48 protein-coding genes and 1 tRNA gene (2 of these 49 only partly in view) are annotated in these 57491 nt (G+C 61.2%); 23 read left to right on the forward strand and 26 right to left on the reverse strand.

Going from position 1 to position 57491, the window contains the following annotated elements; all coding sequences use genetic code 11:
• Both NW862_RS02990 and NW862_RS02995 read left to right on the forward strand, forming a co-directional pair.
• Positions 1-171, forward strand: the final stretch of a protein-coding gene (locus NW862_RS02990; protein WP_414333913.1) for a DnaJ domain-containing protein. It extends 432 nt beyond the left edge of the window; the window shows 171 of its 603 coding nt (coding positions 433-603); its start codon lies off the left edge, out of view; it ends in the stop codon at positions 169-171.
• The gene (locus NW862_RS02995; protein ID WP_414348620.1) at positions 162-1175 is read left to right on the forward strand and encodes a hypothetical protein; all 1014 of its coding nucleotides are present in this window, start codon (positions 162-164) and stop codon (positions 1173-1175) included. The genes NW862_RS02990 and NW862_RS02995 overlap by 10 nt, the downstream gene beginning before the upstream one ends.
• A gap of 166 nt (positions 1176-1341) precedes the next feature.
• Here the strand turns inward: NW862_RS02995 and NW862_RS03000 are convergent, their stop codons facing one another.
• The 4 genes from NW862_RS03000 to NW862_RS03015 all read right to left on the reverse strand — a co-directional run bounded on the left by NW862_RS03000 (position 1342) and on the right by NW862_RS03015 (position 6641).
• Positions 1342-2334 (reverse strand): tyrosine-type recombinase/integrase, encoded by a 993-nt coding sequence (locus NW862_RS03000; RefSeq protein WP_414333909.1) that lies wholly within the window; start codon positions 2332-2334, stop codon positions 1342-1344.
• Between the two features lie 93 nt (positions 2335-2427).
• Positions 2428-3783 carry an acetyl-CoA carboxylase biotin carboxylase subunit gene (gene accC / locus NW862_RS03005; protein WP_414333908.1) on the reverse strand — a complete coding sequence of 452 codons (1356 nt, stop codon included), beginning with the start codon at positions 3781-3783 and terminating at the stop codon, positions 2428-2430.
• Between the two features lie 144 nt (positions 3784-3927).
• Positions 3928-5037: a hypothetical protein gene (locus NW862_RS03010; RefSeq protein ID WP_414333906.1), complete on the reverse strand. Its 1110-nt coding sequence runs from the start codon at positions 5035-5037 to the stop codon at positions 3928-3930.
• Entirely contained in the window at positions 5034-6641 is a 1608-nt protein-coding gene (locus NW862_RS03015; RefSeq protein ID WP_414426905.1) for a hypothetical protein, read from the reverse strand. Before NW862_RS03015 ends, NW862_RS03010 begins: the two co-directional genes overlap by 4 nt.
• Before the next feature lie 263 nt (positions 6642-6904).
• Between NW862_RS03015 and NW862_RS03020 the strand changes: the two genes are divergently transcribed.
• From NW862_RS03020 to NW862_RS03030, 3 genes are all read left to right on the forward strand, one after another.
• Positions 6905-7285, forward strand: coding sequence for a cupin domain-containing protein (locus NW862_RS03020; RefSeq protein WP_414333931.1), 381 nt, complete (start codon positions 6905-6907; stop codon positions 7283-7285).
• 137 nt (positions 7286-7422) lie between these two features.
• A complete protein-coding gene (locus tag NW862_RS03025) occupies positions 7423-9369 on the forward strand; it encodes a cellulose biosynthesis cyclic di-GMP-binding regulatory protein BcsB (protein WP_414426906.1) in 1947 nt (648 codons plus the stop codon).
• A gap of 61 nt (positions 9370-9430) precedes the next feature.
• Positions 9431-11725: a glycosyltransferase family 2 protein gene (locus NW862_RS03030; protein ID WP_414426907.1), complete on the forward strand. Its 2295-nt coding sequence runs from the start codon at positions 9431-9433 to the stop codon at positions 11723-11725.
• 80 nt (positions 11726-11805) lie between these two features.
• On the opposite strand, the gene NW862_RS03035 is transcribed toward NW862_RS03030, so the two are convergent.
• Complete coding sequence (locus tag NW862_RS03035) at positions 11806-12162, reverse strand: hypothetical protein (protein WP_414333900.1); 357 nt, start codon at positions 12160-12162, stop codon at positions 11806-11808.
• Positions 12163-12389: 227 nt separating this feature from the next.
• Positions 12390-14117, reverse strand: coding sequence for an alkaline phosphatase D family protein (locus tag NW862_RS03040; RefSeq protein ID WP_414367676.1), 1728 nt, complete (start codon positions 14115-14117; stop codon positions 12390-12392).
• Positions 14118-14391: 274 nt separating this feature from the next.
• Between NW862_RS03040 and clpS (NW862_RS03045) the strand changes: the two genes are divergently transcribed.
• Both clpS (NW862_RS03045) and NW862_RS03050 read left to right on the forward strand, forming a co-directional pair.
• Positions 14392-14673 (forward strand): ATP-dependent Clp protease adapter ClpS, encoded by a 282-nt coding sequence (gene clpS, locus NW862_RS03045; protein WP_414349213.1) that lies wholly within the window; start codon positions 14392-14394, stop codon positions 14671-14673.
• Positions 14674-14688: 15 nt separating this feature from the next.
• Positions 14689-15495 (forward strand): lysostaphin resistance A-like protein, encoded by an 807-nt coding sequence (locus NW862_RS03050; RefSeq protein WP_414426908.1) that lies wholly within the window; start codon positions 14689-14691, stop codon positions 15493-15495.
• Positions 15496-15564: 69 nt separating this feature from the next.
• Here NW862_RS03050 and NW862_RS03055 read toward each other — a convergent pair whose 3' ends face one another.
• Both NW862_RS03055 and NW862_RS03060 read right to left on the reverse strand, forming a co-directional pair.
• On the reverse strand, positions 15565-17031 hold the full coding sequence (locus tag NW862_RS03055) for a sodium:solute symporter family protein (protein ID WP_414335812.1): 1467 nt from the start codon (positions 17029-17031) through the stop codon (positions 15565-15567).
• Entirely contained in the window at positions 17024-17275 is a 252-nt protein-coding gene (locus tag NW862_RS03060) for a hypothetical protein (protein WP_414348113.1), read from the reverse strand. The genes NW862_RS03055 and NW862_RS03060 overlap by 8 nt, the downstream gene beginning before the upstream one ends.
• A gap of 66 nt (positions 17276-17341) precedes the next feature.
• On the opposite strand from NW862_RS03060, the gene dprA reads away from it, so the two are divergent.
• Positions 17342-18478, forward strand: a complete 1137-nt coding sequence (gene dprA / locus NW862_RS03065; protein ID WP_414348111.1) for a DNA-processing protein DprA — start codon at positions 17342-17344, stop codon at positions 18476-18478.
• Here the strand turns inward: dprA and NW862_RS03070 are convergent.
• Both NW862_RS03070 and treS read right to left on the reverse strand, forming a co-directional pair.
• Positions 18417-19166: an SOS response-associated peptidase gene (locus NW862_RS03070; protein ID WP_414348108.1), complete on the reverse strand. Its 750-nt coding sequence runs from the start codon at positions 19164-19166 to the stop codon at positions 18417-18419. The genes dprA and NW862_RS03070 overlap by 62 nt on opposite strands.
• A gap of 10 nt (positions 19167-19176) precedes the next feature.
• Positions 19177-22578 carry a maltose alpha-D-glucosyltransferase gene (treS, locus tag NW862_RS03075; protein WP_414341623.1) on the reverse strand — a complete coding sequence of 1134 codons (3402 nt, stop codon included), beginning with the start codon at positions 22576-22578 and terminating at the stop codon, positions 19177-19179.
• A gap of 291 nt (positions 22579-22869) precedes the next feature.
• Between treS and NW862_RS03080 the strand changes: the two genes are divergently transcribed.
• Positions 22870-23181, forward strand: coding sequence for a hypothetical protein (locus tag NW862_RS03080; RefSeq protein ID WP_414336599.1), 312 nt, complete (start codon positions 22870-22872; stop codon positions 23179-23181).
• Positions 23182-23184: 3 nt separating this feature from the next.
• Here NW862_RS03080 and NW862_RS03085 read toward each other — a convergent pair whose 3' ends face one another.
• Positions 23185-24597 (reverse strand): serine/threonine protein kinase, encoded by a 1413-nt coding sequence (locus NW862_RS03085; RefSeq protein WP_414426909.1) that lies wholly within the window; start codon positions 24595-24597, stop codon positions 23185-23187.
• Positions 24598-24693: 96 nt separating this feature from the next.
• Here NW862_RS03085 and NW862_RS03090 point away from each other — a divergent pair, with 96 nt between their 5' ends.
• Positions 24694-24975, forward strand: a complete 282-nt coding sequence (locus NW862_RS03090; protein WP_414347365.1) for a J domain-containing protein — start codon at positions 24694-24696, stop codon at positions 24973-24975.
• Between the two features lie 393 nt (positions 24976-25368).
• On the opposite strand, the gene NW862_RS03095 is transcribed toward NW862_RS03090, so the two are convergent.
• The 4 genes from NW862_RS03095 to NW862_RS03110 all read right to left on the reverse strand — a co-directional run bounded on the left by NW862_RS03095 (position 25369) and on the right by NW862_RS03110 (position 27423).
• Complete coding sequence (locus NW862_RS03095) at positions 25369-26046, reverse strand: chorismate pyruvate-lyase family protein (protein WP_414426910.1); 678 nt, start codon at positions 26044-26046, stop codon at positions 25369-25371.
• A gap of 75 nt (positions 26047-26121) precedes the next feature.
• The gene (locus NW862_RS03100; RefSeq protein WP_414335049.1) at positions 26122-26625 is read right to left on the reverse strand and encodes an AbrB family transcriptional regulator; all 504 of its coding nucleotides are present in this window, start codon (positions 26623-26625) and stop codon (positions 26122-26124) included.
• Positions 26622-27071, reverse strand: coding sequence for a Fur family transcriptional regulator (locus tag NW862_RS03105; RefSeq protein WP_414335050.1), 450 nt, complete (start codon positions 27069-27071; stop codon positions 26622-26624). The genes NW862_RS03100 and NW862_RS03105 overlap by 4 nt, the downstream gene beginning before the upstream one ends.
• A gap of 28 nt (positions 27072-27099) precedes the next feature.
• Positions 27100-27423 carry a DUF1825 family protein gene (locus NW862_RS03110; RefSeq protein ID WP_414335060.1) on the reverse strand — a complete coding sequence of 108 codons (324 nt, stop codon included), beginning with the start codon at positions 27421-27423 and terminating at the stop codon, positions 27100-27102.
• Positions 27424-27579: 156 nt separating this feature from the next.
• Between NW862_RS03110 and cobT the strand changes: the two genes are divergently transcribed.
• The gene (gene cobT, locus NW862_RS03115; RefSeq protein ID WP_414335061.1) at positions 27580-28707 is read left to right on the forward strand and encodes a nicotinate mononucleotide-dependent phosphoribosyltransferase CobT; all 1128 of its coding nucleotides are present in this window, start codon (positions 27580-27582) and stop codon (positions 28705-28707) included.
• Here cobT and clpS (NW862_RS03120) read toward each other — a convergent pair.
• From clpS (NW862_RS03120) to NW862_RS03130, 3 genes are all read right to left on the reverse strand, one after another.
• Positions 28656-28961, reverse strand: coding sequence for an ATP-dependent Clp protease adapter ClpS (gene clpS, locus NW862_RS03120; RefSeq protein WP_011430234.1), 306 nt, complete (start codon positions 28959-28961; stop codon positions 28656-28658). The genes cobT and clpS (NW862_RS03120) overlap by 52 nt on opposite strands.
• A 221-nt stretch (positions 28962-29182) precedes the next feature.
• Positions 29183-30961 (reverse strand): hypothetical protein, encoded by a 1779-nt coding sequence (locus NW862_RS03125; RefSeq protein ID WP_414426911.1) that lies wholly within the window; start codon positions 30959-30961, stop codon positions 29183-29185.
• Positions 30962-31094: 133 nt separating this feature from the next.
• Complete coding sequence (locus NW862_RS03130; RefSeq protein WP_414335052.1) at positions 31095-31496, reverse strand: hypothetical protein; 402 nt, start codon at positions 31494-31496, stop codon at positions 31095-31097.
• 89 nt (positions 31497-31585) lie between these two features.
• On the opposite strand from NW862_RS03130, the gene NW862_RS03135 reads away from it, so the two are divergent.
• The 3 genes from NW862_RS03135 (at position 31586) to NW862_RS03145 (ending at position 35040) form a co-directional block, all read left to right on the forward strand.
• Positions 31586-32260 carry a RibD family protein gene (locus NW862_RS03135; RefSeq protein ID WP_414335053.1) on the forward strand — a complete coding sequence of 225 codons (675 nt, stop codon included), beginning with the start codon at positions 31586-31588 and terminating at the stop codon, positions 32258-32260.
• Between the two features lie 611 nt (positions 32261-32871).
• The gene (locus tag NW862_RS03140) at positions 32872-33072 is read left to right on the forward strand and encodes a DUF2811 domain-containing protein (protein WP_011430239.1); all 201 of its coding nucleotides are present in this window, start codon (positions 32872-32874) and stop codon (positions 33070-33072) included.
• A gap of 168 nt (positions 33073-33240) precedes the next feature.
• On the forward strand, positions 33241-35040 hold the full coding sequence (locus NW862_RS03145) for a tetratricopeptide repeat protein (protein ID WP_414335054.1): 1800 nt from the start codon (positions 33241-33243) through the stop codon (positions 35038-35040).
• Here the strand turns inward: NW862_RS03145 and rpaB are convergent.
• The 4 genes from rpaB to NW862_RS03165 form a co-directional block, all read right to left on the reverse strand.
• Complete coding sequence (gene rpaB, locus NW862_RS03150; RefSeq protein WP_414335055.1) at positions 35025-35753, reverse strand: response regulator transcription factor RpaB; 729 nt, start codon at positions 35751-35753, stop codon at positions 35025-35027. The genes NW862_RS03145 and rpaB overlap by 16 nt on opposite strands.
• A gap of 505 nt (positions 35754-36258) precedes the next feature.
• Positions 36259-37065 carry a DNA repair protein RecO gene (gene recO / locus NW862_RS03155; RefSeq protein ID WP_414335056.1) on the reverse strand — a complete coding sequence of 269 codons (807 nt, stop codon included), beginning with the start codon at positions 37063-37065 and terminating at the stop codon, positions 36259-36261.
• Positions 37062-37757, reverse strand: coding sequence for a deoxyribose-phosphate aldolase (gene deoC, locus NW862_RS03160; RefSeq protein WP_414348914.1), 696 nt, complete (start codon positions 37755-37757; stop codon positions 37062-37064). Before deoC ends, recO begins: the two co-directional genes overlap by 4 nt.
• A 125-nt stretch (positions 37758-37882) precedes the next feature.
• Complete coding sequence (locus tag NW862_RS03165) at positions 37883-38347, reverse strand: redox protein (RefSeq protein WP_414335063.1); 465 nt, start codon at positions 38345-38347, stop codon at positions 37883-37885.
• Positions 38348-38522: 175 nt separating this feature from the next.
• Between NW862_RS03165 and NW862_RS03170 the strand changes: the two genes are divergently transcribed.
• Together NW862_RS03170 and NW862_RS03175 are read left to right on the forward strand one after the other, a co-directional pair.
• Positions 38523-39428, forward strand: a complete 906-nt coding sequence (locus NW862_RS03170) for a LysR family transcriptional regulator (RefSeq protein ID WP_414335058.1) — start codon at positions 38523-38525, stop codon at positions 39426-39428.
• 235 nt (positions 39429-39663) lie between these two features.
• Positions 39664-40686: an E3 ubiquitin ligase family protein gene (locus NW862_RS03175; protein ID WP_414426912.1), complete on the forward strand. Its 1023-nt coding sequence runs from the start codon at positions 39664-39666 to the stop codon at positions 40684-40686.
• 152 nt (positions 40687-40838) lie between these two features.
• On the opposite strand, the gene NW862_RS03180 is transcribed toward NW862_RS03175, so the two are convergent.
• Positions 40839-41753, reverse strand: coding sequence for an alpha/beta fold hydrolase (locus tag NW862_RS03180; RefSeq protein ID WP_414348912.1), 915 nt, complete (start codon positions 41751-41753; stop codon positions 40839-40841).
• Positions 41754-41859: 106 nt separating this feature from the next.
• Here NW862_RS03180 and NW862_RS03185 point away from each other — a divergent pair, with 106 nt between their 5' ends.
• From NW862_RS03185 to NW862_RS03195, 3 genes are all read left to right on the forward strand, one after another.
• Positions 41860-44022: a spermidine synthase gene (locus NW862_RS03185; RefSeq protein ID WP_414426913.1), complete on the forward strand. Its 2163-nt coding sequence runs from the start codon at positions 41860-41862 to the stop codon at positions 44020-44022.
• Between the two features lie 145 nt (positions 44023-44167).
• The gene (locus NW862_RS03190) at positions 44168-44791 is read left to right on the forward strand and encodes an NADPH-dependent FMN reductase (RefSeq protein WP_414335151.1); all 624 of its coding nucleotides are present in this window, start codon (positions 44168-44170) and stop codon (positions 44789-44791) included.
• Between the two features lie 179 nt (positions 44792-44970).
• Positions 44971-47850, forward strand: a complete 2880-nt coding sequence (locus tag NW862_RS03195) for a GAF domain-containing protein (RefSeq protein ID WP_414335150.1) — start codon at positions 44971-44973, stop codon at positions 47848-47850.
• Positions 47851-47860: 10 nt separating this feature from the next.
• On the opposite strand, the gene NW862_RS03200 is transcribed toward NW862_RS03195, so the two are convergent.
• Positions 47861-48832: an energy-coupling factor transporter transmembrane component T family protein gene (locus NW862_RS03200; protein ID WP_414335149.1), complete on the reverse strand. Its 972-nt coding sequence runs from the start codon at positions 48830-48832 to the stop codon at positions 47861-47863.
• A gap of 156 nt (positions 48833-48988) precedes the next feature.
• On the opposite strand from NW862_RS03200, the gene NW862_RS03205 reads away from it, so the two are divergent.
• The 3 genes from NW862_RS03205 (at position 48989) to NW862_RS03215 (ending at position 52125) form a co-directional block, all read left to right on the forward strand.
• On the forward strand, positions 48989-50152 hold the full coding sequence (locus NW862_RS03205) for a GuaB3 family IMP dehydrogenase-related protein (protein WP_414335148.1): 1164 nt from the start codon (positions 48989-48991) through the stop codon (positions 50150-50152).
• 34 nt (positions 50153-50186) lie between these two features.
• Positions 50187-50258: transfer RNA gene (locus NW862_RS03210), tRNA-Val, on the forward strand.
• 286 nt (positions 50259-50544) lie between these two features.
• On the forward strand, positions 50545-52125 hold the full coding sequence (locus tag NW862_RS03215) for an iron uptake porin (RefSeq protein ID WP_414349202.1): 1581 nt from the start codon (positions 50545-50547) through the stop codon (positions 52123-52125).
• A 126-nt stretch (positions 52126-52251) separates the two neighbouring features.
• On the opposite strand, the gene NW862_RS03220 is transcribed toward NW862_RS03215, so the two are convergent.
• Positions 52252-53064: a DUF6671 family protein gene (locus NW862_RS03220; protein ID WP_414426914.1), complete on the reverse strand. Its 813-nt coding sequence runs from the start codon at positions 53062-53064 to the stop codon at positions 52252-52254.
• A 94-nt stretch (positions 53065-53158) separates the two neighbouring features.
• Positions 53159-54865 (reverse strand): SulP family inorganic anion transporter, encoded by a 1707-nt coding sequence (locus tag NW862_RS03225; protein WP_414426915.1) that lies wholly within the window; start codon positions 54863-54865, stop codon positions 53159-53161.
• A 306-nt stretch (positions 54866-55171) separates the two neighbouring features.
• Between NW862_RS03225 and gyrA the strand changes: the two genes are divergently transcribed.
• On the forward strand, positions 55172-57491 hold the 5' portion of the coding sequence (gyrA, locus tag NW862_RS03230) for a DNA gyrase subunit A (RefSeq protein ID WP_414426916.1). Its footprint extends 236 nt past the window's final position; only the first 2320 of its 2556 coding nucleotides appear in the window; its start codon is at positions 55172-55174; its stop codon lies off the right edge, out of view.

The raw sequence follows: 57491 nt of genomic DNA on the forward strand, positions 1-57491 counted from the left end.
CGGGTTTTTGGGCTTGACCCTGACCGAGCTACCGATGAAGACATCAAAGCTGCTTTCTACCGCCTGAGCAAGATTTACCATCCCGATTCTCCGACGGGAGATGACAAAATTTTCCAGCGATTGACTCTTTTCTACAAAAGCCTTACGGAGAAGTTCGAGCAATGGCTATAGTCTATGTTTCCTCAAACAAGCTCGCCGATTTCTTGGGTATCAGCCTTGAGGAACTCAGGCAGATTGAAGCTCACTTTGACAGGATCCCCGATGATGAGTGGGAACTGGTGGAAGGTAAAGACTATCGTGTTATCAACAAAAGTTCTGGGCTAAGGGAATACACGCAGTCCGGCGCTTATGCCATTTTATCCTTTTTAAGATCTCGAACAGAGCAAGATCCCAAATCCTCTACAGGTACAAGCATTAGAAATTGGTTCAAGGAAGAGCATCGCAAGAAGCAGAAAGCTCTCGTGGATCACAGGATCCTTCAGAACAGCTCCTCTCTGGTCAAAAGACAAGATCAGTTTTGGTTATCTCTTCGAGATGTTGTGATGATCTTTGGAACTCGAACTGACTATCTTAAGAAGGCGCTTGAGCTTGCATCGAAGCAAAGTAAGTTAATCAAAGACATTCATTACACACGTTTTGGTAATGATGACACTGTTTACCTCTCTTTACGAGGTATCTATGAGCTTGCCAAGATTATGGGAGAGGTTCTCAAGCAAAACCACAGAAAAGACTGGTGTCAAGATGTTAGCGAACGCATTGAACCTCAGATTCAGGTAATCGTCAAGGCAATCCAGGATCGACAAAATCAGATAGAAAAGGCAAAAGATCTTGCAAGAAAAAGGGATAGAAATCTTTGTAGAGTTACTCGAAAAGCAGCCAGTAGCCTAACGGTTCATCATCTCTACTCTGAAGCGCACTATCCAAAGCTTGCAGCGAGTCTCTCCAACCTGATTACCATAGCCAACGAAGTGCACAGCCACTTTCATCAGTGGATGGGAGGTTTCAGCAAGCCATGTACAATTGATGACTTCATTAAGTATGTTCTGGAATACTACCCTGAGAACGGACATCTGATCATCTGGTTGGAGCAGCAGAAGGCCAGCCTTGGCCCGCAGTTGCCCATAGGAAAGGAGAGAGAACATGTGCTCTACCTTCCTCTCCAGCGTGTAACTTGAAATAACCCATCTCGATTGTTTTCAGGTCATTCCAAGCACCTTAGTCAGGTGTACCTGATTGATTTCTTTTCCGGGGTTGCCCTCTGGATGTCCGGTTTCCCTTCCTGTTAGCAATCTGAGCCTCTCCCTACTACAACAATAGAGACCATGGCACAACAAGGGATCCCTAAATCAAGCCCTGATCCAAGATCGCGCGGGAACGGGCAATAGCTGCTCTCAAGTTGGCCCGCTGGGTGTAGCGCATCGTCATGGCGGCAGTCGTATGGCCCAGCAAGTGCTGGATATGCTCAGGGGCAACGCCGCGATCCAGCAGCAGGGTGGCAAAGCTGTGGCGAAACTGGTGGGGGGTTTGGTGGCCCGGCTCAGGCTCGGTGAGCTTAAGCACAATATGACGTAGGCCATCGTAGGTGAGGGGACGACCCCGGTAGGCCGGGCAGCGGGATTGGGAGACAAACAAGGGATCCGTCGGCGCGCACGGGCCCCGTTCTTGGCTCAGATATTGTTGCAGCAGCTCGGAGAGGGGATCCCCGACCGCCACAGCGCGAGGTTTACTTCCCTTGCCACAGCGCACCTCCAACAGGGATCCCTCAGGGCTGATCTGAAAATCCTGTACTGTCAAGTCCAACAGCTCCTGCGCCCGTAGGCCGCACTCCAACAGCAGGCGGATCAAGGCTGCGTAGCGCAGAGAATGGCTTTGGGCCCGTTGCAGAACCCGCTGCAACAACAGCCGATCCAGGTCGCGAGGCAGACGAGCGGGCAGGCGGGCAGGTCGAATGGCCTGGGTGGGCAAGGGATCCGGAAAGTAGCCTCGCTGGCTGGCCCATTCAAAAAATTGTTGCAGCGCCAGCCGCTTCAGGTTGTAGGTAGCGGGAGAGGCAGGCGGATGGATCCACTGGCCCGAACGGTTGCGCAACGGACGCCCCCTCAAGCTGTTTAAAAAAGACTGAACGTGGGACGGCTGCACCTGTCCCAGCGGCACCGGGCAAGTTTTGGCAAACTGCTCCAGAGCAATGCGGTAGGTGCGGCGGCTGGCTGGGGCCAGATCCCGCTCCCGCTCCTGCAAAAATTGCAGCACCAACTGGCTGAGGCTGGGCACAGGGCAGCTCGGCTGACGCTGGAGATGGGCCTGTTGAACCGAGTCGGGCCGGGGATCCCTCATCTGCAAGACCAGCAACCCTCAACTCACGCTTAACTTTAACTTCCGGCAAGCCGCAGTTCAAAGCGGGATCCCAAACGACTTCTGATTGGATTGCTACTGGCTGGGTAGCAGGTGTTGGGTGATGAAATCCGTGTACACCTCGCCCCGCAAAAAAGCCTCGTGGCGCAGGATCTGCTGGTGGAAAGGGATCGTGGTGGGCACGCCGGTGATGGCGCATTCCCCCAGCGCCCGCTGCATGCGGCGGATAGCTGCCGCCCGGTTGGGCCCCCAGACGATCAGCTTGCCCAGCAGCGAATCGTAGTAGGGGGGAATGGTGTAGTCGGTGTAAATGTGGGAGTCCATGCGCACCCCCGGCCCCCCAGGGGGCAAATAGGCGCTGATGGTGCCCGCGCAAGGGCGAAACTGCTGCTTGGGATCCTCGGCGTTGATGCGGCACTCGATGGCATGGCCCCGCAGTTCCACATCCTTCTGGCGAAAGGTCAGGGGTTGACCTTGGGCGATGCGAATTTGCTCGGCAATCAAATCCAGCCCCGTCACCATCTCGGTAACCGGGTGCTCCACCTGGATGCGGGTGTTCATCTCGATGAAGTAGAACTGGCCGTTTTTATCCAGCAAAAACTCCACCGTGCCCGCCCCCACGTAGTTCACCGCCTTGGCTGCCTTCACCGCTGCTGCTCCCATGCGGGCGCGCAAGCTCGTGGTCAAAGCCGGGCTGGGGGCCTCTTCCAGCAGCTTTTGGTGCCGCCGCTGAATTGAGCAATCCCGCTCGTACAGGTGCACCACATTGCCGTGGCTGTCGGCCAAGATCTGAAACTCCACATGGCGGGGGCGCTCGATAAACTTCTCCAGGTAGATGCCCCCATCGCCAAAGGCCGCCTGGGCTTCCCCCTGGGCGGTGCGCATCATCTTCAGCAATTCTTGGGCATCTCTGGCCACCCGCATGCCCCGCCCCCCGCCGCCGGCAGTGGCTTTGATGATCACGGGGTAACCGATTTTCTCCGCCAGCTTCACTGCTTCTTCATCAGAGGTGATCAAGCCGCGGCTGCCGGGCACGGTCGGCACGCCCACCGCTTGCATAGTCTCGCGGGCCGTGGCTTTGTCGGCCATTTTGCGCATCGCCTCTGGCGAGGGGCCGATGAAGATCAAGTTGTGGTCGGCACACATCTCGGCAAACTTGGCATTCTCCGCCAAGAACCCGTAGCCCGGGTGAATGGCATTGGCACCGCGGGTAAGGGCTGCCGAGATGATGTTGGGAATGTTGAGGTAGCTTTTGGCCACCGGGGCATCCCCTACACAGACGGCCTCGTCCGCCAGTTGGACATGCAGCGAGTTCTGATCCGCAGTGGAGTAGACGGCCACGGTGCGGATCCCCATTTCCTGACAGGTGCGGATGATGCGCAGGGCAATCTCGCCTCGGTTGGCGATCAGGATCTTGGTGATGGGCGGCATGAGGGGCGTTTGAGGTTAGAAAAATCTCGGCCGCTAAAGACCAGCGGTCCGTGCAAGGTAGGGTACGCAGGTGCTGATCCTACTATGGCAAGCAGACGGAAGGATCCAGATGGGGATCCCACATCTGGTCAATTCAGCCAACGCCTACACCCTCTGGGCAATAGCCGGCAAACCTACGCGGGCCCGGAATTGCCGGGCTGCCGTCAGCGCCCCATAGGGATCCCCCTTGTAGAGGCCGTAGTGCATCAGGGACAGGCGCCGCAATCCCAGTTGCGACACCTCCTGCAGCCACTCTGGCCGGCTCATGATCGCGAAATCCCCCTGGACGGTGTCGGCCCGGCCACCGTTGGGGTGCTTGTCCTTAATCGAGGGCTCGTAGTGGGCCAGCATCAGGTTGCGGTGGATGGGGGCAAAGAGGCGGCAGCAGAGGCGGATCTGCTCGGGGTTACCCGGATCCGGGCCGTTGAGCTCCGGGTTAAACTCCCCCGGTCGCCGCTGGCGCATCGACTGGAAGGCGATCCCGTCCATTTGGCTCATCGTCTCGGCAAAAGGCTCCACCATGCTGCGCCCTGCCCCGCGGCGGCGATCGTCAAAGGTGGCAATCCAGCCGCCCCAGCAGAGGGCCACCTCGGCCTCGGGCAGCCGCTCCTTGATGGCCTGGCGGGCTCTTAAGACGTTGCGCATCAGGGCGCGGTAGTAGGGGGCAGTGTCGGCGTTGTAGGCGTCGGCGGGGATGCGCCAGTAGGAAAACTCGGTGGCCAGGCTCCAGTAGGTGGGGCGGCCCTGGGGGTTGGCTTGGGCAATATACCCGGCCAGCTCGGCTACGTCCTGGATAAACTGCGGCGAGAGGTGGTAGTCGCCGCAGGGGCGGGTGGTGTCGTCTTCCCAGGTGATGATGTGCAGGCTGTAGCCCCGCTCAAACCACTGCCGCAAAAGCCCCGCCTGGTGCCAGTTACGCCAGAAGGAGAGATCCCCCTGGCGGTGGTCAAAGCTGTTGAGCCAGCCACTCAAGAAATGGGGATCCCAGTCCCGCGCCACCGCTGCCACCTGCGGATCCGACTCGATTTCCCAGAGGAAGCGACCGGGATCCTCGCCAATGCCCACTTCCCAGCGGGCCAAGAGCTCTGACAAGTTCAGGTTTCCAGTGGTAACGTTCTCGAAGCCCTGACCACAGCCGGCAACTCCAGAGGCAGCCAGCAGCGCTCCGCCCATCTGCAGCACCTGTCGCCGCGGCCATTGCCGTTTCCAGATCATCTCGTTTCCTCCTCAAGCTCTGCCTGGCGGGCCCACAGCCGCACCTGCGGGGAGCTGTAGACCTCCCTAAAGCCCGGCAGCCCCTCAAAGGTAAGCTCAGGCCAAAATTGCAGGATGCGATCGGCGCTCCGCAAGGGATCCGCCGGCCCCGCCACCAGCAAGTAGTCCACCCGCTCCTGGGGGTGTTGCAGGGCCAAGGCAAACTCGTACTGGTGGGGGGTAAGGAACAAGCGGGGATCCCCCGCCCAAAAGATAGCCTCAAAGTGGATGTCGTCGTCCACCAACACCTTCTCGCCAGGCAGCAGGTGGCGGCGGAGATATTCCCCTACTTGGCGCTTTGCCTGCCGCTGCTGGCGCCACGCTTCCAAAGTCTGCCCCCCAGAGGTCACTTCGTACAGGTCTTGGGCCGCTCCCAACTCACGGCTAAGGGGCGCCACCCCTGCCACCAGCCGCTCCCAGAGATCCCGCTCCTCAACCACCAGGGGCGCCAAAAATCGTGGCTCTTGGCTTAGCCCATAGCCAGCGGTAAGGCAGTTCAGCCCCAAAAGGGCAGTGATCAACAGGCGCTTGGCCCAGCCGGGGCCGGCTCCGCGGACTAAGTAGGCCCCCATCAGCAACGGCAGCGGCACCCAGACGAGACCAAAGCGGCTCAGCTCCGGCAAAAACAGCCCCTGCCCCAGGGAAGCCAGCAGAACCACCAGCGGCATCCCCCAGATCAAGGCCCAGACCCAGCGGCCCAGCAGGGATCCCATCCCCACCAGGAGATAGGCAGGGGCCAGCACCGCCAGCCACTTGCCCAGCTCCACCAGCCCTTGCCAGCCGCCGGCCTGCTGCAGGTCTTCCCGCAACTGCGGCAGGCGCAGGCCGCTACCCACCTGGTAGGTAAAAGCCCAGGGATCCCCCACCGCTAACCAGTTGACATACAGCCAGCTCAGGATCAGGGCCAGGCTGATAAACCCCACCACCAGCAGCGAGACCCAGCGAAACCCCCAAGATTCGCGGCGAAAAGCCACCAGCAGCAGTCCTGCCAGCCAGGGCAACAGCCAGCCGCTCTCCCAGCGCAGCACCATCAGCGGCCCCAAGGCCAGCCCAATGAGCAGCAGCCGCAGGGTAACGGGCAGCTCGTCCTTCTCCGCTGCCCGTTTCCCATCCGCCAGAGGGAACAACAAGGCCATGTTCACCCCCACTAAAAGCGAGGTGGCCGTCCAAACTGGGCTGCGCAGCAGCATCAGGAGCAAAGCCGGCTGCAGCAGCAGCAACAGGCCCCACAGCCAGCGCCACCCCAAGCCGACAGGCAAACGGCGCAACTGTTGCCCCATCCAGTCCAACACCAGGGATCCCAAAATGGCCTGCAACACCAGCGGCGAGCGCCCCAAAATGGCCGTGGCCAGCACCAGCGAAGGGGGAAAGGTGGTGCCAACAATGGGCAGGCGCGGATCCGGCCCCAGGGCGGCTACGGATCCCTTGTAGCCAAGGAACTGCATCTCCAGGCTCACCCAGCCCCAGCCTTCCTTTAGCCCCCACAAGAGGCCAGCTAGGAGCAGCAGGGGGATCCCTACCGGCGCCGCGAGCCGCAAGATGGCTTTAAGCCGGTTTACGAACATCCATGCCCCATGAACGAGTTTCACTAAACTTGACGGCCTAGGGCATTGGAACACCCTAGTTAATCCTAAAAGCAAGTTTTGCAAAAACTATTAGGAATGCAAGGGAGCGTTAGTATTCCCCTTCTCGAGACTTTTTTTCTACGAGTTTTGGCGTATTGGGTTCAGCAAGATGGTCGATGAAAAGTTGCCGCGCTGCAGGTGAGGATGTGAGAGCCCCTGAAGTGGAACAAGGTGTGACCTCAATGCTACAGTCTGTGCGGGACATGGACAACGCGGCAATTCCGGCACTGGAGCTTTTGCCCTCCCAGGCTCAGACCCGCCCCTGGGGAGCCTTCTGGATCTTGGATGAAGGCCCGATGTATAAAATCAAGCGCATCGAGGTCAAGCCCGGCCATCGCCTTAGCCTGCAGATGCACTACCACCGCAGCGAGCACTGGATCGTGGTTCGGGGCACGGCGCGCGTTACCCGGGGCGAGGAGGTGGTGCTGCTTAACTCCAACGAGTCCACCTACATTCCCCCCTGCACCAAGCACCGTCTGGAAAACCCCGGCACCATCCCCTTGGTGATCATCGAGGTGCAAAACGGGGAATACTTGGGGGAGGACGACATCGTGCGCTTTGAGGACGACTACGCCCGCGCCTAGGAGAGTTCCTGAGGAAGGGGGTTTTCTTGTGGCTAGTTCATCACTATTGCGCCATATGCTCCTAGAAGTTTGGCGACTGCCCCCGCCGCAGGTGTAGGCTTTTTCTGTCGTCAGAGCAGGTGCTAGGGATCCAGCAGATGGCTAGGGTAAGGCAGAGAAGAGGAGGGTGGGGGCTGTTGGTGGCCGGCTTGCTCTGCTGCGTGCCAACAGAGGCAGTGCGGGCGGAGCCCCTTGCTTTCCAGAGGCTGGGCTATGAGCGTTCGGTGCTGCTGCAGGGATCCAACCCGCGCCTGGATGTCACCGTCCCTGCGCCCATCAACGGCATCGACCCAGAAGCCAGCTTTGTGCAGTTGCGCCTAGAACCTTCGCCGGTGCTCAAGCCCACTTCTACCGTGCGGGTGCTGATTAACGACGAGCTGGCGGGGATCTTTCTGGTGCAAGATCTGCGCCAGGAGCCGGTGGTGCGGGTGCCCATCCCTAACCTGCCGCCGGGTGAGCGCTTTATCACGGTGTCGGTGCAGCCGTTTTTGAGCATTAGTGACGACATCTGTGCCGACCTCAACACCGGCAACCTGCTGCTGAGGGTAGGGCGGGACAGTTTTTTTGAGCTGGTGCCCCGCGTGCCCGATGCTACGGTGGCCGGCTTTCTGCACCTGATGTACCCCCAGCTCACGCTGGTGGTGCCCGCCAACCCCTCTCCTGAGGTGGCGGAAGCAGCGCTGGGCCTGTACAGCTTACTGGCCCACCTCTTCCCTCAGACCCCCATCCTCTGGAGCAACCGTCCAGGGGAAGGGCCTCAAGTGATTCTGGAGCCGGCCAACTTTACCCCCCACCTGCAGCATCAAGTAACTTCAGAGGGATCGCGGCTGCGGGTGGCCGCCCGCCGCGAGGCCATTCTTGCCCTCTATGAAGAGTGGAAGCGGGCGGGGCTGGTGAGCCGCGGCATCCGGGTGGCGGCGGTGGCGGACTGGGAGCGGGCTCTCAAGGCCAACCGCCTCAGCTTGCGGGAGTTGGGGATCGTGGATCCCCTGCTGCGGGGCTTTGGCAGCCAGTCTTTGGTTTTCAACCTCAACCTGGCGCAGTTGGGGGGGCGCCCGCGGGATCTGGCGGCCCAACTGGATGTGATCATGAACCCGGTGGATGGTCGGGCCGGGGATCGCCTGACGGGCTATGTGTTCTTCAACGGTGTTCTGCTGCGCACCTACAACCTCACCGGTCGCAGCCAGCTCAACGAGACCGTGACCCTGCCCACCCGCCTGCTGCGCCGCTTCAACCAACTGGAGCTGCGCTTTGACTACGGGGCCAGCCCCGGCAATTGCCAGGGATCCCTGACGCCGCTGACGGTTCAGGTGCGCTCGGATAGCTCCGGCTTTCTCTGGAGCGGCTACCAAGCCCCCAGTGGCGAGCTGCAGGAGATCCCGGCGGTGCTGCAGGGATCCGGACGGGTTTGGCTGGGGGATCCCCAACGGCTGCCGGCTGCCGCCTACCTGGTGGGGGCCTTGAGCCGGCTGGCCGCCCAACCGCTCCTGCCCACCCTTCAGTTTCTGCCCCAGGAAAAGACCCAGTTGGAAACAGGCGACTTCGCCTGGCAGATCCTTGTCGCTGCCCCGGAGCAGGTGGAGCTCCCTTACAGCCCCATCCGGCTGGGATCCCAGTTCGAGATCCTCAACCCCTTGAACCAGCAGGTGGCCCTGGCCGCCCAACCCCAGGAAAACCTCGGCCTCTTGCAGTACTTTTTGCTCCAAGGCAGGCCTACCCTCTGGCTATCCTGGTGGGGATCTGATCCGGCCTTGGCAGAACGCCTCAGCCGCGGCCTTGCCGATCCACGCACCCGCCTGGCCAACCAACTGCAGGGAAATGTGCTCACCGCCTACGCCGCCACCCCCGCCCTCACCCAGGTGCAGAGCTGGGATCTCACCCCCCAAGGCTACCGGGTGCGCTACCCAGGCCGCTTCAGTTGGCAGCTTTTGGTGTGGCAGTACCGCTATTGGCTGGTGCTGCTGCTGGCTATTCTATTGGCAGCGGGAGCCTGGAATGTCTATCGCCGCTTGGCCCGCCGCCCCGAGTCGCCCATCCCTTCCTAGGGGGGGCTAGGCATGGGCTTGCGGTTGAGCCAGACTTGAGCCAAACCGCAGGTTTTAGGCCATGCTCCAGTCCCTTAAGTCCTCGCTTTTGCGCGCGGGCTATCTCACCCGCCAGCAACTGGCGGCAGCGGAGGAGTACCGGGAAGAGGTGGGCTGCTCCTTGCCCAGGGCTTTTTGGAGCTTGCGGGTCATGCATCCTGGCAAGTTTGCCGAGCTGTGTCGCCAGATTTTGGATCGGCCCAAGCTGCGGGACTGGCTGCTCAAGCAGCCTCTAGATCTAGAGCTGCCTTGGCTAGTGGAACCCAGCGATCTCCTGCCGGTGCGCTTTTTGCCCTGTGGCTGGCTCAACCCGCAAACCGTTGTGGTGGCCACGGAAGAGCCCGGCTATCCCGGCGTCTGGCAGGCTGTGAAACGCCTTTGCCCAGAGGCCGAAAAGCTGTGGGAGATCCCGGCCACCGAAAAACAGATCTTGACAGTTATCCTCGAGCGCAAGCTGGCTGCTGAGCTGCTGGGCAGCCGCCTCACCCTGGAGCAGTGGCAGCAGGCTCTGGAGATCCGCCGCCGCACCGGATCCAGCCTGGGGCAGGTGCTGACCCGGCTGAGCTACCTCTCCACCCCCGAGTATCTCAGCATTCTGGCCCACTTGCTGGGCTACCCTTCCGTTTCGGAGCTGATGGGAACAGGGCTGCTCTACCGGGACGAGAGCCTGAGCCGCCAGTTCGATCCGGAGCTGATGATGCACCACCTCTTCTACCCCCTGAGCTGGACGGACGAGCACACCCTCACCGTGATGGTCAACGACCCCCTGGACTGGGCGGTGGACGAGCTGCTCTACAGTTGGCGGCCAGGGTTGCGGATAGAAAAGGTGCTGGGCACCGAGCAGGATATCACCCAGCTCCTCAGCCAAGATCAGGGATCCCGCTTTAGCCAAGAGGCGGTGTACAAACTGCTGGCCCGTCTGCCGGAGGAATCGGCCTCGCGGGTGTTTACCCCCTCGCAAATTGCCGTCGGCTATGGCCTGCTGCTGCTGCTGCTGTGGAGCTTGGCCAGCGCTCCCTGGACAACTCTGACGATCTTGGTGCTTTTGATTAACCTCTTCTACATAGCCTCGATTTTCTTCAAACTGCTGCTCAGCTTGGTGGGATCCGCCGATCGCTTCCACCAGATTACCGACGAAGAAGTGGCCGCCCTCGATGACCGCAGCTTGCCCATCTACACCATCCTGGTGCCGGTCTACAAAGAGCCGGAGGTGATGCCGATTCTCATCAACTCCCTCTCCAAGCTGGACTACCCCCACGAGCGCTTGGACGTGCTGATCCTGTTGGAAGAAAACGACCAGGCCACCATCGAGGCCGCCCGCGCCGCCAAGCCGCCCCGCTACGTGCGCCTATTGATCGTGCCGGATAGCAAGCCCAAGACCAAGCCCAAAGCCTGCAACTACGGCCTGGCCTTTGCCCGCGGCGAATACCTCACCATCTACGATGCCGAAGACATCCCCGATCCGGATCAACTGAAAAAAGCCATCATTGCCTTCAAAAAAGGGGATCCCAGCTTGGTCTGCGTTCAAGCGGCCCTCAACTATTTCAACCGCAACGAGAACTTTCTCACCCGCATGTTTACCCTGGAGTATTCCTATTGGTTTGATTACCTGCTGCCGGGCCTGGAAACCTTGAAAATGCCCATTCCCCTGGGGGGCACCAGCAACCACTTCCGCACCGACCGCCTGCGGGAATTGCAGGGATGGGATCCCTTTAACGTCACCGAAGATGCCGATCTAGGCATTCGCGCCAGCCAGCACGGCTACACGGTGGGGGTGATCAACTCCACCACCTACGAAGAGGCCAACTGCGCCCTTAAAAACTGGATCCGGCAGCGCTCCCGCTGGATCAAAGGCTATATGCAGACCTGGCTGGTGCACAACCGCAACCCGCTGCGCTCTTTGCGCAAGCTGGGCCTCAAGAACTGGCTGGCCTACCAATTTTTTATCGGCGGCAGCTTCTTCACCTTCCTCACCAGCCCCATCATGTGGCTGCTGTTTTTCTACTGGCTGCTCACCCGCGCCCATTGGCTGCAAAACATCTTTCCCAGTTGGCTAATTTACTTGGGCTTGTTTAACCTCTTGGTGGGCAATGCCATTGGGATCTACTTGAACTTGGTGGCCGTTTTTCGGCGGGGCTACTACGACTTGGCCTTCTATGCTCTCCTCAACCCCATTTACTGGCAACTGCACTCCATGGCAGCCTACATGGCCCTGTGGCAGCTTTTTACCAAGCCCTTCTACTGGGAAAAAACCATCCATGGCTTGAGCAAATTCACCCACGCCAAAGTGCAGGAAGCCAGCCACAAACCCGCCTAGCCAGCCCCCTTCATCCCTACAGCAGGCGGTACCTCCTTCCCCTCTTCCAAGAGGGAGAGGGGCTAGGGGCGAGGGAAGCGCTAGAAGCCGTAGTCAGAATCGACGACGACAGCACAGCCGCGTGGGTGGCGGCAGCCGGCCATGATTACTTGGATTGCGAAATTGCCCTCATAGGGAGCCTGGACGATGGGGAAATCGTCCAAGAGCGTATCTTCCGCTACCACCCGACCGTTGCGATCGTAAAGCACCAGATCCACGTCGTGGCAGTCGAGGTCGCACTCGGCCCAGATGTTCTCGCCTGGGTAGAAATAACCGTTAACCCAGGTCGATTGCCCGTTCAGTAACCACAAGCTACTTTGGGCCCACGCTTCACCACCACCCAGGATTGCAGCCGCCCCGATCATGCCCGCTGCCAGCCAACCCCGCAGAGCAACCATCGGATTTTCCTCCTTCCATGAAGTTTCCTTTGCCGCAACAGGGATCCCTGCCCGCACCTACACGCTAGCATTAAGGTTTTCGCTTCCTGGCTGATTGCGATCACAGCCGGCATCTTCCTTACAAGTTGCAAAAAAGGGTTACAAAAGGGGATCCCAACTTGCGCAGGGATCCCTGAATTTCGATCAGAATGAGAGTGAGAAAACCTGCCCAAAGCCCTTGATTGTTCTCACTGGGGCAGCACCAGTTCTCCGCGGCGCCCCAGGGGATCGGTGAGGACGCTGCCGGTGGGGCCCTTGATCTGAAGGGTGCAGCGGCTGCCGGAGACTTCAATGAGGGTGTAGTTGGGCACCGCCAGCTCCAAAAAGCGCAGGTTGCCTGTCGTTACGCCAGGGATCCCGCTCACTTCTGGATTGGCAGGGTTCACAGGGGCGAGAAAGCCATTCACAATCCGGTAGTAGAGGCGGCTGGCGTTGGGGATCCCCAGTTGGCTGCCCAACTCGTCAATGCTCAAGGCGGTCACGCTGCGTCCGGTGGGGCCAGTCCACACCTCCCAGATGGGGTTGCTGCTGCCGGGGTTGACCTGGCCGATAAAGCCGGCGTGGTTGTTGCCGGTTAGGAACACCACGTTGCGGATGTTGTTGCGCTCAATAAAGTCGATCACCTCCTGCCGCTCCAGCCAGTAGCCCTCCCAGACGTCGTTGGAGCGGAAATAGGTCACCGTGATGGGAAACTCGCTGACGATGAACTTGTAGGTGGCGGTGGAGCTGCGCAGGCCGTTGAACAACCACTGCTTTTGGGGTTCTCCCAAAAGAATGCGCGGCGTGCGGCGCAGCAGGTTAAACAGCGCCTCTTCCGATCCCGGCGGGCCGAAGAACAGGGTCTCCTGCTGGGGCGTGAGGCGGATGCCGGCCAGTTCCAAAAAGCGCTGGCGGGTCAAGCCAGGGGGCAAAATGGGCAGGATCGGGGTCACAGCAGCCAAGTCGCGGTACTGGCGCAGGTCGAGGATAAAGACTTCGGCGTTGGCGCCGTAGCGGAAGCTGCGAAACACCCGATCCCGGCTATCTACCCCCGGTACATCCGTCAAGGTGGGGGTGATGGGGTTGTACTCAAAAAAGGCCTGGTAGCCCAGCACCCTAAAATCTTCCACGTCGCGGGTTTGCCCGGTGGTGTCGTTGAGCTGGACGGCGCGGCCGCCGCGGGCCTTCTGGCCGCTGTAGTTGTCGATCACCTCGTGGTCATCCCAGTTAACGACAAAGGAAGTGCGACTGAACAACTGCGGGAACTCCGGCCCGGCATACTTGGGATCCCGCTGATCCCGATAGAGGCTGCGGTAAAACTCCAGGTTGCCGATGGGATCCAGCCCCAGCCAGAAGCGATCCGCGTAGACGGTGTCGCCGTTGAAGGAGATGAAATCGATATCGCCGCGGTTAACCTCAGCCAACAGGGCCGCCCCAATGGGGAAAGGAGGCTCATTGGCGCAGCTAATGTGCAAGAAGCGGATGGGCCGCCCATCGCCCGGAGCCGGCAGGGTGCGGAACTGGCCCACAGGGCTGGTAAACCCCTCACTGACAAAGCGGTAGAAATAGCGCTGCGCCGGCCTCAGGCCGGTAACAACGGCGCGGGCAATGTAGTCGCCCGGCTCGGTGCGGTAGTTGCGACCGGCCACGCGGCGGGCAGTCAGCGCAACCTGCTGCAGAATGGGGTTGAACTCGGCATTTTCCGCCATCTGCAGCGTCACAGGCACCGTATCCACGCTGCTGGCCGGCACCACCCGCGTGGAAAGCACCGCCCCCTCAGAGGTGGGATCCCCGGCAAACACCCCCTGGGGAAATCCCGGCTCTCCCAGCGGCGGGATAGAAGAACTGGAGGTGCCCCCACAGGCGGCCAGGGCGGCTGCCCCACCGCCAAACATCAGCAACTGCAGGAAAAAGCGACGGGAACGCAGGGAACTCATACAGCTAACCTCAGCGACGCCGGCAAATGTAAAGGGATCCGCAACAATGGCCAATTGCCCCTAGTCAAGCACTTCTGCGCCCAAACTGAGGTTGTGGGCCGGTGAAAACTGGGTTAGCTTCTGTTTAAGAACGCCAGACCTGAGGCTTGGGTTCTCCGCGGCCTTTTCATAGCCCTTCCTGCGAAGGCTAAAATTCCATTAAGGTTTTTTGCTTTTTGGCTTTGTTTTCGGTTTTGCGTTCTAGAACCTCTTGTTGACCCAAGGAGGGATCGTCGTGGCTACGGAGACTCTGGTTAAGCCTTCTGTAACCCCGAAGCATATGCCCATGTACCGGGTGTTGCTGCACAACGACGATGTCAACACCATGGAGTACGTGGTGCAGGTGCTGGTGAAGGTCATTCCATCGATGATGCCGCCGCAAGCCACCGAGATCATGTTGGAAGCCCACAACAACGGCGTTGCTGTGGTCATCGTGGTGCCGCGGGAGCACGCGGAGTTTTACTGCGAGCAGTTGCGCCGGCACGGCCTCACCAGCTCGATCGAGCCGGAACGCTAGTTAGGAGCGGTTTGGGTGGGCCTGCCGACTGCTGAGCTGATTGGCAAACTCAAGGCCTTTCCCTTGCCGCTGCGGCTGTTGCTGTTTTTGGGGATCCCCCTTTTGGCCTGGCTACCGTGGGTCGGCCTGGGGGGATTTTTCTTTGGCCGAGAGTACCTCTGGCTGCCGCTGTATGCTCTACTGCTCCTTTGGCTGGGGCTGTGGGGATCTGGGTTTGCCGCCTATGGCCTGGACAAGAGTTGGGCCTGCCGAGCTGGGATCCTCTGGGGCCTGGGGATGGGTGTTGGCGGGCTTTTTCTGCTCTTTAGCCTGGAGGGGGCCCTGGGCTGGTTGAGCTGGCGGCCGGTGGAAGGGGGATCCCTGCTGGGCTATGGCTTGCTGGGGCTAGGGGTGGGCCTGGCGGTGGCCCTGGCAGAAGAGCTGTTGTTCCGCGGCTGGCTGCTGCAGGAGATGGCCTTGGACTACGGCTGGACAAGCGCTCTGTGGGGATCCAGCCTTCTCTTTGCTTTGGCCCACTTTTTGAAGCCGCCAGCAGAGATCCTCGCCACCTGGCCCCAGTTTCCGGGACTGTGGCTGATGGGCCTGCTGCTGGCCCAGGCCAAGGTGTGGAACCAAAACAAGCTAGGACTCAGCCTGGGGCTGCACGCCGGCTGGGTGTGGGGCATCACCTGGGTCAACAACTTGGCTTGGATCGAGTACACCGGCAGGGCGCCAGAGTGGCTCACCGGCATCGGCGGCAACCCCCTAGCCGGGCTGATGGGCCTGCTCTTCCTGGGCGGCACCTTCCTTGTTCTCAAGAGGTTGGCCACCGACAGAAGCTGAACAACGCCGAAGCATCTCCCCTCTCCCTCAGGGAGAGGGGCCGGGGGTGAGGGATCTGTCTCAATCCAGTTATTTCGAGATCTCCTCCCCCCAAGGGCCGCTCTCATAGTAGGCGGCCAGCCTCTCCTGGTCGGGCTGAGTGAGCAAGCTCACCCCCACCAGCACCGCCGTGCCGACAACCACCGCCGGGATCACCGGCAGCCAGCCCCCCGTCCAGGCTTGGGGCAACAGGCCCGCCAGCCAGCCCAAGGTGAGACCGCTGGAAACCAAAGCTCCGGCTACGGCCCCGGCGCGGGTAGCCCGCTTCCAGTACAGGCCGGCAATCAAGAGGGGAAAGAGCATGGCGTTGCCCTGAAAGCTCCAGGTGGCGATCTGGGCGATGAGCCCCGGTGGCCTGACGGCAATGGCAAAGGAAACCAGCCCAATCCCCAGCACCACCCAGCGGCCCAACAGCTCCTCCTGGTGCGGAGAAAGCTGGCGCTTGAGCAAGGTAACCACCAGATCCCGGGTAACCAGGGAGCTGGCTGTTAGCAGTTGCGAGTCCGCCGTAGACATCAAAGCCGCCAGCGCCGCTGTAATCACCACTGCCGCCACGCCGCTGGGCAGGGTCTGCAACATCAGCGGCATGATCTGATCCGGCTGCTGCAGGTCAGGAAAAGCCAGCCGACCCCAGACGCCAATGAGGGCTGCTGGGAAGAACACCAGTAGAATCAGCAGCGGCCAGACCACCATCAGGGTCTGAAAGGGACGGGCACTTTTGGCCATGTAGAAGCGCTGAAAAAATTGGGGGAAAAGGGGCGTGGCCATCAAAAACAGCAGTTGGTTGCCAAGCAGGGTCTGCCAGCTCCAGCGCCCCTGGGGGCCGGGCAAGCTCAGCCAGGGATCCAACCGGCTGCCGGCCTCTTGGCCCCAACTCAAGGCCACGGCCACAAAGGCCACTCCCATCCCCACAACCAAGATGATCCCCTGCACCACGTCCGTCCAGACCACGGCCTGGGAGCCGCCGAAGAGGACATAGCCCAGGATGACCAGCGCCACCCCCACCGCCAGGGGCCAGTAGGGGATCCCTTCCCCCAAAACGGCGGCCAGGGTGCGCGCCCCGCCAATGATCTGGATGCTGATGTAGGGGGCGGTAAACGTCAGGGCGCTTAGGCAATAGAGCAGGGCCAGGAGAGGGCTGTTGAAGCGGTGGCCAAAGAACTCTGAGGGGGTGATGAACCCAAAGTGGCGGGCCGCCAGCCACACCCGGTAGCCCACCCCAAAAAACAGCCCTGAGATCAGCGCCGTGGTGACCCCCACGGCCAAAAAAATCCCCAGGCCGTGGGTGTAGGCATCCGCCGGCACGCCGAGGAAGGTAAAGGCGCTGAGCAGCGTCGCCAGCGTGGTCAAGGTCAAGGCCAGGGATCCCAGCCCCCGCCCTGCCAGGAAATAGCTGACCGGATCCTGGCCGCTGCGGCGGTAGCTCCACCAACCAATGGCCGCCAGCAGCAGCAAGTACACCCCCACCACACCCAAACTCAAAACCGTGTCACTCATCTCCAGCCCTGGGCCAGCAAGTTCGCACAAAGTAGAAGTTCAGGGGCACCAACAGCAGCACCGCCAACCCTGCTCCCCAGTACCAAGCCGGGATCCCCAATAGCTGCGGCTGGGCCGAGCGGGATCCCACCCAGGTCAACAGCCACAGCAGCGGATAGATCCCCCACACCCAAGCCTGGCGCCCTTGTCCAAACCGCAATGGCCTTGCCGCCTGAGAACCACCAGCAGGATCCAACCCTAACATTTACTTATCTCCTGCTTTTTTGCTGACCATTACTTAAGGTACAGCAACTGTTGGGGGGAGCTGAACTTGTCTTTCTCCATTTCCGATCCTGCCGGCAAAAGGGAACCTGGGGGCGAACGAGAGCGGCCCTACTGGCTGGCTTGGGCGCGGATTAGAGGGATTGGCCCCCACCGCCTCAAGCGGCTGGCGGAGTTCTTTGGATCCTTGGAACGGGCCTGGCAGGCGGATGTTCCGGCCCTGCTGCAGGTAGAGGGCATTGGCCCCACCCTGGCAGAAACGATTGTCTCTGCCCGTCCTGGCCTCGACCCTGGGGAGATCCTGGAGCAAACCCAAAAGCCGGGGATCCCCTTCCTAACCCCTGCGGATCCCGGCTATCCGCCCTTGTTGTGGGAGCTGCCGGATCCACCGCCCCTTCTCTACGTCTTAGGCGAGTGCCCCGACTGGCAGCAGCCGGCCATCGCTATTGTCGGCACCCGCGCCCCCACCCCCTACGGTCAGCAGTGGACCCAGAAAGTCAGCGCCGCCCTGGCGGAAGCTGGCTGCGTGGTGGTGTCGGGACTGGCCACCGGGATCGACGGCATTGCCCACCAGGCCTGCCTGGAGGCAGGCGGCAAGACGGTGGCCGTGGTGGGAACTGGGGTGGATCAGGTTTACCCCGCCCACCATCGCGCTCTCTACCGGCGCATCCTGGAACAAGGGGCCGTCCTCAGCGAATATCCCCCCGGCACGCCGCCGGCCAAGGAGCACTTTCCCCAGCGCAACCGCATTATCGCCGGCCTCTGCCGCGCCACCCTGGTGATGGAGGCCCCAGAGCGCTCAGGGGCGCTGATTACCGCTCACCTGGCCAACCAATACGGGCGGGAGGTGTATGCCCTGCCGGGGAATATCGACACGGCAGCGGCCCGCGGCTGTCTGCACCTCATCCGCAGTGGTGCAGCGATGATCCTGGGGATCGAGGAGCTGCTCCAAGAGCTGGGCTTGGTTGAGGGATCCCCTCTCCCAGACCAACCCTTGTCCGCCGGCCCCAGGGATCCGCAGCAGCAGCTTCTCTGGCAGCTCCTGGGCAACGACATCCTCAGCCTCGATGCCCTGGCTCAGGCCACCCAGATGGACATTGCCACCCTCTCCAGCACCCTGCTGCTTATGGAACTGGAGGGCTGGCTGGTGCAACTGCCGGGGATGCGCTACCAGCGGGCTCGCTGAGGTTGGATCCCTGCACCGCTTCTCCGATGGGAGCCCGGCATGTGGGATCCTCGTGGCGAGGGTTGTTGACATGGGTGCTGACGGGGTAGGCGGCCATGGCCTCTGCCGGGTAGGGGCGAAGCAAGGGCAGGAGCCGCGCCGGATCCCGCACCTGCGGATCCAGCCAGAGGTCGTAATCGTCTTCTAGCAAAATGGCCGGCATCCGCTCGTGGAAAAGCCCCATTAGCCGATTGGCTGGCGTGTTGAGGATGGCGCAAGTTTCTCTCTCCACCCCTTGTGGGCTGCGCCAGCGCTCCCAAATGCCGGCAAAGGCAAACACCGGTCGATCCAGCAGGTAAAACCAGTAGGGCTGTCGCTTGGCCGTGCCCTGGTCGGCCCACTCGTAGAAGCCATCTGCCGGGATCAGGCAGCGGCGGCGGCAAAAGGCCTGGCGGAAAGAGGGTTTCTCGGCCACGGTCTCGGCGCGGGCATTGATCCACCCGGCCTTGGGAGTGCGGCTCCAACTGGGGATCAAGCCCCAGCGGAACTGAGTGGCCTGGCGCTGAAGGGATCCCGCCACCACCGCCAGCAGCGGCTGAGAAGGGGCGATGTTGTAGCGGGGCTGGAGCGCCGCCACTGCCCCCTTCCCGAGTTGAAAATGCTGCTGCAGCCGTTCGGGAGCAACCGCCAGGCTAAACCGTCCGCACATCCGGGATCCCTCAAACCTGGGTGGAAATGCCCAGCAACTGCAGGATCCCCCGCAGCGGGATCTCCACCTGCTCGGGACGGTGGTTGAGCTCGTAGCCCAGCTCGTAGATGGCCTTCTCCAGCAGATAGGCCTCTAGCAGCACTTCCAGCTCCTGCGGGCTGCGGGGCAGAAAAGCCCCTTGGGAAGCCACCTGGAGATACTCGGCCAAGAAAGCAGCACAAACCCAGCGGTGCCAAAACTGGGCCCAGCGCATCATGTCGGGGCACTTGTCCCCGCAGACCAGGCCGCTTTCCAGTTGCTGGCGCAAGCCGGTGTGAACGGCGTAGTGGAAAGAGCGCAGCATCCCTGCCACATCCCGCAGGGGGCAGCGTTTGAGGCGGCGTTCTCCCAGGGAGCGGGCCGGCTCCCCTTCAAAGTCGATGATGACAAAGTCCTTGCCGGTAAACAGCACCTGGCCCAAGTGGTAATCCCCATGGCAGCGGGTGCGCAAAGCCGTGATCTTCCGCTCCAGGATGAGGCGGAAGCGGCTCATGATCTCCCCTTCTTGGTCGCGAACAGCCCGGGCCAACTTGGCCTCCACCTCCGGCAGCTTGGGGATCTGCTTGTTCAGCAGCGGAAACACCTGCCCCACCAAATTGCGCATGGATTGATAGATGGAGCGTTGGTAGAGACTGGAGAAGGGCTCGGGGGCAAAGTCTTTGTTTTCGGTGTCGGCGGCCAGAGCAAGGTGCAGCTCGGCGGTGCGCTTGGCCAAGATCCGCACCGACTCCAGGTAGCTGCCAATGGTGGCGTAGGCCAGCTCCGGCAAGGGGAGTTGAGACAGCTCCAAGAAGGATCCCTGCGGAACGGGCACGGGATCCACCTCTAGGTAGTGAACCAGCACCGTCTCGAAAAACTGCCCCAGGCTGTCCAGCGTGTAGTGCCAGGCATCCCCCTCGTTGGGGATGTACTCCTGCAAAATGGCCAACGTGATGGGCTGATCGCTGGGATCAAAGCCCCGCGCCCCACGGCGGCGGCGATATTCCAGGGATCCCAACAGCCGCGGCACCCGCACCTGGGGATGGTGCTCCAGCAGGTAGCGGCCGATCTCTAGCTCTGGATTCACCCCCTCGGCCACCTTGCGATAGAACTTGAGGATGTACTGATTGCCGTAGACCACCGAGGTGTTGCTCTGCTCCGCCTTGAGGATGCGGGGTTCAAGGCCGAGGTCGTACTCAAAGGGAGCAAAGGTGGTGGCCCACAGCTCCCCTGAGGAGTGGCGCAGGCGGCCCTGCTGGGCGATGATCTGCAGCGGCAACGACAAAAAGGTTTTATCGGCCAGCGCGTCGAAAAGCACGCCCGGCGGATCCCCGGCCACCTGCACAGGGAGGATGACTGCCTGGGGCGCCTCTACGCGCAGGTGCAGGGCCGCCTCTTGAGTGGCGTAGCCCACGGGTAAAGAGTAGAGTTCTGCTTCCCCCTCGGTAAACTCGACTTGCAAGAGCAAAATCTGGCCCCGAAAGGGGGGATCCCCTTCCCGGTTACAGGGAATGGCATCCAAAACCTGGGCCGACTGGATCTGGCGGGCTTTGGAGCCGAACCAACGGCAGCGGTAGAGGTAGTCGCCCAAGACCGCCTCCACCTGCTTTTGGCTTTCCCCTTGAAAGAGGCTTTCCCAGGTGCCGTTTTGAACCAGCAGGGTGGGCAGGCGATCCAACTCTTCCGGCTTGCTGTGGCTAGGGTGGATCCGCTCCGTTGGTCGCTGCGGCTCGAGGGAAAACCAGTAGAAGGAGTGAGGGCCCAGGGTCAGGAAATAGGGCAGTTGGCCGATGGGAGGAAACGGCGTGCGCCCGAAGATCTCCACCGGGATCAGCCCCTCCCAGTGAGCCAAGTCCAGCTCCACGCACTGCACATAGCGGGAGAGATTGGCCACCACCAGGATGCGCTCGTCGCCGTAGGCCCGCATGAAGGCCAGCACCTTGCGGTTTTCCGGGTGCAGCAGCTCAAAAGAGCCGCGGCCAAAAGCTTGGAAGCGCTTGCGCACCGCGATCATCCGTTTCATCGTCCACCACAGGGAATAGGGGTTGTTCCGCTGCGCTTCCACGTTGACGGTTTCGTAGTGGTACTCGGCGTCGATGACGATGGGCAGGTAGAGCTTCTGCGGGTTAGCCCGAGAGAAGCCGGCGTTGCGGTCGGCGCTCCACTGCATCGGCGTGCGCACGCTGTTGCGATCCCCCAGGTAGATGTTGTCCCCCATGCCGATCTCGTCGCCGTAGTAGATCACCGGCGTGCCGGGCAGAGAAAACAGCAGGCTGTTCATCAGCTCGATGCGGCGGCGGCTGTTGCCCAGCAGGGGCGCCAAGCGGCGGCGGATGCCCAGGTTGACCCGCGCGTTGGGATCCTTGGCGTACACCTGGTACATGTAGTCCCGCTCTTCGTCGGTGACCATCTCCAGGGTGAGCTCGTCGTGGTTGCGCAAGAAAATGGCCCACTGGCAGGTTTCGGGAATGGGGGGAGTCTGCTGCAGGATGTCGATGATGGGGAAGCGATCCTCCATCTGGATGGCCATGAACAGCCGCGGCATCAGGGGGAAGTGGAAGTCCATGTGGCACTCGTCTCCGTCGCCGAAGTAGGCTACGGCATCTTCCGGCCACTGGTTGGCCTCCGCCAGCAGCATACGGTTGGGATATCTTTCGTCAATGTATTTGCGTAGGGCCTTGAGGAAGGCGTGGGTTTCCGGCAGGTTCTCGCAGTTGGTGCCCTCCCGCTCGTACAGATAGGGCACCGCGTCCAACCGCAGGCCGTCCACCCCCATGCTCAGCCAAAAGTCCACCACCTCGAAGATGGCCTTCTGCACGGCAGGATTGTCGTAGTTGAGATCCGGCTGGTGGGAGTAGAAGCGATGCCAGTAGTAGGCTTTGGCCACCGGATCCCAGGCCCAGTTGGAAGTTTCAAAGTCTTGAAAGATGATGCGGGCCTCTTTGTACTTTTCCGGGGTGTCGCTCCAAACGTAGAAGTCCCGCTCGGGGGTGCCGGGGGCGGCGCGCCGAGCCCGCTGAAACCAGGGATGCTGATCGGAGGTGTGGTTGAGGATCAGCTCGATGATGACGCGGATCCCGCGTTGGTGGGCGGCATCTAGAAAGATTTTGAAGTCCTCTAGGGTGCCTAGGGTGGGGTTGACGTTGGTAAAGTCAGAAACATCGTACCCATCATCCCGCAGAGGGGAGGGGAAAAAGGGCAGCAGCCAGAGGGCCGTGATGCCCAGATCCTGCAGGTAGTCCAGCTTTTCCGTCAGGCCCTGGAAGTCGCCCACTCCATCGCCATCGCTATCGGCAAAAGCCCGCACCGGTAGCTCGTAGATGATCGCGTCTTTGTACCAGAGGGGGTTGTGGGTTAAGGGAGAGACGATGCTGCGCAGAGGGGCTTGGCTCATCATATCGGCAATAGAAACAGGATTTGGACACCTTGGCAACCCTAACCGTTGAGTGGGGATCCCCTCAATAGGCTGCAGCCTTTTCTTGGGTGCCAGGGATCCCGGCAGGCGGTGCGGTTTTGGGCCTGACAGGGCGATTTTAACCCCTCACCCCCGGCCCCTCTCCCAGCCCTCACCCCCGGCCCCTCTCCCAGAGGGAGAGGGGAGGTGGCGAGTGCTCTGGGGTTTGGGGTGGCAAGGGATCCCCCTGGGTTCTTATGCTGGTGGGCGACAGTTGCAGTGAGGCCGAGCGTGAGAGTTGTCTGGGAACGCAGCATTTACGGGGGCAATGGCCGCGTGCCCTGCATTATCTGCGGCGGATGGGCCACCCCGATCCAGAAAAAGGGGCAGCAGGTGCTGCTGGCGGTGGTCTACAACGACCGGGGCCAAATCTATGGCGAGATCTGCCGCAGTTGCCTCAGCCTGGGGGCCAAGGGCATCAAAGAGTATCTACGGGAGCGGATTGCCCGCCTGCGTAGACAACTGCAAGACCTGGAGGAGCTGGAGCGGGGAGAGGTGCAACTGCCCACCTTGGAGCAGGAGCTGAGCGCTTACCTGGATTGAGGACTACCCTTTCTGCCGCTCAATCGGGATCTTCAGCCAACGGCTCAGCTCCGAGGCCAACCATTCTAGCTCTGGCTCTTGCAGATTCTTTAGCTCGTACTTGCGGTTGCCCGCCCAAATGTTCAACTGTGGGCATACCTCTTCCAGGGTCCCAGAATAAGGTTGTCGTCGGGTATAGCCCGGGATCAGCTCCAGCCGGTCAATGTAGCATCGCCGACTAGGGGGAACTGGATGAAAACGCAGGCCAAGCAATTCGTAGGCTAAGCTGATCCGTTCTTTGTCGATATACAGGTAAGCCTTGCCGAATAAGCTGTAGAGGGTCAGGAGCACCAACCACCCCACCTCCCCGAAGAGCACACAGGCCAGCATGAGCAGAAAAAAAGGACTAACCTCCATAGCCTCCTCATCTGTCCCGACCGTGGAGGCGGCAATACAAAGAGCGTAGTAGCTAAGCGCAATGACGGCAACGACGAGAGGCAAACAAACCAAGCCGAGAAGTCGTTTGGCCGGGATCACCACCTCAAAGGTCTGTTCGGACTTGTGCAGTTGAATCCGGCTGCCCGCCGGCCGTCGAGGGGGAACCGCGGCTGCTGTCGAAGGAACCGGCAGTGGGCGGCGATCCAACTGCTCCAGCGCCTCCAGGGCCTGCCGGGCAGAAGTGGGACGGTTCGCCACCAAGGGCTCTGTCAGCCAGCGCAGCCAGTCGCGAAAGGCCGGGCTCAGTTGCACCGCTGGCTCGAACCCAATCCGGGATCCCACCTGCGGCAAGTCCGCCGGATGCTGGCCTGTCAGCAGGTGAATCAGCGTGGCGCCTAGGCTGTAGAGATCGGAGGCAGGCACAGTTCTGCCGCCAAATTGCTCTAGGGGCATGTAGCCGTAGCTCCCCACCACGGTGTAGGATCCCTGCTCCCGCGGCCCAGCCGCCTGCACCGAGCCAAAATCCACCAGGTACACCTGCCCGTCGGCTGCCAACAGAATGTTGCTGGGCTTGAGATCCCGGTGGATGACCGGCGGGTGGAGCTCATGGAGGTAAATGAGGATGCGCAGCAGCTTTTGCGCTAGGTCGCGCACCTCCGGCTCGGCAAAACGCCGCCCTCGCTCCATCCACTCCTGCAGCGAGGGGGCGTCGATGTAGCTTTGCACCAGCGCCAGGCCGCGCCCCCCTTTCAGGGCAATTTCAAAGCAATCGCGGTACTGGGGAATGGCCGGGTGGGAGAGAGTTTGCAGGATCTGGGCTTCTCGCTCAAACAGCTTCAGGTCGGCCCAGTTGAAATCCGGCCCGAATAGGATTAGCTTGATGACAACCGGTTCTGAGGTGAGGAGATCCCGCGCTAGGTAGGTGTGTCTACCGCTACGCTTGCTCAGCCGCCGCTCGAGTTGATACCGCTGCCGCCAAACTGGACGCTCTGAAGCCATCTCTCCTCGCTCAAGCACCCCGTTTGCTCAGCTCCATAGTAGCTCTAGGACAGGGATCCCCTCGGGGTCAGAAATTTGTTCTGGGAGACAGAATCAATGGGATTCCTGGAAAGCCTATCCAACAGCTTTCCCAAAACGGGCAGGATATGCTGGCGAGGGATCCCTGGTTCTCTACCGAGTCTCCCCTGGCCCCTCCGCCTGTTTCCCCACCTACTACCAGGGCTTTCTCCCCAAGCCAGCCTGGAGGAGATCAAAGCCGCTTACCGTCGGCGGGTGCGCGAGATTCACCCAGCTCGTCTGCCTGCCGACTTCCCCGAAGGGTTGCAGCAATTGGCCCAGCGAGATACCACGTCCCTCAGCAATAGCCAGCAACGCTGAGTCTACATCTCAGCCTCCTCCCCCAGCCCTCCCCCTTGCCAAAGCCGGCTGTGACCTCTGCTGCTTGGCTTGCGCTCTTGAGTGCCGGCTGGAGGGGGGCTGCTCTCTGTTTGGCAAGTTTGGCCCTCTGGAATGTCCTCAGCCCGGCCCAAGGTTTGGATGTGGCCAGCAAAACGGTTGTTGTTGGCACCTCTCAGTTTCTCGGCAATGCGGATCCTTCTCTGGCAGCCTCCTCTGTCCCCCCAGACATCCGACACGGGCAACGCCCTAGAAGGTTCTCGGCCCCAGTTGCCCCTTCTGCTGGTCTCCTTTCTCCCTCCTAGCGGCCAGCCCAACTCGCATGCTATCGGCCAACGGCAGCAAAGAACGCCGGCAAGCCGTGCGCTGGGTGCCCTAGCCAGGCAGGACTCTGGCCCGCAGGCGGGAGGAAAAGACCTCGTAAATAACCGTCAAAGGCTGGCCCCGGTGTAACAGGAGATAGTGCCTAGCCCAAAAAGGACCGGGGCAGTTGAGAAGCCGGGCAATGGGCTCGGCTTCGCCGTAGTAGAGCCGCCGCAACTCGCGAAAGGTCTCCAGTTTTTCTTGGATTAGGTTTTGACCAATGGGCAGATTGGGGTGGGGCAAGTATCGAGCCAGATGGTCGGAGTTCCACCAAGAGGTGGCATAGAGCAAGGGCTGCTGAGAGGTTGCTCCACACAGCCAAACCCGCCGCCGCACCAAGGGGGATCCCAGCCGTGCCAAATCCTTGGCCAGCCGTTGCATGGACTGGGGGGCGGCCCTCTGCTCCGCCGGCAAATCGACCCGGCCCGTGTCGAGCAGATGGGCCTGAATCGGCTCTTGGGTCAAGGCAGCTAGGTTGCGGGTGGTCAAGCCATCCCCCAAGAGCAGCAGGCGCAACACGGGATCCACCTGCACCAACTCAGGCTGTAGCGGGTCTGCCTCCCCCTGCCAATGCAGTTGCAGAGGCCACCAATCGCCTTGGCCAGAGGAGACGTTAGAACAGAGAGCAGCGCTCCAAGGGGATCCTGCGGCGTCGGCCTGGTAGGTCAGTGGAGAAGGGGAAAGTTCCAAGGCGGAGGTTCGGTTGTTAAGTTCTGTATCGCTCCTTAGTCTAACCCACCCCCTGCTGCAGCTCTAGGGGCTTGCCTAGCTGGTGCCCGGCTGGATCAGCAGCCGTACCACCCAGGGGACGACCACGATGACGCTGATCAGGCGGGCCAGATGCATGACCACCACTGTGCTGGTTTGGGCTCCCATGTCCAGGGCAATCAAGCTCATATCGGAAATGCCCCCTGGCGCCGTGCCCAAGATGGCCGTGAGGCGCTCGATGCCCAACCAACGGGAGATCAAATACCCCGACAAAACTCCCGTGCCCACCGCAATCACCGTACAGAGCAGGGCCGGTCGCCACAGATCCTTCAGGGCAAAGAAGGTCTCAGCAGTGAGCTTGCTGCCTAGGAGAATACCCAGCACCACCTGCATGACAAAGCGGATCCCGGCTGGGGGAGTGGGGATCGGGATCGCCCCCCAAACATTGACCAAACCCACTGCTACCATCGAGCCCACCAAGGCTCCTGCCGGCAGCCTCAGCTTGACTGCGATCAGGGCACCTGCCAACCCGATCAACACCGTCCAGAGATAGTTCATCATTGCGGCCTGGCCTCGAGGCAAGGGGATCTCTGCAAAGCAGGGCTTGGCCCACCTTTTCCACGACATTCGGCGCAAATGCCGTAGAAGTCCAGCACATGGTACTCGATCACAAATTGGTAGCGGCTGGCAAGCTGCTCCTCCAGATCTTCCACCGGGCAATCCGGCAGAGGCACCACCCGCCGACATTCGGTGCAGATCAGGTGATGGCGGTTGTGGCCGTTGCTGGGCAGAACCTGATAGTAGGTTTGCTGATCCCCCAAGTTGACCGCCTGCAGCTTGCCCTCATTGCGCAGAGCATCCAAAACTCGGTAAACCGTGGCCAGACCCACCGTGTGGTTGGCATTGCGTAACTCCAAAAAGATCTCTTGCGCCGAAAGGGGCTGTGAGCGCTGCTCTAGCAGCTCCAGAATTAATTTCTGGTTGCGGGTCTGGCGGGAAGAAGACATGATCCTTTGTCTGGGTCATTCTTTGGGGTCAGCGCTCAGAGTCTGCCTCGGCTTTCATGCGCTCTAGGGTCTGGTGCATCTGGTCGAACATTTGGGTTAGGGAGAGCCCAAATCCCCCAAGCTGGGTTTGCAGTTGTTTGATGGTCATCTGAGCCATAAAGTCGTCGGAGAGCTCCAGTCGCTTCATGAAAATGCGCTGGCGCTCCAGCAATTCTTCCATTCGCTCAATGAAGATTTTTTTGCCTTCCCGGTCGAATTGGCCGTAGCGCTCGCCAAGTCGCATCAGGTTTTGGAAGTCCTGAAACAGTTGCTTGGCTTCTTCTTGGACGATCTCCGAGTCGAAAAAACTCATGGCCTTCGGTTTGCTCTGCATAAACTGTATTGGATATACCCATCCTATCCGATCGGGTTGGGGGGCGCAGTCCCTGCCGTTTTCCGGCCAGTACGGGATCCCGCCCTTCGCTTGGGTGGAGAATGGAGTTTGGGCCTGTCTGCCCCGCTCTCTGCTATGTTCCCCTTTCCTGGTGTGAAGGCTTACACGCAGCCGGCTTTGGCCCGGCAGTGGTGCCAACGGGTGCAGGGATCCCGACCGCTGTTTTTGGCCTGCCTGGGGTTTACGGAAACAGCTCTTGTGCCGGGCATCTCCGCTGCCGGCGCCACGCCCTCCTTGCGGCGCTACACGGCCCTTGCCGATGGAGAGGTGCTGCTGGGGGGCTATTCTCACCGCTTGCCCACCTCTCCCGATGGCTATCCTTCACCGGTGGTGATCAGCCGCGCCGTCCTGAGGGAGTTGGGGATCCCCTGTCGCGTGTTCGACTGTGGTTTGCCGGAGCCGCTGCCGGGGGCAGAAACGGTAAGCGCCAGGGGGATGGCCCGCTGCTTGAGCACGGGGCAGGCTTTATCTCTGGAACGGGTGGGATCCCTGTGGCAGGAGGGGTATGAGCGGGGATCCCGGCTGGAGTCGAGCTACTGCGTCATCGGCGAATGTGTGGCAGGGGGCACCACCACGGCACTGGCGGTGTTGCTGGGGCTGGGCTGGCAAGCAGAGGGCATGGTCAACAGCAGCCACCCGGTCTGCAACCACGCCCAAAAGCTGGCCTTGGCGCGGCAAGGTCTGGCCCATCTCTCGCCCAACGCTACAGCGCCGGAGGTGGTGGCCGCTGTGGGGGATCCGATGCAGCCCTTTGTGGCCGGGCTGGCGATGGCGGCAGCCCAGCGGGGGCCGGTGCTGCTGGCGGGCGGCACCCAGATGCTGGCGGTGCTGGCCCTGATGCGGCGCTGGGGGGAAGAGCAAGGGATCCCTTGGCCCCCGGAGAACGTAGTGGTAGGCACCACCCGCTGGGTGGCCGAGGATCCCTCCGGCAATACGGTGGCCTTGGCCGAGTTGCTGGGAACTGCCCCCCTTTTGGCTACCCAACTGAGCTTTGCCAATAGCCGCTACGCCCCCTTACAGGCTTACGAGCGAGGCTATGTCAAGGAGGGGGTGGGGGCGGGTGGGCTGGCCATTGCCAGCAGCCTATATGCCGGCTGGGGCCAGGCAGAGCTGTTGGCCGCCGTTGAGCGCAGCTACGAACAACTCGTGCTTCAGGCCGGCTCCAGGGGGGCCATCGTCAGGCCCTCCCGCAGCAACTGTTGATGGTAGAGCTCCGCTTGCTCTTGCGGGCCGACCCAGACGACCGCTTGCCCTTCGGCATCCACCTGCACGGTTAGTTGTCGCGCCAAGGGCAGGGTCATGCCGGGGATGTACTTGAGCAGGCATTCGGTAACGTGCTGAAAGGTGTTGAAATCGTCATCCAAGACGATCACCTTGAAGTGGGGGTAGGGCTGACGAACCCGGGTTCTCGATGGAGACGACTGCTGAGCAGGTCGAGTGGGAGCTTCCGTGGTCATAGCAGCAGAACTCAAGACAACATCCGGTAACTTTGATGCCTTAGATCCGATTCAACTTTCTCAACAGCCAAAAATTTGCCGCTGTTGATTCTGAATCTATTCTAGTTCCTAGTCTAGTGAACTCTGGTGAACGCATTGGCGTCTGCCGGCAGCCCCTATTTGCCTTCGGATCCCCTGCCGGTGCAAGAGATGGGAAAGAGGTGCGGATTCCCGACCCGCTCTCACAACATCAGCTCTTCCCGCAGGGAGCGGCGGGGCTTTTTGCCGCCGAAGTGGTGCTCAAAATAGAGGGCGGTGGCCTGCGACAGGATCCCGGCTTGGGCAAGGGCCTGGCACAGGGATCCCGCCGGCGGCAGGTGCTTCTGAATCTGTTCGATTTGGACGGCGCTGACCAGCCCCGAAGCCTTAAGGTAGTCGGCTACATGCCGTCCACCTGCTAGGTACACAGAGTAGCCGTCTTCGCTGAAAAACTTGACCGTCTCTGGCTTGAGGCCGCTGTGGTGGGTCAGCACATCCGTGAAGGTGCCGCCCTCTGTTTCCCAGGCATGGATGATGGCTTCGATGCCAGCATTGTCGAGGAGGCCGGCTGCCCGCAATTGGGTCAAGATCCGCTGCACCCAAGGGGTGGCCCGCTGCAGCGCTTCCAAGTCCTCTTCTCCCAAATACCCTTGGGGCGGTAATTCCCCTTCTGCTGCTCTTGCGGCTACAGTCGGCGTTGAGATGGCCTGCGGCGGGACTTGTTGCTGGGCCGTAGGCGCGGTGGCAGGGGGAGGGGCTGGCTGTGTCTGAACTGTTTGCAGTTGGGCTTGGAGCTGACGCACCTGCTCTTGGGCCTGTTGGAGCTGGGCTTGGGTTTCTTGGAGTCGGGCTTGAGTTTCCTGCAGTTGCATCTGCAGCCGGTGGATGGTCTCGGCGGCTTCTTGGCGGGCGTGGGCCAGGTCGGCGATGAGGCGAGTTTTCGTCGATTGAGCCAGTTGGAGTTGGTGCTGGTGCTCCTGCAACGATTGGCTCAGGGTGGCCAGTTGGGCTTCCTTCTGCTCCAGCGTCTGGCGCAGGTGGGCTTCCGTTTGCTGGTGCTGCTGCAGCCGGGATCCCAGCTCTTGCAGCTTGGGTTTGGCCTGGGATTGCCATTCTGTCAGCTCGTGGCAGCGGCGACGTAAGGTCTCCAGCTCGGCTTGGGAAGCTTGCAACTGTTTGGCCAGGGCCTGGACTTGCGCGGATCCCCGATCTTGCTGGGCTTGGAGCTGCTCCTCCAACTCTTGAATGCGCTGCTGGGCAGCCCTGTGTTGCTCGGATCCCTGCTGAATCTGGGCGGCCAGTTGGGCTTCCAACTCGGCCATTCGCTGCTGCTGGGCCTGGTAGTTAGCAATCTGCTGCCGCAACTGCTCGGCTGTAGCTTGCTGGTGCTGTCGCTCCTGCTCCAGTTGCGCCTTTAGGGCGGCAACCTGCTCTTGGTAGCGCTCCAGTTGGGCTTTGTATTGCGCGGTAGCTTTGTGAACCTGCTGCGCTGCCTGCAGCGGCGAAGCGTAGAGGGGAGGCTGATCCGGAATGGTGGACCACTGCTCCACCATCACTTCCCAACTGTTGGCAGCTCCTCGCCGTCGCCGTAGCTGCTGCTGCTTGTCGAGGGCCCACTCCAACCAGTGGGGTTGCACCCAGCCCTGCTGCACCAGGATCTCCCCCAACTTGCGCTCGGGGTGGTGCTTTTGCTGAAGCAGAGCTTGATACACGTGCTCCACCTCCAGGTAGCCGTGCAGCACCAGGATCTCGCCGATGCGCACCAACTCGACCGGGATCAAAGGATAGAGATCTTGCGGGGCAACCCAGCCGTGCTGCATACACAGCTCCCCCAACATCAGGGGGCTGTCCGCCTTTTCCCACATGGCCTGAGCCAACTGGGCGGGGGTGAGCAACCCCGCTTTGTTGAGGGCTTCCCCCAAGCGGATCTCGAACTTCTCCCGCTCAATAGCGGCTGGGCTGGAGCTGGTCAACGGATTCATGGGGCCTCTCGGACATGAGGAGTAAGCTTAACTACAGCTATCATGTCGGAAAATTCTTAGAAAGGCGAGGGAGCGCAACTGTGATGCATTTTGTCAAGCCGGGGATCCACGGATGTTGCAGGAATGTCCATCTTTAAGCTGCAAGAGGCCGTTGTTCCCGGCTCTGAGCAAACTGCTGAAGCCGGCGCAGCATCAGCAATTGTCCCAAGCCCAAGGGCAAGAGAGAAACGGCTTCTACCCGCAACTGCACCCAGCCGTTCCCCCACCGCCAATCACAGTAGCCATCGGCTCCGCCCCACATCAGCAGGCGCAGCCGTTCCGGCAGCAGGGTTTCCACTTGGTGCAGGATCGAGAGGGGGCCCCATTGGACGGCAAAGGTGCTGCCCGGCTCCAGCCTGGCGGGCAGGGATCCCTGCAATTGCTGTGGCCAGATCCACTGCTGCAACAACTCCACCTCGGTCAAGCAGCGCTGTATCGTCGATGCACTGGCCTCGACTTCGATGCGGATGGTGGAAGATTGGAATGTCCCGAGCATCCTTGTCCCGCGTAGGTGACCCCAAAACCAAAGCGGCAAGGGGGTGACCCCTGTCAACTCTATTCTGGCCGATTGCTCCCGATTTGCCTTTGAAAACGGCTCGTCCCCATGTGGTGGCCATCTTGGCCCAAAGTCTGGATGGCAAGCTGGCAGCTCACCGCGGGCAAAGGCCCCACTTCGCCAGCGCCGAAGACTATCGGCACCTGGAAAACCAAGCTGCCCGGCAACAGGCTTTGATTATGGGGGCGGCCACGCTGCGGGCCTACGGCACCAGCCTTCGCCTCCGGGATCCCGAGCTCATCCAACGCCGACTCCAGCAGGGCCTCTCCCCTCAGCCTCTGACGATCATCTGCTCCGGCAGCGGGGATATTCCTGAGGATTTGCCGTTTTTTCGGCAGCCCCTCACCCGTTGGCTGTGGACCACTCCCCAGGGATCCCGGATTTGGGAGAACCGCACCGGCTTTGCAGATATCTGGGTGGCTGCCGATTGGGATCTGCCGGCACGGCTGGCCCGCCTGCGCAGTTTGGGCATTGAACGGGTGGGGTTGCTGGGCGGGGGGCGGCTTTTGGGGGCGTTTTTGCAGGCAGGGAGCTTGGATGAGCTGTGGGTAACCCTGGCGCCGGTGTTGCTGAGTGGGTATGCCGATGCCCCGGCTAGCATCGAGGGCTGGCAACTGCAGGGATCCCCGCCCCAGCTGGAGCTGCTGGAGTGCCACCGTGGCTCTAAGGAGCTGTTTTTGCGCTACCGGGTCGAGTGGCCCTGAGGGGGCTCGCGAGAAAAAATTTTTGGACAAATTTAGATTTCTCAGAAATCCACAGGTTTTCCCCAGACTTTCCACAGGCGGGCGGGCTGTTTTCCACAGACTCCTTGCCACAGGAAACGGCAGCGAGGGTTTCTGTGGAAAAGTCCAAACTGGAAAGTTCAGGCGGATACACCTTTAGGAATGTAACGGGATCGCGCCGTTTTTGCCGATGGCATCAAAGCCAGCGGCGGACTTTAACAAACTTGGAGCCGCTGCCCAGGATTGACAGCCCCCATGGGGCAGAGGGCAGAATAGCCGCACCTGAGGTGAGGGGGAGATTTTCCTGGCAGCTCTCCTCAGAGGCAAAGAACCCTTTGCCCAAGAACTCTATCCCTTCTCCTGCCTGAGACAAGGCCAAGGGGCAGCCTGGTATCCTCTGGCCGCTGCCGGACGGGCTAGGGGCAAACTTCTACAGACTGTCTTGCTTTTGACGGGGCTGATGCGGCCCCCGGCATACCCAAGTTAGAGAGCTGGGTTGGTTTGTTTGCGATTCCCTTCTGGGCAGGCCCGGTTTTGGCCGGATCCCTAGGTTTTCTTGGTTTCACTGTTAACCCCGAGTAGGTGGTTGGGCTATGGATTCTCCCACCGTCAGCATTTTGAGCGAAATTCCCGAGGAGCTACACGACACTCTCAAAAACTACCTCTCTCGTCACCCCGACTGGGATCAAGATCGGGTGGTGACGGCGGCACTCTCGCTATTCCTGCTCCAGAGCGGAGACACAGATCGGCGCGCCGCCCGTATTTACTTAGACAGCCTGTTTCGCCGCAACTGAGCCCTCGGAAGGCAAGCCCCGAGGATGGCCCGATGCATGGGCGGGGGGTTAGGAACACTCTGTCAAGAACGTCCTACTAACCTGAACTGTTAACCTGAGTAGGAAGATGTCCCGCTGTTGCCGCATGCCGGCGGGAAGGGTAAAAAGGGATCCACCAAGGGAAAAACCGTGCCACAGGGCTTCGGGCGAGGAAAAAGCGACCGGCAGACGGCTGGGCCAAAGGGCCTAGGACGAGGCTCCGCTCTACCCCCCTGCCCTTCCCCGGAGGCGACCCTGGCGCTGGCCGAGCGCCACCGACAAGCAGGGGATCTGGAGACGGCACTGCACCTCTGCCGGCAGCTTACCCGGGCCCATCCCCACCTGTTCGCCGCCCAGGCGTTGCTGGGATCCCTCTATCTGCAGATGGGGGATCCCTGCCAAGCCCTGACCCCCCTGCAATTGGCTTTGCATCTGAGAAGGGATTGGGTGCCAGCCTGGCAGGAGCTGGGCGATGCCTGGATGCTACTGGGCAACCCGGAGGAGGCGGCGCGCGCCTATGAACAGGGCTTGGCTTTTGCTCCTGCCGATGGGCAACTGCTCTTGCGGTTGGGCAGTTGTTGGCTGGCTTTGGGGAAACGGGAGCAGGCGATTGCGGTGCTGCGCCAGGCCGCAGCAGCCCAGCCTCCCCAAGTTTATGCTTTGGCGGCTTTGGGGAACGCCCTCCTGTTCGACAACCAGCTTGGGGAAGCGGAAGCCTGGTTTCGCCGCGCTCTCGCCCTGGCGCCGCAGGAGGGGCGGATTCTCGTCAACCTCGGCCACTGCCTGCACCTACAAGACCGCCTAGAGGAGGCCGCCGACTGTCTGCGACAGGCCATCCCGCTGCTGCCGGAGGAGGCGCAGCCCCACAACAACCTGGGCACCGTCCTGCAAGAGCAAAACCAACTCGAGGCCGCTATTGAGGCTTATCGACGCGGCCTGCAGTTGGCCCCCGACTGGCCGGAGATCCATTACAACCTGGGCACGGCCTTGCTCACCCTGGGCCGCTATGAGGAGGGGTGGCGGGAGTACGAATGGCGGCTGCAGCGACAAGGGGCAGCCTATCCGCGCTTCCTCTCGCCCCTGTGGCCGGGATCCCCTCTGGGCCAGCAGACGCTGCTGATCTACGCCGAACAAGGGCTGGGGGACACGATTCAGTTTGTGCGCTACCTGCCGCTCTTGGCCGCCGCCCATCCTGCAGCCCAAATTTTCTTCCGCTGTCAGGGATCCCTCGTCGAGCTGGTGCAAGCCGCCTTCCCCCAGGTACAGGTTATCTCGGAGAGGGATCCCTTGCCCTCTTTCGACCAGCACCTGCCCTTGCTCAGCCTGCCCCACCGCCTGGGCACCACGCTGGAGACAATTCCCGCCCGCATCCCCTATCTGACCTGTCCCGATGGGAGCTCGGCCTGGCCGGAAGATTGGCCAGAGCTTCCCCCGCGAAAACTGAAGGTGGGACTGGTATGGGCCAGTGGCCGCCGCGCCAACCCTGAGCTAAACCGCGTGCAAAGGCTGAAAAGTTGTCCTTTGGACTTGCTGCTCCGGGAATTGCCAACGTCCGCCATCCAGTGGGTCAGCCTACAGGTGGGGGAAGATCTAAGCCCAGTGGGATCCCTCCTGGAACAGCACCAGGTGATGGAGTTGGGATCCCGTTTTCGCCATTTTGTCGATACAGCCGCAGCCGTTGCCCAGTTGGATCTGGTGATCAGCGTCGATACAGCCGTTGCTCATTTGGCCGGCGCGATGGGCAAGCCGGTGTGGGTGCTGTTGCCCTTTGCCGCCGATTGGCGCTGGCTCCTCCAGCGGCAAGACAGCCCCTGGTACCCTGAGACAATGCGCCTGTTTCGGCAAAACACACCAGGAGACTGGGTTGGCGTGTTGCGGCAGGTGCGGGTCGCCCTCGAAGAGACGCTGTCAGGGATCCCTTCTCAAAACCCCACCTATTCCTCGCCCTGAACGATGCGCTGAAACAAATAGCCGGTGCCGCGGGCCGTCAGGATCAGCTCTGGATTGCTGGGGTCATCTTCCAGCTTGGCCCGCAGCCGCGAAATGTGGACATCCACCACCCGCGTATCCACATGGCGCTCCGGGGTATAGCCCCACACCTCCTGCAAAATCTCGGAGCGGGAAAACGGCTCCCCCGAGCGGCTGACCAACAGCTCCAGCAGACTGAACTCCATCCCGGTCAGGCGAATGCGCTCGTCCCGTTTATAGACCTGCCGCTTGTTGGTATCGATGCGGATATCCCCCACCTGAATCACTCCAGAACTGGGGATCCCCTCGTGGCTTGCCCGCGCCACCCGTCGCAGCACCGAGCGAATGCGGGCTTCCAGTTCCTTGGGCGAAAAGGGCTTGACCACATAGTCGTCTGCCCCCAGCTCCAACCCCGTGATGCGGTCGGCCACATCCCCCAACGCCGTCAGCATGATGATCGGAATGTCGGATTCCTTGCGCAACTCCTGGCAAACTCCATAGCCATCCAGCTTTGGCATCATCACATCCAGCACCACCAGGTCGGGATCCTGCTTGTGGAAAACCTCCAGCGCCTCCTCGCCATCCGAAGCCGTAACCACGTCGTACCCGATCATGGACAGACGGGTTTCCAAAATGCGTCGAATGCTAGCCTCGTCGTCGACCACCAGAATCCGTTCCTTACGCTGTGCTTCCACGGTGCCGCAACTCCTGAACTTCTCAATAAAAAAGATTAGAAAAATTGAGGCAAGCGCTAAATTGGGGTGAGCAGATGCAATGGGGCCGATCTGGAATGGATGGGTTTGCCCAGGGAATTTCAGACCCCCCAACTCCTCGTCTGTTGGCGGCCAAAGCCGCACCTCAAGGATGCAGCCCTGGGAAACAGACACAGAACAGCAGGCTCTTTGGCCACCGGACTCGATCTTAAAGTTCTAAACTTTGTCCAGCAGCACAGGCGTGGCCCCCTGACAAACCCTTGCGGTTGACCCCTGCCAAACCTGAGAAACCTTCGTAAGAAGTTACTTTCTACTCCCTAATTTATCATCCAGAAACGGCTGCTACCCCACCTTGACGCTCTATTCTGCGGCAATTTAGCCCAACTTGATACATACCTTCACAACTTCTTCAGGTTGCGACAAGGGCTGCGCTGGGTCGGAATGACTCGAATGGCTATTCGGCAGAAAAAGTGGCTGCCGCCACTCCCTAGCCGTTGGCAGTGGGAAGAGTATAGCAACTGTCCAGCAGGCCAGCGGAACGGATTTCGCGGTCGGCGTGATGCTCCAAAACGCGCCGCAACAGACGTTCTGCCTCCAGCCAAGCCGCCAAGGGCAGCGAATCTTCGGCCAGGGGCAAAGTTGGACTGGGCAGGGATCCCAAAGCTTGCAGGACGGAACTGGAGACCCAGACAATTGGGCTGGGCCGCTGCGCCACCCGGCAAGGATCGCAGACCAAGCCGCCCAATTGCGGGCTGAAAAAAACGTTATCGACCAACCCCCCCCCGCAGAAGTGACAGGCTTGCACCTGGGGAGCGAACCCTGCCAACGCCAGGAGGTGATACAGCCCATGGATGAGCAAAGGCAAAACGGCCCGCTCCGAAGCGGCCCGTTCGATGCGTTGCAAGTGTTCCACCAACACCACAAACAGCTCTTCCTGGGCTTGGTCGGGCAAGGCCAGTAGCAAGGCCACCTCCGCCAGGTACTGGGCCGCCGTGAGATGGGCCAAGCTGCGGCCAAGACGAGGAAAAGTCTGGAGAGTTTCCACCTGGACAATGCGCTGCAGACGTTGGCAGGCCTCCGTCTGGGCAGACCAGCGCCCCCGCGCGATCAGCAGCTCGTTGATGACAAAGGGCTCCATTCGCCCTCCCCACTTGGAAGGCTGCTTACGGGATCCCTTGGCCACCGCGCGGATCAAGCCTTGCTCGCGGGTCAAGATGGTTATGATCCGATCCGACTCGCCCAGCGGGATCCCCTTTAGGTTGATGCCCGTCACCCGATAGGTGCGCCCACTCATGCGGTTCCTCTGGCTTGCAGCTCTTGCATGAGCTCCAGCCCCCAAGAGGTGCCGATGCGGCTGGCCCCTGCTTGGATCATGGCCTCTGCTTGAGCCAGCGTGCGAATGCCGCCCGAAGCTTTCACCCCCACTTTACCCCGGCTGAGCTGCCACAACAGTTGCACATCTGCCGGCGTCGCCCCGCCCATCCAGCCGGTGGAGGTCATCAAAAAAGCTGCCCCCGCATCGATGCAAATCTCCCCGGCCAGCTTTTTCTCTGCCTCGGTCAAGAGGGCCGTTTCCAAAATGGCCTTGACGCAAACCCCCGTTTCTTCCACCAGTTGGGCAATCTCGGCATGGAGGCGATCCAGCTCCCCCGCCTTGAGCCAGGCCAAGTTGATGCGGACATCCAGCTCCCGGCACCCCTGCTCCACCGCCAGTTGAGCCTCATAGAGCTTAGCCTCCGCAGTGGTGGTGCCCAAGGGAAACCCCACCACCGTGCTTACCTTGACCGGGGATCCATGCAGCCGCTCCACCACCCGCGGCACGTAACAAGGTGGAACGCAAAAAGTGGGAAAACAGTAGCGCAAGGCAATTGCGCACCCCTGCTCGATCTGTTCTGGGGTCACCATCGGCAACAGCAGCGTGTGGTCGATGTACTCCGCCAAATTGATCGAGCTATCCGCCGCGCCCTTACGCTCCAGAGAAAGCATGGGTCGAGCCCCCAGCACCCTTCTCTACTTTAGCCCCAGTTTTCGCCCGCAGGGAGCCGCAAGGATGGCCGAGCCTTATCGGTGTACCACCGCCCGATCGCCAGCCTTGATTGACCTGCCGCGTGCTAGGCACAAATGCGGGGCAAAGGTGCGGGCGCCGAGGTCACCTGCAGCAATCGGGGAATACGGCTGCTGTCGTAGATGCGAAATTCTTTTTCCAAGATGGCTTTTTCGTCGCGCACCGCCTGGTTCAAAACGATGGATCCCTGCGGATCGGAGATGGAACGGTGGAAAGTGCCGGGGGGAATGCGCAAAATACCTCGATTGGCTTCCAAGCGCACAATGTGGAAGGGATCCCGCCAGCTAAAATTCACCAAATAAAACGTCCGCCCGCCCCACAGAGCCAACAAGTTGTCCTCTTGGTGGGGATGCATGTAAAACTGCCAATAGCCTTGAGGATTGTCGGGGGGACTGATGGCCGGCCCATCATGATAAACCAAGTCGCGGGCGTTGGATTGGGCAACTGTGATGTCGAAAAAACGTACGCCGGGGGTATCTCGAAATTGATGAAAAGGCAGCAGGGCAAACATGGAGCTCGCCATGGGAACACCTGACCAACGACAGAGAGAAAAACAGGTTTTCACACTGTTTCGTGCTGTTTCGCAGTGTGAAGATGGAGTTATGTCGTCAGTTTAGTCAGGCCCAGCAGAGGGTTCAAATCTGAGATAGCATCACATCTATGCGCAGATCGAATAGATGGGATCCATGAACATCTCACAACTGCGAACTCTGGTGGCTGTGGTGGAGCGGGGGAATTTCAGCGATGCCGCCCTGCAATTGCAGATTTCCCAGTCGGCGGTGAGCCGGGCCATCGCCAGCCTAGAGGAAGAATTGGGGGTGTCTGTGTTGGTGCGCGGTCGCTTTGGGGCCCGCCTAACGCCGGTGGGGGAGCGACTAATGCGCCATGTCCGCAAGATGCTGCAACTGTGGGAACAAATGGAGTATGAAGCCAACCTGGAAAAAGGGTTGCGGGGGGGAAATGTGCGGGTTGCCGCTTTTCGCAGTGCTGCAACCCATTTGCTGCCGCCGGTGATTGCCCGCTTCCGCCAACAATTTCCGCAGGTTGCCGTCACCCTTACAGAAGAAGATCCGGCCACAGTGGAACATCTGCTGCGCTCAGGCCAGGTGGATATTGGCCTATTGCCCTTGCCGCGGGCTGCTGAGGATCTGCAGACGTGGGAGATCGCCCGCGACGAGTTCATTTTGTTGGTTCCGCTGAGTTTTGGGCCCCTGCCGGAAACCCTCACTTGGGAGGATCTTTCCCGCTTTTCTTACATTCTCTACAACTACGCCGAATGCACCACGGCGGTGCGCAACCACTGGGAAGCGGCCCACCAAACCCTCAAGGTGGCCTACTTGGTGAAGGAAGACTCCACCATTGTGAACATGGTGGCGCAGGGTCTGGGGGCTGCTATTTTGCCCCGCTTGGCTGCCCTCCCCATTCCCGCAGGGATCCAGATCCGCCGCTTGCCCATCCCCCTGGAGCGGGTGATCGGGGCTGCCATCCTGGCCTCGGCGCTGCATCCGCCGGCAGTCTTTGCCTTCCTGGAAGCCTTACGGGGAAACCCGTCCCAGTTGCCGGGTGGAGAGCTGGCCTTAAACTCCTCTTAAAATCCTGTTCCCAGGTAACTGCTAGCATGAGGCCAACTTCACTCCCATCCCATCGGAAAGGAAGGCCTCTATGAACTGGCTGACGCTGCTTGGGCTACTTTGTCTTCCCGGCTCTCTGTTTTCATTTTTTGAGTATTTGCGCTCCCAGAGGTTGGTTCAGCAGCTCTCTGCAACTCGGTTGCTCAAGGTAGCCGAGCTTCGCAATCTCGGTCAGACAAGCCCAAAAGGATCGAACTTGGCCCAAGTTTACGGCAGGATTGTGTGCGATCGGCCTTTGGTATCGGAGTTTTCACGCCAGCCTTGTGTCTACTACAAGTCGGAGATCACTTGGGAGTATGACGAAGCCGAGTGCTATCGAAAGTATTTGAATAGCGAAGGCGATGTCGCCTACAGGGAACGGATCAGCGAAGGCGAATACCAGAACGCTCTGCGCTTGGGATCTCGGGCAAAATCCTATCCGGGGGGAATGACCGGAAAAAGGCCCGGCTTGGGCTACTCTGACTCCGGTTCTTTCCAGAAAAGGGTGGATCCCGGCTACTCTGATTCTTTCCAACAAAAGCCCGGCTCTGGCTACTTCAGCGCGGCCTCCTTTCAGCAAAAACCCGGCTCTGGCTACCCCCCTTCGGACTTTTTCCAGAAAAAGCCTGGTTACTCCGATTACCCGCAAAAGCCTGGCTTCCCAGGCCATCTGGAAAAATCGCAGTTTTCTGAAGCAGGCCCTCCCCAGAAGTACTACAGCAATGTGTACTACGATCCGAGCACGGGTCGGGAATATCTCCTTGAGAGAGAGACAGAAACAAGAACTGAGACCCTTCACTCGGTGGTTCGCCAGCTCCCTTTTTTCATCGAAGACGAAACCGGAAGGGTGAGGGTGGATCCCACAGGTGCCGAGGTAGAGGCCATGTTGGTTGTGGATGAGACTGTTTTCCCCGGAAAAGGCCCCAGCCGGTTCAACTTCGATTTCAAACGCTACTTTTCCCGGATGAGAACAGAAAATCGCTCCACCCGCTCCTTTGTCTACAAAGAATGGGTGCTCCCGGTGGATGGGATGGCCTTTGCCATGGGGGAGGTGCGTTCTGAGGCAGGGGATCCTGTGATCCGAAAACCCCTTTCGGGAGGACGGTTCATCATCGCGCCCAAATCCGCTGAGGCCCTCTTGGAAGAGCACCGCTCCAATGCCTACGGCTTCTTGGCGGGATCCCTCGTCCTGCTGGGCATTGGCGTTTTCACCGTGCTCCACCTGCTGCAGTCCCTGTAGCCCTATCGGCGATAGGCTCCCATCCTCTCTCCTCACTGTTGTAGTCATTGCTACACAACGCTGTCGCGAACGCGCCGCTTCAGCTCCCCTCTCCCTCTGGGAGAGGGGCTGGGGGTGAGGGCACCTCTGGGAGAGGGGCTGGGGGTGAGGGGTTAGACTATGGGATCAGGTTTCCGGTTGGGATCCCGGATCCAGTCCAAAAGCAGCGGGTTGACCAGCTCGGGGGCTTCGTCTTGGGGGCAATGGCCAACTCCTGGCAAGGGGATGAACCCCACCACGCAAGGGAACCCCGCCAGGGCCCGCCCCAGGGCAATGGGTTCCCAGGGATCCGCTTCCCCCCACAGGATCAAGACGGGGCAGGCGAGCTGAGGCAAGAGATCTTCTGCCAAAGGCCCTTGAGAATAGCGCACAAAAGCCAAAAAGACCTCTGCCGCTCCTGGCTCCAAAGCCGGCTTGAGCAAAAGCTGGATCAGTTCCTCGGTAACGGCTTCTTTGCGTCCGTAGGCCTGGAGGAGGATGTTGCGAATGGCCTTGGGTTGAGCTATCTGGGCGAAGAAAAAACGACCAAAGGGGGGCCACCCCAGCAGGGATTGGAGCAGGGGAGTGGTCCAGCGGCGCAGCCAGGAGATTTGCGCTCGTTTCCGCTCGTGCAGCAGCCGCAGCGAGGGATCCAACATCGCCACTCCCAAAACCTGCCCCGGATCCAGAACCGCCGCCTGCAAAGCCACAATGCAGCCAATCGAGTTGCCCACCAGATAGGCCGGCTGGCCCATCACCTCGCGCACAAAATCTGCCACCAGGGATCCCCAGGTCTCGAAGGTGTAGGGCAGAGGCGAGCCGGGCAGAGGCTTGGCGGATCCCCCAAAGCCCAACAGATCGACCGCGTACACCCGACAGTGCTGCCCCAGCTCCGGCAAATTTTTCCGCCAATGGTCGCTGCTGGCCCCAAAGCCATGGATCAGCAACACCGCCGGGCCGGCAGATCCCGACTGCTGATAGCGAATGGACTGGTCACGCCAGAGCCAGCGGTGCTCTGCAATGGGGGGTGCGGTGGGCAAAGGAAGCATGGGGAGCCTCTGGCTTCGCGTCAACGTTGCGATCTTAAATCTCTTTGTAAGTTTCCGGGGGAGGCTGGGCAATACTGGCAGTTGAGGGTTTTGCGGTGGGTCGGCTTTGATTTGGCTGGTTGGCCTCGGCTTGTTCGGCAGCGCTTTTTGCCTCTTTTGGGGACAGTTGTTGGTGGGCAAGTTGCTGCTGCCGCTGTGGGGAGGATCCCCCCTGGTGTGGAACACCTGCCTGGCTTTTTTCCAGGTCACCCTGCTGTTGGGCTACCTGTGGGCAGACCGGCTGGGGCGTGGGTTGCATCCCAGGATGGGCGTGCTGATCCAGGGGATCTTGCTGCTGATGGGGCTGAGGCTTTTACCCTTTCAATTTGGGCTCTGCCTGCAGCCGGAAGGAGCGTGGCCCCCTCTCGCCCTCTTGGCAGACCTGGCTTTGGGAGCTGGGGTGCCGCTGTTTCTCCTGTCGGCGACGGCGCCATTGCTGCAACGGGGGTTGGCGGCAAGAAAGGGCGCGGAGCAACAGGGGCTGCGGGATCCCTATTTTCTCTATGTGGCCAGCAATGCCGGCAGTTTGGCCGGGCTGCTGGGTTACCCGCTGCTGCTGGAGCCCCGGCTGTCTTTGGCTGGGCAAACTCACCTGTGGACGGGATCCTACGCGCTGGTGGCAGCCCTGGTGCTGCTGAGCGGGGTGGGGCTGTTGGCGTCAGCGGCCCAGAGCACTGTGGGGGATCCCGACCCAGGATCCTTGGCAGTCTCCTGGGGAGAGCGCTGGCGCTGGGCGGGGCTGGCTTTTTTGCCGGCAGGCCTGTTGGTGGCGGTCACCACTTTGCTGACCACCGACGTGGCGGCGGTGCCCCTGTTGTGGGCCATCCCCCTGGGGATTTATCTGCTGACATTCATGCTGGCTTTTGGGGGTATCCACCCCAGGAAGTGGATGTTGGGAACAACGGCTCTTCTGGCCTGCGGGGCAGTGGGGGCCCAGGTCTTGGGCTGGGTGAGGCCCGGTTTTTTGCTGCTGCTGCATCTGGTCACCTTTGGGCTGGTAAGCTGGGGCTGCCACAGCCAGTTGGCCTGCCGGCGCCCGCCGGTGGAGCAGTTGACGCAGTTTTACCTGTGGTTGGCTTTGGGGGGGAGCTTGGGGGGGATGTTCTCTGCCCTCTTGGCCCCGCAGGTGTTTGAGACGGTGCTGGAATATCCTCTGCTCTTGGGGGTGTCGCTGGCCGTGCTGGGGGGGCGGGTGGGCCTGTGGCTGGGGCTGGGGTTGCTCTTGCCCTTGCTGCTGTTGCGCTTTCGCCTGCCGGCGCTGCTTCACCGCGGCTCCGCCGTGGGCTTAGCCTTGGGGTGGGCGGTGCTGGTGTTCACAGGAGAGGGCAAGAGGGGATGGCTGCGGCGGCTGGGGACGATGGCGGGGTTGGTTGTGCTGCTGGGGCAACCCTGGCTGATGCCGGGACTGCAGGTGGTGGCCAGCCAGCGCAGCGCCTTTGGCCTCAACCGAATCGTGGAATACCAGACCGAGCAGGGATCCTTCCGCAGCCTTCTGCACGGCACCACCCTACACGGCAGCCAAAACCTGGATCCCCAAAAGGCCCTGCAGCCGCTGACCTATTTCGCCCGGTCTGGGCCGGTTGGGCAGGTGTTTGCGGCGTTTAGAGCTCAGGCTGCGGCTCTCCGGCCCGCCATTGCGGTGTTGGGGCTGGGGATCGGCACGTTGGCCGCCTACGCCCAGCCGGGGGATGAGTGGACGTTTTTCGAGTTGGATCCCACCGTGGCCGACTGGGCGGGCCGCTACTTCTCCTATCTCGATTGGGCCAGCCAGCAGGCGCAGGTGCAGGTCATCCTCGGCGATGCCCGCCTCAGCCTCCAGAGGATCCCAGCGGGCAGCTATGACTTGATGGTGATGGATGCCTTCAGCTCCGACGCCGTGCCGGTGCATTTGCTGACCCTAGAGGCCCTGACCCTCTACCTAAGCAAGCTCAAGCCCCAGGGTTGGCTGCTCTTCAACATCACCAACCGTCACCTCAACTTGGCCCCCGTGTTGGCCGGCCTGGCCGGATCCCTGCAGCTCCAGGCTTGGCAGCAGGCCCACCGGGATCTGTCCTCTGACCAGCAACAAGCAGGGCTGGCCCCCTCCCACTGGGTGCTGATGGCCAACAACCCTGGAGCTCTGCAGGGCTGGCAGCCCCTTCTGCCCCAAGCCGGAGATCCGGTCTGGAGGGATGATTTTTCCAACCTGCTGCAGGTGATCCGTTGGCCCCAGATCCCCAGTTCCGAGTAGGAATCGGACTGTTCTCGCCACGCGACCCTTGGGCGAATGCACCAGCCTTAGGCAGCCCCGCAGCTCAAACAATCTTTACAACGCAGAGTTGGTATGAGTTATGATTGTTTGAAACGTAACTAATGCCTGCTCAGGAGCTCAGCTCATGTCTCCTTCAACTTTGCAAGCCCTTACTGTCAATTCGCAAGCCGTCATGGCTGAAGCCTCTGGGGCTCGTTTCGTGGCCATCGGCGGCAGCTTGCGGCCCAATTCCTTGACTTATCAAGCGCTGGAGGTGGCGCGGCGCGAGTTTGAGAAGCTGGGGATCCCCTTGCACATTCTCGATCTGCGGCAGATGAAGCTGCCCTTTGCGGATGGCTCGGAATCCTACGCGGACTATCCTGATGTGGCGCTCTTGCAGGCGACCATGAAGCAGGCGGATGGGATCCTCTTGGCCAGCCCGGAGTACCACGGCGGCATCAGCGGCAGCCTGAAAAATGCCCTGGATCTGTTGCGTTTTGAGCACCTGGAGGGCAAGGTCTTCGGGTTGATCAGCGTTTTGGGCGGTGAGAGCAACAGCAACACCCTCAACCAGATGCGCTTAATTGTGCGTTGGGTGCATGGCTGGGCGATCCCGGAGCAAATCGCCATTGGTCGGGCTTGGAGCGCTTTTGACGAGCAGGGCAATCTCAAAGACGAGAAGCTACAACAGCGCTTTCAACACTTTGTCCACAGCTTGGTGACCCACACCCACAAGTTGCGGGGGATCCCAGTAGTAAGGCCTTCCTGAATACCTGCAGGCCCTGGCTGCCCCTGTTGCTACCCAGCCCCTCAGCGGGGGGTTATAGTTATTCCCAGCCAGTGCAAGTCCTTTGCATGGCTCTTTAGCCAACTTTTTGGCAAAGAAGAGGAGGAGTTGAGAAGGTTTTATAGGGCATTGGCTAACCTGCAGAATCAATCCACACGGGTATGGTTCAGTCTGTTCCCCCTTATTCCGATAGAGCTGGATCCCTGTCTCCCTGGGTAGCTCTGCAAGTAACCTTGCAACAGATGCGGGAGCAGAGCGATGCCAACGCCCTCATTCAGCTCACGCTGGAGTATGTCAGGGCGGTGTTTGGGGCGCCGCTGATCTGGCTTGCTCTTTACGACTATGCCAATCACCAGTTGGTGGGCCAAGGGGGGGTGACCCTGCGGGAAGACGATCAAGCGCTCTTGCGAGCTCTGTATCCCCTGCAGCCGGGGGAGATCCTGGAGCAGGTGGTGATCGAACAGCGGCCCATCAGCGTGCCCGATCTTTCCCAGGAGCCGCGCATGGGCCTTTGGCAGCGGGAGGCCAGGCGCCTGGGCGGGATCCAGGGCTGCTTCATCTATCCCTTCTCGGCGGTGGGGCGGCGGCGCTGCCTGGGGATCCTGATGCTGGGATCCCAGATGTGGGGAGTTACCACCCGCGAGGACGAAAAGGCCCTGCTGGGGATTTTGCTGGGGCAGTTGGCGGCCTCGCTGCAAGAGCTAGAAAACGCTTGGCAACAGCAGACCGAAAAGCGCCTTGAGGATCTACTTCTGAGGTTGGGAACGGCGATGCGCCAGGCGGGATCCCTGCAGGAACGGGTCAGCCTGGTGAGGCAGGAGCTGCAGACGTTCCTGGGCGCCGTCCATATTCAGGTGTACTGGCACGAGCGCAGCCAGGGGCGGTTTGTTCCCCATGGAAGCGCCGCTAGGCCCAGCCAGCCACCCACTCCTGCCCCCATGTCCAGAGAGGCCAAAGCGGGAGCAGCGTCGCCAAAAGATGGCGGCCTTTCGCTGCGGGAATTGGGGGACATGTACTACACCCTCACCGATGGCCAGGTGGTGGTGGGCGGCACGGGGACGACCCGCTCTGAGGTTCCCCCCAAGCTGATGCAGCAGTTGCGGGCTCAGGCGGTTTTGGCGGCCCCGATTTTGCTGGAGAGGGATCTGCTGGGGTTTATCTGGGTGCAATCGGAGCTGCCCCGCACCTGGCAAGCGGTGGAGCGACAGTTGGTGGCCGCTGCCGCCAATGGGCTGGCCTTGGCCGCCCCCCTGGAAAATCTGGATCGCCGCATTCGCCAGTTGGCCGACGACCAAGAGTTTGTCCACCAGGTGGGCCGTTCGCTTTACAACCCAGCAGAGCTGCAACAGGCTCTCCAGCAAGCGGTGGTTGGCCTGGGGCAGCGCCTGAAGGCCGCTGTGGTGGCCGTGTTGACGGTGGATCCCGACAGGCCCATCCCCCGCCTCTTCTACGAGCACCGCAGCGAAGGCAAGCAGGCTTTGCCGCCGCAGTTTAGCCCCTTGAGCGAGCAAGACTGGCAGGATCTGCTGCGCAGCGAGGTGGTGGTGGCAGAAAACTACGACCAAGATCTGCGCCTGCTCTCTTGGCGGCAAGAACTGGCCCCTCTGGGGGTGCGCTCCCTCATGCTCACCCATACTCGGGTCGGCGGCGCCGTCAGCAACGCTGTCTTTCCGGAAGGGCTGCTCCTGGTATTACACCCCCAGCTACGGGCCTGGAGCCGGGAAGAACGGCAACTGCTGCGCGGGATCGCCCAACAAGTGGGGTTGCTCCTGCGGCACCTCCAATCGGAACAACAGCGACAACGGCAAGAACAACTGCTCAGGGGCCTGATCGCCACCTGTCTGGCCCTGCAAAACCTGAACACCTCGCCCGTTGGCGACAGCAGTATAGAGTCCTTTCTCTACACCACCACCGCTCAACAGACGGCCCAATTGCTGGGGATCCCGTTGGCTCTCGTAGTCAGTTGGCAGCCGGGGGAGAGCCGGGCCCAGTTACAGCCGCCCTTTGCTGCTGCCCCTGAGTTCTGCCCCAGCGGAGCCACCGAGATCGACCGCCAGGATCCGCTGCTGGCTTATGTGCTGCAGGCGGGGGAGCCCCTTCAGCTTGCCCAAGAAGAGATCCCGGCTGCCAGCCGCACCTGGCTCAATTCTGCCGGCCTGGGATCCTGGCTGCTGGTGCCCTTGGGCGAGACAGATCCCTCTCTGCCGGAGCCTCTGGGGGTTTTGATCCTGGGGGCAGAGGCAGGTAAGGTTTGGGATCCCGACGAGCGGGCGGCTGTGATGTTGATCGCCCAGACCTGCGCTTGGACGCTGCGGCGCTTGCTTTGGATGCAAACTTTGCAAGAGCAGCAGGAGGTGCTCAGGGAGTTGAACTGGTACAAACACCGCCGCCTGCTAGACCTACAGAATGCCCTCCTGGACGGCCTGCGCCGCTTGGGTCAGGTGCCGGAGATCCCCGGCGACGAAGCCACCCGCTGGCAAAAAGTGGTGGAGATCGGCAAGGGGCTGCGAGAGCTGACGGTCTCCACAGAGCCGTTGTTGCAGGCGGAAACCTGGCAGATCCAGCCACAGTTGCAGTCGGTATCTTTGGCTACTTTGGTGCGCAAAAGCCTGCGCCGGGTGGAGGGCCTGACCCAAAGACGCAAGCTGTGGCCGCGGGCCCATGGGGACATGAGTCTGGCCATCCAGGGGGATCCCGGACGCCTGGAGATGGTGCTCTGGGAGCTGCTGGTGGCCGCCGCTTTGCGCAGCCCGGAAGGGGGGCGGCTGGATCTGTGGAGCCAGGCTGGCGAGGGCTATGCAGAGCTGCTGGTGGTGGATCAGGGCAGCTTTGACCCTCACCTGGCAGCGGCACTTCAGTTGGAGCCGGAGCGGGTGATCTACGCGGATCCTTTGCTCAAGTCGCCTTTGGCGGCCAGCCCCGGCCTGGAACTCAGCTTATGCCAACGGGTGGTGCAGCGGATGGGAGGTCAGCTCTCCTTCTATCTGTCTGGGGATGGGCGCTCCGTTTCCCGACTGCTCCTGCCGCTGAGCCCAGCGTAGAGCACAGCCCTCAGGAAGACAAGATCCTCAGCAGCCAAAACAGGGGCAAGAAGGCCAGCACCCCTCGATCCAGCCGCCGCAGTTGTAGGCGGTGCCAGCGCAGGGGATGGTCGGGGCCGGTCAGCCCACGGGCTTGCATGGCCATGGCCATCTGTTCGGCCCGCAGGAGCAAGTTTTCAAAAAAGCGCTCCACCAGGGCCAGCAGGGTTTGCATCCCGCCCCGAAAACTGAGGGATCCCCAGCGCACATCCCGAGTTCGCACCGCCCGCACCAGGTTTTGCACCTCCTCCATCACCAGCGGCAGAAAGCGCAGCGCCAAGGTGAGGGTGAGGATCACCTCCGCAACCGGCCATCCCCAGCGCTGGCAAGGTTGCAACAGTTGGCCGATCCCAGCGGTGATCTCCTCTGGGGCGGTGGTCAGCAAAAACAAGTTGGTGGCATAGAGCAGCGTAAAGATGAGGGTGCCCAGCCGCAAGGCCACCGACAGAGAACGGCGCGACACCTGAAAGGTTCGCCCCAACAGGGACAATTGAACCAAGCGGTAGCGATAGGGCGTTGGCCAGGCACGGGTTTGCTCGCGCCAGGCGCGGTCTGGGGATCCCTGTTCTGCAGCCAGGTGAAGGCTATCGCGAACGCCGGGGATCCCGGTCAGCCCATAGCCCACCACCTGCACATCCTGCCGCTGCGGCTGCGGAAAGACCCCCAACCCATCTGGGGCCAAGCTGGTGATCCCAAAGGTGAGCAGGCTGAGAGCCAACACCAGAGCGAGTTGGCCTGACCAAACCCGGCGCGGCAGACGGGCTGCCACCGTCAAGAGCAAGAGAAGTGCCACCACCGCCAGGCGCCAGCCATTGCCGGCCAAAATGGGACTGAGCAGGAAGCTGAGCAGCCAGGCCAGCTTCACGCGCGGATCCAGGCAATGTAGCCAGGTGCGAGGCTCTTCCAGATAAATCCCCAGCGGGGCATTGCGCAGGATATCCACGATCGGGCAAGCGGGAAACAGCCTATCTATGTAAGCTACCCGACTCCGACCGCTGGGCGGTATTCAAATCACGGCCAAGAGAACACAACCCTCACTAGCCTTGGATCCCCCCTTGGCGGCATGATAAGAACGAGGGATCCGCAGAACAAGGCAAAAATGGACGTGCAACTGGGCCGCAATCGGCAGGCAAGACGCGCTTATGGGCTGGATGAGATCGCGCTGGCACCAGGCAGGCGAACTCTGGATCCCAGCCTGGTAGACACCCACTTCACTCTGGGAGGGATCCAACGGCCCATCCCCATCATCGCCAGCGCCATGGACGGCGTGGTGGATGTCAAGATGGCGATTTTGCTCTCCAAGCTGGGGGCGATGGGCGTGCTGAACCTGGACGGGATCCAAACCCGCTACGCGGATCCCGACGAGGTGCTGGATCAGATTGCTGCGGTCGGCAAAGACGAGTTTGTTCCCCTGATGCAGCGCCTCTACAGCGAGCCCGTCAAGCCGGAGCTGATCCAAGAGCGCATCCGCCAGATCAAAGCCGCCGGCGCCATTGCCGCCGCTAGCTGCGTGCCCGCCCATGCGGCTGAATATGGGCCCCTAGTGGCGGAAGCAGGCGGAGATCTCTTCTTCGTCCAGGCCACCGTGGTTTCCGTCCATCACAAGGTGCCAGAGGGCATGCAAAAGCTGGATCTGGCCGCGTTCTGCCGCTCCATGCCCATTCCCGTGGTGCTGGGCAACTGCGTCACCTACGATGTCGCCCTGGAGCTAATGCAAGCGGGAGCTGCCGGCGTCTTGGTGGGCATCGGCCCCGGCGCTGCCTGCACCTCCCGCGGCGTGCTGGGGGTGGGAGTACCTCAGGCCACCGCCATTGCCGACTGCGCTGCCGCCCGCGACCAGTTCTTGGCCGAAACCAGCACCTACGTTCCCATCATCGCCGACGGCGGCCTGGTGACCGGCGGGGATATCTGCAAGGCCATCGCCTGTGGGGCCGATGCCGTGATGATCGGATCCCCCTTGGCTCGCGCTCAGGAGGCGCCCGGTCGCGGCTTTCACTGGGGCATGGCCACCCCCAGCCCCGTTTTGCCCCGCGGCACCCGCATTCGCGTGGGATCCACCGGCACCCTGGAAGAGATCTTGCGCGGCCCCGCCCGCCTGGATGACGGCACCCACAACCTCTGGGGTGCCCTGCGCACCAGCATGGCCACCCTGGGCGCCGCCAACCTCAAGGAAATGCACCAGGTGGCGATCTGCATTGCCCCTTCCCTTTTGACCGAGGGCAAGGTGTACCAGAAGGCGCAGAGCCTGGGCATGGGGAAATAGCCCCTCAGGAAATGCTAGACTCAGGGAGCCGAGGGGGCGGTTAGCTCAGCGGTAGAGCGCCTGCCTTACAAGCAGGATGTCACTGGTTCGAGTCCGGTACCGCCCATCCCCGCCTTAGCCCGTGGCTCAGCTTCAGGATACACCCGCTAGCCAGGGCCGGATCCCTGAGGTAAAGTAATGGGTATAGGGCCTGGAGCGTCTGCCGCCCTTGAGCATCGCATTGAGTCTCGCTCAAAAAGTGTGTAAAGTGGTAGACGATGTAAGACAGGGCTGTACTATGTTCTTCTAGAATTCGCAACTGTCAGGCTCGCTCTAGAGTTGGGCAGTTGGGCATCGCTAGGAGACGTTGCCACAGCTAAACAGGTGTGAGGACAAAAAACAAGGAGAGAAACATGCCCGCGAAACACACGAACTACTGGAAAACGCTGCTGGCTGGCACCCTGGGTGCAGCGGCAGTCTTAACCCCTGGAGTGGCCTATGCCCAAGCTACAGGGCCTGTCACCTCCATCTCTGAGCTTTCCGATGTGCAGCCCACCGACTGGGCATTCCAGGCGCTGCAATCGCTGGTCGAGCGCTACGGCTGTATTGCCGGCTACCCTGACCGCACCTTCCGCGGCAACCGGGCCATGACCCGTTTTGAGTTTGCCGCCGGGATGAATGCCTGCTTGGATCGCATCAACGAGCTGATCGCCGCCGGCCTGGCCGACAAGGTTTCTAAGGAGGACTTGGCTACACTGCAGCGGCTGCAGGAGGAGTTTGCCGCCGAGCTGGCAGCCCTGCGGGGACGGGTAGACGCGCTGGAAGCCGACGTAAATGACCTGAAGGGCAAGGTCTTCAACCCGGTCACCAAGCTGAATGCCCAAGTGATCACCGCTGTCCTGGGCAGCGCCCTCACCGACGACCGGGTGGTCAACAACAGGGTGGTGGCCGAGCAGAATCAGGCGAACATGACCCTGCCCTACCGGGTGCGCTTGAACTTCGACGCTTCCTTTGCTGGGCGTGACCGTCTGCGCATTCGTCTGCAGGCTCGCGATGCGGTAACCACCTTCTTCGCAGGGGATCCGGGCGTTGGCTTCCAAGGGGGTGGTGGTGGCACCTTCACACTGGCCCAGTTGGTCTATCAGTTCCCTGCCTTTAACCGCGCTGCCACCATCTACGCCGGCATCACGGGCACGGGGGTGTCCAGTGTCCTGCAATACAGCGTCCCCTTCGATGCCCTCTCCGACTTTGCCGACCTCCCCAACTCCACGGGAGATGTGCCCAGTGGCACGCTGTTTGGCTTCCGCTATCGCCTCGGCGACCAGTTTCGTCTGGCCTACGCCTACAGCACCCGCGGCGGCCAGACCTTGGGCAGAGGTTTCGGTGACAGCGGTTTGACCGGTAACGACAGCGCTCACACGGTGGAGCTGGGCTTTCTGCCGACGGAAAATCTGGAGCTGTATTTGCAATTTGCTTCCACCTATCTGCAGGACGCTAGCCGCGGCCCCGGTTTCCTGGCTACCGGCAGCAGCCTTTTCCGCGGTCCGCTGCGCCGGAATGACGTCACCCCCTCGGCTCGGGTCAATGCCTTTACAGTGGCTGCTAACTGGGAGCTGAGCCCCCGCATTATCCTGTCCGGCTGGTTTACGGCGGGCAACGTTGACTATAACCTGCCCAATGTGGTGCCGGCTGGCACCATCGATCCCGGCGATGAAGACTTCAACGGGTTCTTGCTTGGTTTTGCCTTCCCGGATCTCTTCATTGAGGGTGCCAAGGGTGGTGTAGTCTTCGGTCAGCCGATTGTGACTACAGACAACGATGGGGTTTGGGATACTCGGCCCTTCATTGTGGATGTCTACTACAGCTTCCCAGTGAACGAGTACATTACCCTGACGCCCGCCGCCTACTTTGTGAGCAATCCCAATGGGGGCAGACCAGGGGACAACGACCCGACCATTGGTGTGGGTGCTCTGCGGGCAGTGTTCACCTTCTAATCCCTTGTTCTCCCGCCTAGGTTAAAAACAACGGAGGGATCCGCCGCAGCGGATCCCTTTTTTATGGAAAGTCTCCCAAGCCTTGCCCTGGAAGACATCGAGCAAGTTGGAGCGGGCGCCGGGAAGCTAGGGGTTACAAAAGGCGCACTGAGCCGGATCTGCCCAGGTCTCTGCCACAGGCTCGGTGTGGGTGTGGGAACAGCGGGCACAGCCATACACCCACGCCTTGGTTACAGGGGTGGGGGCACCACACTGGCCGCAGGGCAGCCCCGAGATGGAACGGATGCGCCAGTAGCCGGGAGTGCCGCAGGCGGGGCAGAGGCTTTGGGCTTTGGCGATGAGGTTTTGGGTGGCTGCCGCAATCACCTGCAGGCGGGTTGGGTTGTACAGGGCCCGCATATCGGTTTCCAGGTGCAGCCCTCCCTGGCGGGCCAGCAGCTCCTCCACCACCTGCTTTAGGGTTGCTTCGTCTTGGATCCCTTTGTGGATAACTTGGGGCTTTTCCGGCCGGTCGAGGGCGATCAGGCCGTGCTCGGGGAAACCTACTTTTTGGGCAAAGTCGAGGGCTTCTGCCCAGCTCTGCACCCAGCGATGGCTGAAATTGGTTTGCACGCTTTCTGCGTAGCCCACCAGCTCCAAGGGATCCGCGTCAGGTTCAAAAACCTTGAGCATGACCCACTCCTGGTTCCAAGGGATCCAGGGAAGCTGGGGGTGGGGGCCGAAAGATCCCTCGCTGGCCAAAACCAAAGAGGCAGGACAAACTTGGCGGGCTCTCTCAATCTTTAGGCGTAGGGTGTGGATGGGATCCCCCGGTCGGGGCCGCTCCCGTGAGAAGGTGCCCAGTTGGTCGGTGTCGAGAGGTATCACTTGCACCTGGATCCCCAGGTGTTGGGCCAAGAGGGGGCCAATCACTTGCTCCTTGCGATGCAGGGTTGCCAAGTAGGCAACCCGACCTTTCCATTGCATAGACTCAGGCCCGACCCCGATCCGGCAAACGAAGTCTACAGCTTTATTGTTGGGCTCATCGGATGGCTCAAACCAGGGGACTGGGTTCTGCCGCCAAGCCCAACTGGGCGACGGCCTCGGCCAAAGCGGCCTCCCGGCTCTCCACAAACCGCTCTGCCGGCAAGGGCAAACGTAGGCTTTCCAAGCGCTGTCGGATCCGGCCCCTGGCCCCGACAATCCACACCTGCTTGCCGCGATCTAGGGCCTCACGAATGGCATTTTCCAGAGAGAGCGTCGCCGAAACCCCCAGCATCGGCACATCCGACAGATCCACCACCAAAGCTTGGCAAGAAGCCACCGCCTGGTGTTGGCGGGAAATGGCCTGGGAAACCCCGAAGATCATCGGGCCGCTCAGGTAAAACAGCAGCACCTGGCCGCGGCCCTGGCGCAGCAATTCCTTTTCCCGCGGCGTGAGATCCACCGCATCATCCGCATCGGTAATGGCCTTCACCTCTTCCGACTGCAGCTCGCTCAAGCGCTGGATGGTGAGCAAGTTGGCCACAAACACCCCCACTCCCACGGCAGCGATGAGATCCACGAACACCGTCATGAACATCACCCCGTACATGATGGCCGCCCCTTTGAGGGAGAGGCGGTGGGCCCGCTTCAGGAAGCTCCAGTCGAGGATATCCACCCCCACCTTAAAGGCGATCCCCGCCAGCACCGCCATCGGGATCCCTTGGGTGAGGGGAGCGGCAAACAGCACCACCATCAAGAGGATGAGGGCGCGGGTGATGCCGGCTAAAGGGGTACGCCCACCTGACTGGATATTCACCACCGTGCCCATGGTCGCCCCCGCCCCCGGCAAGCCCCCCAGGAAGCCGGAGACCAGGTTGGCGATCCCCTGCCCGATCAGCTCTTGGTCAGAGTCGTGGCGGGTGCGGGTGAGGTTGTCGGCAATCACCGCCGTCAAGAGGGTGTCGATGCAGCCCAGCATGCCCAGCACCACCCCGTCCAACACCAAGCTGGCCAAAGATGAAAAGGGCAACTGCGGCCATTGCACCTGAGGCAGGCCGGTGGGAATGGGGCCAATGCGCCGCAACTCCCAGTCAGCCATGAACCAGTTGGCCACCAGCGTTCCCAGCACCAGGGCCACCAACTGGGGCGGCACCGCCCGTCGCCAGGGCTTGGGATAGAAAAAGAGGATGGCCAGCGTCAGCAGCCCCAACCCCAGTTCCGGCACCTTGAGGTTAAGCAGGTAGGTCGGCAGGTTCTGCACCGACCCGATCACTCCCCCCTGGCTGGCGTGGCCCAACAGCGGCGGGATCTGCAGCAAAATCATGATCCAGCCAATTCCCGACATAAAGCCGGAGATGACGCTGTAGGGCATGAGGGTGATGTATTTGCCCAGCTTCAGGGATCCAAACAAAATTTGAAACAGGCCCCCCAGCATGACCACGGTAAAAGCTGGCCCCAACCCCTGATCCGGATAGCTGGCGGTAACCTTGGCAACCACCGCCGTCATCATCACCGTCATCGGCCCGGTGGGTTCGGAGATAAGGGTGGGGGTACCGCCGAACAGGGCGGCAAAAAAGCCCACACACACCGCCCCGTACAAACCTGCCACCGGCCCCGCCCCGGAAGCCACCCCAAAGGCCAAAGCCATCGGCAAGGAAACAATCGCCGTCGTCAGGCCGCCGAAGAGATCCCCACGCCAGTTTTCTAGGCTTAGCCGCCGCTGCCAATCCAGAAATCTCCTACCGCCGGCCTGCTCTTCTTTCGCTTGCTGCAGCATGCTCCACCGCTCTCGACACTATGTAGGTAGGCTACCATTGAGCGTTACCATAAAGACTAGACTAGAGAATAGATTTCTATCTATAAGTTTCTTCAGGGATCCCCTTTCGGCGCCGAGTTTGGGAAACTCTCTCTGCCAAGCAGAGCTGCCTGCCGACAGCCGCTCTACCCCAGAATGGTAGACTGGAAACACCTGGATTTGGGGTTACTGCCCTAGGTTGCCGACTGTTGGCGGGCAACAACCTTCTGACCTTGCACCCTGCCCGCGCCCAAGTCCACCGGGATCCCTCACCTCTACCCCCACCCCATGAGCGACAACGAATTGACCGCACGCATCATCTCCACCGATCTGCAGCGGGAGATGGCGCAGTCCTACCTGGAATACGCCATGAGCGTGATTGTCGGGAGGGCTCTGCCAGACGCGCGGGATGGCTTGAAGCCGGTGCATCGCCGCATCCTCTACGCCATGCACGAGCTGGGCTTGACGGCGGATCGGCCTTTTCGCAAGTGCGCCCGCGTTGTCGGGGATGTGATTGGGAAATACCATCCCCATGGGGATCAGGCGGTTTACGATGCCCTGGTGCGCATGGCGCAGGACTTCTCCATGCGGGAGCGCCTGGTGGACGGGCACGGCAACTTCGGCTCCATCGACAACGACCCGCCGGCGGCCATGCGCTACACCGAGTGCCGCCTCACCGCCTTTGCCCAGGAAGCCCTGCTGCAGGATATCGACGCCAACACCGTCGACTTCATCGACAACTACGACGGATCCCAGCAAGAGCCGCTGGTGCTGCCGGCGCGGATCCCGCAGTTGTTGTTGAACGGATCTTCCGGCATTGCCGTGGGCATGGCCACCAACATCCCCCCCCACAACCTGGGAGAGCTGGTGGACGGCCTGATTGCCCTCATCCACAACCCCAACCTGACCAGCCTGGAGTTAATGCAGTGGATCCCGGCGCCGGATTTCCCCACCGGCGGGCTGATCCTGGGCCAGGAGGGCATCCGCGAAGCCTATACCACCGGGCGCGGCTCCATCACCCTGCGGGGGGTGGCCACCATCGAGACCATTGAGCAGCGGGGCCGACCGGCGCGGGACGCCATCATCATCACCGAGCTGCCCTACCAGACCAACAAGGCAGCCATGATTGAAAAAATTGCCGAGCTGGTCAACGACAAAAAACTGGAAGGCATTGCCGACATTCGCGACGAGAGCGACCGCAGCGGCATGCGGGTGGTGATCGAGCTGAAGCGGGATGCCCAGCCCCAGGTGGTGCTCAACAACCTCTACAAGCAGACCCCCCTGCAGTCTAGTTTCGGGGTCAACATGCTGGCCATCCTCAACGGCGAGCCGCGCACCCTGACCCTGCGGGACGCGCTGCAGGCTTTCTTGGATTTCCGGGAGGCGGTGATCGAGCGGCGCACCCGCTATGAGCTACAAAAGGCGGAGGAGCGGGATCACCTGTTGCAGGGGTACCTGGTGGCTTTGGGGCAGTTGGATCGGGTGATCGCCCTCATCCGCGGAGCCGCCGATACCGCCGCCGCCCGATCCGAATTACAAGCAACATTGGGCCTGAGCGAAGCGCAAGCCGACGGGATCTTGCAAATGCAACTGCGCCGCCTCACCGCCCTGGAAGCGGAGAAAATCCAGGCCGAACACGAAGACTTGGTGAGGCAAATTGCCGATTTGCGGGATATTTTGGCCCGTCGGGAGCGGGTGATGCAGATCATCAGCGAAGAGCTGCAGCAGCTCAAGGCCCGCTTTGCCAGCCCGCGCCGCTCCCGCCTCTGTCTGGAAGACTGTGAGCTGCAGACAGCCGATCTGATCGAGAACCGCGAGACGGTCATCTTTCTCACGGAGCAGGGCTACATCAAGCGCATGGACATCAAAGAATTTCAGGTGCAGGGGCGGGCCACCCGCGGCAAGGCCGGCACCCGTATCAAAGACGACGATGCCATCGAGCAATTTTTTGCCTGTCGCAGCCACGACACCATCCTCTTTTTCACAGATCGGGGGATGGTCTATACCCTGCCTGCCTACGAGATCCCGCAGGGAAGCCGCACCGCCCGCGGCAGCGCCATCGTCCAGTTGCTGCCCCTGAGCCGGGAAGAGCGGGTTACCTCGATGGTGCCCGTGAGCAAGTTCAGCGACGACGAATATCTGGTGATGCTGACCCAGGGGGGCTACATCAAAAAAACGGCCCTCAGCGCCTTTGCCAATGTGCGTTCCAACGGCCTAATTGCCATTTCTCTGGAGGAAAACGATGAGCTGCGCTGGGTGCGCCGCGCCCGCTCCAGCGACGATGTAGTGATGGCAACCCGCCAAGGCATGTCCATTCGCTTCCGGGCAGATGACGAGCAACTGCGTCCCCTAGGGCGGCCTGCTCGCGGCGTGCGGGCCATCACCCTCAACCCCGGTGACGACATCGTCAGTATGGACATTATTTTCGCCGAGTCGGTGATGGCTGCTGAGCGAGAGGGGGAGGGGCTGGCCAACCCCTGGGTATTGGTGATCACCAAAGAAGGGCGGGGCAAGCGCTCGGCCATCGACCACTTCCGTCAGCAAAACCGGGGTGGCAAGGGGGTGATCGCCACCAAGTTCCGCCAGGAGTCGGATGAATTGGCTGCCC

This window comes from Synechococcus sp. H55.8, from assembly GCF_047462375.1.
Taxonomy (GTDB): domain Bacteria; phylum Cyanobacteriota; class Cyanobacteriia; order Thermostichales; family Thermostichaceae; genus Thermostichus.

Bases quoted from the DNA above. Each gene is read 5' to 3' on its own strand.
- NW862_RS02995 (WP_414348620.1), top strand. From the start codon at position 162: ATGGCTATAGTCTATGTTTCCTCAAACAAGCTCGCCGATTTCTTGGGT.
- NW862_RS03000 (WP_414333909.1), bottom strand. From the start codon at position 2,334: ATGAGGGATCCCCGGCCCGACTCGGTTCAACAGGCCCATCTCCAGCGT.
- accC (WP_414333908.1), bottom strand. From the start codon at position 3,783: ATGCCGCCCATCACCAAGATCCTGATCGCCAACCGAGGCGAGATTGCC.
- NW862_RS03010 (WP_414333906.1), bottom strand. From the start codon at position 5,037: ATGATCTGGAAACGGCAATGGCCGCGGCGACAGGTGCTGCAGATGGGC.
- NW862_RS03015 (WP_414426905.1), bottom strand. From the start codon at position 6,641: ATGTTCGTAAACCGGCTTAAAGCCATCTTGCGGCTCGCGGCGCCGGTA.
- NW862_RS03020 (WP_414333931.1), top strand. From the start codon at position 6,905: ATGGACAACGCGGCAATTCCGGCACTGGAGCTTTTGCCCTCCCAGGCT.
- NW862_RS03025 (WP_414426906.1), top strand. From the start codon at position 7,423: ATGGCTAGGGTAAGGCAGAGAAGAGGAGGGTGGGGGCTGTTGGTGGCC.
- NW862_RS03030 (WP_414426907.1), top strand. From the start codon at position 9,431: ATGCTCCAGTCCCTTAAGTCCTCGCTTTTGCGCGCGGGCTATCTCACC.
- NW862_RS03035 (WP_414333900.1), bottom strand. From the start codon at position 12,162: ATGGTTGCTCTGCGGGGTTGGCTGGCAGCGGGCATGATCGGGGCGGCT.
- NW862_RS03040 (WP_414367676.1), bottom strand. From the start codon at position 14,117: ATGAGTTCCCTGCGTTCCCGTCGCTTTTTCCTGCAGTTGCTGATGTTT.
- NW862_RS03055 (WP_414335812.1), bottom strand. From the start codon at position 17,031: ATGAGTGACACGGTTTTGAGTTTGGGTGTGGTGGGGGTGTACTTGCTG.
- NW862_RS03060 (WP_414348113.1), bottom strand. From the start codon at position 17,275: ATGTTAGGGTTGGATCCTGCTGGTGGTTCTCAGGCGGCAAGGCCATTG.
- NW862_RS03070 (WP_414348108.1), bottom strand. From the start codon at position 19,166: ATGTGCGGACGGTTTAGCCTGGCGGTTGCTCCCGAACGGCTGCAGCAG.
- treS (WP_414341623.1), bottom strand. From the start codon at position 22,578: ATGAGCCAAGCCCCTCTGCGCAGCATCGTCTCTCCCTTAACCCACAAC.
- NW862_RS03085 (WP_414426909.1), bottom strand. From the start codon at position 24,597: ATGGCTTCAGAGCGTCCAGTTTGGCGGCAGCGGTATCAACTCGAGCGG.
- NW862_RS03090 (WP_414347365.1), top strand. From the start codon at position 24,694: ATGGGATTCCTGGAAAGCCTATCCAACAGCTTTCCCAAAACGGGCAGG.
- NW862_RS03100 (WP_414335049.1), bottom strand. From the start codon at position 26,625: ATGATGAACTATCTCTGGACGGTGTTGATCGGGTTGGCAGGTGCCCTG.
- NW862_RS03105 (WP_414335050.1), bottom strand. From the start codon at position 27,071: ATGTCTTCTTCCCGCCAGACCCGCAACCAGAAATTAATTCTGGAGCTG.
- NW862_RS03110 (WP_414335060.1), bottom strand. From the start codon at position 27,423: ATGAGTTTTTTCGACTCGGAGATCGTCCAAGAAGAAGCCAAGCAACTG.
- cobT (WP_414335061.1), top strand. From the start codon at position 27,580: ATGTTCCCCTTTCCTGGTGTGAAGGCTTACACGCAGCCGGCTTTGGCC.
- clpS (WP_011430234.1), bottom strand. From the start codon at position 28,961: ATGACCACGGAAGCTCCCACTCGACCTGCTCAGCAGTCGTCTCCATCG.
- NW862_RS03125 (WP_414426911.1), bottom strand. From the start codon at position 30,961: ATGAATCCGTTGACCAGCTCCAGCCCAGCCGCTATTGAGCGGGAGAAG.
- NW862_RS03130 (WP_414335052.1), bottom strand. From the start codon at position 31,496: ATGCTCGGGACATTCCAATCTTCCACCATCCGCATCGAAGTCGAGGCC.
- NW862_RS03140 (WP_011430239.1), top strand. From the start codon at position 32,872: ATGGATTCTCCCACCGTCAGCATTTTGAGCGAAATTCCCGAGGAGCTA.
- recO (WP_414335056.1), bottom strand. From the start codon at position 37,065: ATGAGTGGGCGCACCTATCGGGTGACGGGCATCAACCTAAAGGGGATC.
- deoC (WP_414348914.1), bottom strand. From the start codon at position 37,757: ATGCTTTCTCTGGAGCGTAAGGGCGCGGCGGATAGCTCGATCAATTTG.
- NW862_RS03165 (WP_414335063.1), bottom strand. From the start codon at position 38,347: ATGTTTGCCCTGCTGCCTTTTCATCAATTTCGAGATACCCCCGGCGTA.
- NW862_RS03170 (WP_414335058.1), top strand. From the start codon at position 38,523: ATGAACATCTCACAACTGCGAACTCTGGTGGCTGTGGTGGAGCGGGGG.
- NW862_RS03180 (WP_414348912.1), bottom strand. From the start codon at position 41,753: ATGCTTCCTTTGCCCACCGCACCCCCCATTGCAGAGCACCGCTGGCTC.
- NW862_RS03190 (WP_414335151.1), top strand. From the start codon at position 44,168: ATGTCTCCTTCAACTTTGCAAGCCCTTACTGTCAATTCGCAAGCCGTC.
- NW862_RS03195 (WP_414335150.1), top strand. From the start codon at position 44,971: ATGGTTCAGTCTGTTCCCCCTTATTCCGATAGAGCTGGATCCCTGTCT.
- NW862_RS03205 (WP_414335148.1), top strand. From the start codon at position 48,989: ATGGACGTGCAACTGGGCCGCAATCGGCAGGCAAGACGCGCTTATGGG.
- NW862_RS03215 (WP_414349202.1), top strand. From the start codon at position 50,545: ATGCCCGCGAAACACACGAACTACTGGAAAACGCTGCTGGCTGGCACC.
- NW862_RS03225 (WP_414426915.1), bottom strand. From the start codon at position 54,865: ATGCTGCAGCAAGCGAAAGAAGAGCAGGCCGGCGGTAGGAGATTTCTG.